We start from the raw sequence: 48,444 nt of genomic DNA on the forward strand, positions 1-48,444 counted from the left end.
GGGGCACCGGTGGCGGCGGGGTCAGCACGGTCGTCACGTCGGATGCGCTCCTCGTCGGGGCGGGATGGGGTGCGGGGCGGGTGCTGGCACGGGTGCCGGTACGGGTGCCGGTACGGGTGCCGGTACGGGTGCCGGTACGGGTGCCGGTACGGGTGCCGGTACGGGTGCCGGTACGGGCAGGCGGGGGCCGGGGCCCCCGCCCCCGTACGTCAGAACCGGAGCAGGCCCTTGCGGCGGGTGTGCATCACGAACGCGGTGCCGAGGCCGCAGAGCGCGAGCGCCGTCGCGCCGAGCGCGAGCGCGCTGGTGCCGGTCGCGGCGAGCGGGCCGGTGGCGGTGTCCCCGCCGCCCGAACCGCCGGTGGTGGTACCGCCGTTCCCGCCGTTCCCGCCGTCCGCACCGTCCGTCGTACCGCCGTCGTCGGTGTCCGCGGAGTCGCTCGGGCCCGGGTCGGGGCCCGGTGCGTCACCGATCGCGAAGAGGAACTCGACGCTGTGGCCGCCGGTGCCGGGCTCGGCGAGGGTGAGGGTGTACGAGCCGTCCTCGATCTTCGCCGGGACGGTGAACGCGTAGGCGGAGACGGTCCCTTCGGCGTTCGCGGTGGCGTCGGGCAGGACGGCCTCGCTGTCGGCGAGGGTGACCTTCACCTTGGCGCTCCTGGTGTAGCCGCGGGCGGTGATGAGGACCTGCTGCCCCGCGGTGAGCGTCGGGTTGACCTCCAGGGCCTTGCCGTCGGCGTCGGTGACGTCGAGATCGGCGGGCGTGCCCGGGGTGGGGCTGCCGGTGTCGCTGGGGTCCGGGGAGGGCGAGGAGCCGGCCTCGGTGACGGTGTACGGCACGGCGGCGGAGACGGATTCGGCGTACGCGGCGGAGTCCGCCGGGAGGAACTTCGCGGTGAACGTGTGCGCGCCCGGGGCCGGCGCCTTCGTGCTCAACCCGGCGGCGCCGGAGGCGGCATCGGCCCGGCCCAGCTCGGTGGTGCCGTCCAGGAAGACCACCTTCCCCGCGGCGGCCGGGGGTGTGACGGCGGCCTTCAGGGTGATCGCGGCTCCGGCGGGGGCGGTGGCCGCGGGGGTGGCGGTGAGCGCGGTCGTGGTGGCCGCGGCCTCCTGGACGGCCCAGGAGTCACCCGTCACCTGGATCTTCGCGGGGAAGTACTTGCCGCCCACGTTGCCGGCGTCGCGGCACATCAGCCGGATGTCGTACGTACCGTCCAGCGATCCGGTCGGGATCCAGCTCCGCAGCAGGGATTCGAGCGACTTCCCGGCGGGGATGTCGGCGCTGAACGGCCCCTGGTCGAACGGGGCGCCGACGGCCGTCTTGCCCAGCGTGCCCGTGCCGCCGGCCGGTTTGGCCAGGACCAGTGAGACCTGCTGCGCGTTCTCGGCGGGGCAGGCGCCGTCGGTGCTCACCTTGGGGAAGGCCGGGTTGTCGGTGGTCTTCCCCGACGTGACCGGAAGCGTCAGCCGGCCCAGCGCGTCCGCGGCGCGGGCCGTCGGCGCGAGGGCGAGGACCGCGGCCGCCGCGGCGAGCAGGAGCGAGCAGCACAGCTGCAGCGCGGCGGGTGTTCTCGGTGGTGCGAGGTGTCTCATGGTGGTCGGTCCCCCAGTGGGATGCGTGGTGGTGGCGGGTACGCCGGGGGGCCGGACACCCTGGGGGTGCCCGGCCGTGGCGCGGTCAGGGAGTGGTGGTCAGCTCTCGCCCCGGAGGGCGGTGCTGCCGCAGCCGGCGATGGTGCCGAAGCCGTACGTGGCGATCACGCCGCTCTGCGCGCAGACCTTGGAGGAGGAGCCGACGAAGGTGGCGGCGATCGTCGGGTCGGTGAGCTTGGCGGTCGGAACGACGTTGTAGACGTCACGGTTGAAGGGGAAGGCGGTGTTGAGGGTGCCGTCCGCGTTGCGCGGGGCGACACCGTTCACCGAGCCGAGCACGGAGGCGCCGCGCCGGTCGACGACGTCGCCCGGCTCGTTGCTCTGCGCGATGTACTGGGCGACGGAGTAAGGGGCGATGTCGCCCGCGCTGTCCAGCGCCTCGCCGTTGTGCTCCTGGACGGTGTCGTCGACGCAGGAGCCGAAGGTGGACTCGGTGAGGCCCAGCTGGCCCAGGAAGAAGGACCGGGTGCCGGAGCCGGACTGGGGCAGCAGCGGGGTGAGCGCCACACCGTTGAGGGACGTGGTCTGGCAGGTGTAGACCGAGACGAGCTGCGCCTTGGTGAGCGCCTTGGGCAGGGCGCTGTCGGAGCGGACCGCGAAGGTGACCGCGTCCTTGCCGAACGGGATCCAGGTCAGGTCGGTGGACGAGGTGTCCGCGACGCCGCGCGAGGAGCGCGCGAAGTCCAGACAGCCGGTGTTGTTGTCGACGGCGTTGCGCAGCGCGTTGATGCCGGCCGAGGAGCCGTTGGGCCGGGCGATCTGGCAGCCGGTGGCGCGGGTCTTGACCGTCGCCGTGCCGAGGGCGTTGTACGAGGCGATCAGCGCGCCGCTGTCGACGGCGGTGCCGAGGCCGTTCACGACGTCCTGGGTGGTGTCCGAGCCGACACCGGCGAGGACCCGGTAGTTGCCGGGGGCCGGGTCCGCCGAGGCGGGGGCCGCCATGGCGCCGAGGGCGAGGGCGGCGGTACCGACAACGGCACCGATGCGTGCGCGGGACTTGACGTTCACTTCTGTTCTCCTCCGTGCATACGGAAACGAGGAATGGAAGGAATGGACGCTCAAGCAGAATTCTGAATTCTTTTTCCACCGGCCCGTCGACCGGCCACCGATGACTTTTCCGTATCCGGTCTCCGGCGGCCACCAACGGCGACGGTTGTTCAGGTTACGAAATGCTTTACGAGGTGACACCTGGAGAACTCAGCCGGCCCGGACGGATTTCCGTACGGAAAGGCGGAGCGCAATGGGCCCGGAAAGGCCCGCGACGCCGCCCGCGAGCAGCACTCCGATCAGCACCCAGCGGACGACTCCGAGGACCGTGTCGGGGGTCAGGCCGCCGGAGTGGGCGGTGTTCTGCCGGTCGGAACCGTCGAGGTCCGCCCGGTTCGCCGCCCTGTCCCCCGTGCCGGGGTTCGCGCCGTCCCCGCCGAAGCCGCCGGCACCGCCGCCCGGACCGCCCGCGCCGCCGTCCGCTCCCGCGGCCTGGCCGCCGGCGGAACCGGCGTTGCCGGAGCCTTCCGGTCCGCCGTCGCCGGAGTCCCCGGCCGTGCTCTTCGCGTGCTCCAGCCGGTCCGCCGCGGTGAGTGCCCGGGCGCGCAGGGCGGCGGGCAGCGGCGCGTATCCGGGCGGCAGCTGCCCGGCCGCGGCGCCCGGGGTCTGGCCGGCCCGCGCCGCGTAACGGATCAGTCCGGCGAAGTCCTTGCGCTCGGCCGCCGGGGTGCCGGTGTAGGCGCCCGCGTAGACGACGGAGGCCAGGGGATAGGCCCCGCCCCGGGCGCGGGCCGGGTCGGGTGCGAGCACGCCCGGCCGGGACGAGTCCTTCATCGCGGCGACACCGGCGAGCAGCGAGGCGGGGGTCGGGGCGACGAAGGCGCCGTCGGCGTTGCGCAGGGAGGCGGTCTGGAGTCCGTAGCGGGCGGCGGAGGCGGCGTCGACGATCGCGAGCACCATGCGCTGCCCGGCCAGCGGGGGCGTGTTGACCAGCTTGGCCGGGGAGCCGTTGCCCCCGGCGGCCGCGGTGGTGGTGGATCCGTTGTTGCCCCGGCGGGTGCGCAGCGCGCCCTCGTGCATGTCCTGGACGTACGGGGCGATCTCGGTGGTCCCGTACTCCAGGGACTCCTCGCCGACGGTCACGGTCGTACGGGTCGGGTCGGCCTTCGGGAAGTCGTCGACACCGGTGTCGGTGTCCAGGTGCAGCTCCTTGAAGTACGGGTTGACCTTCGCGCCCCAGGGGTCGGGGGTACCGGCCAGGAATTGCCGTGCCTCGGTGTCGGACCGCAGCCACTTCCACAGCATTGCGGTGGTGTCGGAGCTTTCCAGCTGCACCATGATGCTGGACGGAGCCAGATAGGGAACCCAGTCCTTGAAAGCCGGATTGAGCTGTTTGAATTCCTCGTCGTGGAAGAGGCTGAGCGGATTGTCCTTGATGTGTTCGGGGGCGGTCCTGCTCCGGCTCACCACGTCCTTCTGGTAGGACGAGGTGAGCATTTTCGCGAGCAGTCTCGGGGTGAGTTTCATCGAGGCGAGCCGGCCGGAGTCCGGCATTTCGACGAAGAAGCCGACCACCAGTCCGCTCACCGCCACCGGCGCGTGCACCGCGCTCCCGGCGGTGCCCTCCTGCGGCGGGAGCAGCGGATCGACGGTGAAGGCGAGGTGCGGGGAGCCCGGGGTGGGCCGGGCGAGGGTGTCCCGTGCGCTCGCCTCACCGCTCTGGCTGAACGCGAACTTCGCGCTGCCGGCGCCCGCGCAGAGGGTCGACTGCCAGGAGCTGATCGCCTCGGTGACCAGCTCGGACCCGGTCACCCGGCGCTCGGCGCGGTCGGCCGGGCAGGTGTTGCCGACCGGCTGGAAGTGCAGCGGCACCACGAGGCGCTGGGCCCAGTTGGAGGTGGTCAGCGGTGAGGTCTCCAGCCGGTGGTTGGAGCCGGTGCCGCCGTCCACGTCGTGTCCGCCGCGCGGTACGACGACGAGCCAGCAGGGGCGAGGCCCTGTCCGGCCGGAGCGCTTCACCCGCTCGCCGCAGCCGAGCTGGGAGGCCTCCTGCCCGGACTGCATCTGGAAGGTGAACTCGCCGGTGCCGTCCGCGTGCGTGACGGCGTAGGGCTCCTCGTTGGAGTCGATCGAACTGAAGTAGGTCCAGTCGCGCGACCCGGTGGTCCGCGGTCCACCGTCGGCGGGGCGGAACGGTACGTACGACTCGCCGGATCCGTTGCCCACGTACTCCTTCTCGGCCGGGTCGGCCGCGCCCGCCCCGATCTGGCGCAGCGCGGTCCAGTTGCCGCCCTGCCCGCCGTTGCCCTGGGCGCCGAACTGGCACTGCTCGCGCGTGGGCCCGCCGGGGTCGTCGCCCCAGCACTGCATGATCTGGAGGTAGTCGTAGGTGAAGCCGTCCTGTGTCGGCCTGCCGCCGGTCCAGGTGATCTGTACTCCCTGGCCGCGCAGCTGTTCGGTCTGGTGGACGGTGACCTTGAGCTTCGAGAAGTCGTCGTACGGGCCCTTGCGGCCGGTCACCGTCACCGCCGAGCCCGCCGCCGCCTCGGCGGGGGACGTGGTGGCGGGCAGCGGCAGCAGGGCGGCCAGCAGCGCGGCGAGCAGCGCCGCGGTGCCGGTGACGGTGCGCCGACGGGTGTGTCGTACGTGGGTCATCGCGGCCCTTCCTTGCGACGGTTGCGTGCGGCGAGGGCACGCGCGGTGAGCGGGGGCCCGACGACCACGCCGAGGAGCAGTACGGCGGAGAGCGCCATCAGTACGCCGCGCAGCCCGGGTGAGCCGCCGGCGGCGAGGGTGACCGGGTTGCCGACGACGGAGGCGTCCCCGCCCCCGGCCGACCCCTCGATCGGCTCGCCGGTGTCGGGGTCGACGGCGCCCGAGGCCGCGCCGCCGCCGCCCGTCGCGGCGCCGGACGCCCCGTCCGTACCGGTGGAGCCGCCCGAGGCCCCCGCGGTCCCGGCGCCGCCCTTGCCACCCGCGGCACCCGTGCCGCCGGCGCCCCCGGTGCCGCCACCGGAACCGCCGCCGTCGGCACCGGAGTTCACCCGGGTCTGCTGCTTGGCGCCTGCCGTGCCGTCCGCGCACTGCGTGGTGCCGCGCTTGTCGCAGGCCTTGGGGTACGGGGCGTTCCTGGCAAGGGTGTTGGAGCCGTCGGAGGAGAACGTGGGGTTGCGGCAGCTCTTGATGTCGATGTCCGCGGACGGGGCGCCCGGGATCCTGCGGACCTGGGTGAATCCGGCCTCGACGAGGTTCTTGGGCAGCGGCGAGTAGCCGAGCTCCTCGGCCTGCTGCTGGCCCTCGCAGAGGAAGTAGTTGGCGAAGGAGCCCAGCGTCTTCCCCTTGGCGGTGGTGAACGGCGACTCGGCCTTGGTGGGCACGATCATGTAGCTGTAGGAGGAGAGCGGGTAGGTGCGGCGGTCGGCCGAGCGGTAGACCCCGTCGAGGATCTGGGTGAGGTAGTTCTCGGAGTTCTTGTCCTCGTTGATCCGGGCCTTCATCAGCGCCACGGCGACGCTGGACGCGGTCGGTTCGACGTAGTAGCCGGAGGCGTTGAGCACCTTCGCCACCGGGAAGCCGGTCTTGATGGCGTACGAGTACTCGACGTAGGTGATCGCTCCCTCGGCGTGCCCCTGCTTGGTGTAGCCGGAGACGCCGAGCGAACCGGACTTGGCGATCGTCGAGGAGCCGGGCACCACGGGGAAGTACGAGGTCATCCCGCACGGCGTGGAGCGCCCGGCGCGCCTGCAGTACGCGTCCCAGAGCCCGCTGTGCTCCTTGGCGAGCCAGGTGGTGAGCTGGGCGGTCGTGCCGGAGCCGTCGGAGCGCACGACGGGGATGATGCGGCGGGCCGGGAGCACCAGACCGGGGTTGTCGGCCCGGATCTCGGGGGCGTTCCACATCGTGAGCGTGCCGGTGAAGATCTTGGTGACGACCTCGCCGGAGAGCCGCAGGTTGGTGACCTTCCGGCCGCCGATCCGCAGGTTGTACATGAAGGCCGTGCCGCCGGCCACGATCGGCATGTACGCGTATCCGCGCTTCGGCGGCGCGTCCCGCATCCCGGACTCGGTCAGTCCGTACGGGATCTCGGAGACGGCGAAGTCGGCGGTGCCGTTCTTGAACTGCTCACGGCCCACCGAGGAGCCGACCGGTGAGTAGTTGACGGTCATGCCGCTGTTGGCGGCGACGTTGCGGCGCCACTGGTCGAGCGCGTTGGAGCTCCAGGTGGAGCCGCCGCCGCTGATCTTCGTGTACGAGGCGGCGCGGGCGGTCGCCGGTTGGAGGGCGAGCAGCGCGCACACCAGTGCCGCCACCGCCATGGTCAGTCGGGAGACGGTTGCCGGTCTCACTGGTCACTCACTCCTCGTATCCATGGGTGTGTCCCGGGGCGCGGCCCGCCCGGACCGGGCGGCGAAGCGTTCGGCGTCACGTCTCGACGCCTGGACCCGGCGGTGCTCCTGGCGCCTGGTCAGCCGGCCCGGTCCGCGGCCGCCGATGACGCGGGCGACGACGAACAGCACGAGGACCAGCGCCATCAGGACGGCGGCCGTGCCGAAGCCGCGGGCGATCATCGTGGGTTCGGGCGACTTGACGAACTCGAAGGTGGCGAGCGGCAGCGAGACCTGCGGCCCCGACAGCGGATCGCCGTTGATCTCGGCGGTGAATCCGGCGGTCAGCAGCACCGGCGAGGTCTCGCCGATGCCGCGCGCGGTGCCGAGGATGACGGAGGTGGTCAGCCCGGACCGCGCGGTCGGCAGCACCACGTGCCAGACGGTGCGCCAGCGCGAGGTGCCGAGCGCGTACGAGGCCTCCCGCAGCGTCCCCGGCACCAGCCGGATCACCACGTCCGCCGCCCGGATGATGATCGGCAGCATCATCACGGCGAGCGCGAGCGAGGCGGCCAGCCCGGACCGGTCGAAGCCGAGGGCGAGGATCACCGTCGCGTAGACGAACAGCCCCGCGACGATCGACGGCAGCGCGGTCATCGCCTCGACGACGGTCCGTACGAACCGGGCGAAGCGGCCCGGCACCTCGTTGAGGAAGACCGCGCAGACCATGCCGGTGGGCACGGTCAGGGCCAGCGCGACGGTGATCTGCTCCAGCGTGCCGAGGATCGCGTGCAGGATCCCGCCGGCCGAGAGCGGGTCCAGCGGGCCGGCCTCGGCCATGTCCTGGGTGAAGAAGTTCAGGTGCGGCAGCGCCTTGCGGCCCTCCCACAGGGTGAACACGACGACGAAGCCGAGCGCGACGACCATGACCAGGCCGAGGCTCTGCACCACGACGGCGGCCAGCCGGTCCCGTACCGCGGGACCGCTCTCGTCGAACGAGACCAGCAGGGCGTACAGGGCGAGGAACAGCCCGTACGCCACGGCCAGGAAGCCGATGGTGCCGCTGAACGGCAGCAGCCGGGCGAACAGCAGCCAGGTGATCGACAGGGCGGCGGCCGCGGCACCGAGCAGCGCGTACACGTCGGTGGCCCGCAGCAGGGTCGGGGAGCGCTGCCGCTCCCCCACCGGCACGGCCCGTTCCGCGGTGGCGGCGGGCCTCTCGGGTGCGATGGTCATCTGCTGGATCCCCTCACTCGCTCGCCGCGCCGGACCGGCTGCGGGCGACGATCGACGACGCCGCGAAGTTGACGACGAGCGTCATCAGGAAGAGCGCGAGGCCCGCGGCCATCAGGGCCGACATGCCGAATTCGCTGGCCTCGCCGTAGCGCAGGGCGATCAGCGCGGCGACCGAACTCGCCCCGCTCTGCACCACGTGCCACTGGATCTCGAAGACCGGCGAGATGATCAGGTAGACCCCGATGGTCTCGCCCAGGGCCCGGCCCAGGCCCAGCATGGTGCCGCCGATCATGCCGCCCTTGCCGAACGGCAGGACGACACTGCGGATCATGCCCCAGCGGGTGGCGCCCAGCGCGTACGCGCCCTCGCGCTCACCGGCCGGCGCCTGCGAGAACACCTCGCGCATCACCGAGCAGGCGATCGGCGCGACCATCAGCGCCACGACGACCCCCGCGACCAGCGTGGAGGAGGTGTACACGCTCTCCGGTGCCAGCGGGTCGGACGGGTCGGCGCCGTCCACCCGGAAGAGCGGGATCCAGCCCAGGTAGGTCGCGATCCACCGGGCAGTGGGGAGGATCTGCCCCTCGAAGAAGAACAGCCCCCACAGCCCGTAGACGACCGACGGCACGGCCGCCATCAGGTCGACGACGCTGATCAGCGTGCGGCGCAGCCGGGGCGGCGCGTACTCGGAGATGTACAGCGCCCCGCCGACCGCCAGCGGTACGGCGACGGCGACGGCCACCAGCGCGATGAGCACCGTCCCGACCAGCACGGCGGCGATCCCGAAGCGGCCGGCGTCCGGCTCCCACGCCTCGGTCGTCAGGAACGACCAGCCCGCCCGGGACAGCGCCTGCCAGGCCCGGTAGAGCAGGAATCCGCCGACCAGCAGCATGACCGCGAGCACCAGCCCGCCGCCGCCGCGGGCGACGCCCCTGAACACGCGGTCGGGCAGCCCCGGATCCGCGTACAGCCGCCGCGGCGCGTCCCGCACCGCGGTCCCACTCGTATCTCTCGTCACGCGGTCGACGCTGCTGCCGCGTCATGGACACGCCCGCACCGAGATGTGAATGAGGTGTGCCCTAAAGGCAACTTCCGGTGACGCCTCCCATCTCGGTGAGCAGCGCGCGGAACCGTTCGTACGCGGCCCGGCAGGTCGAATGGCGCTCGTAGGCCCGTGCCGAGACGACGGTGGCCCGTCCGTCCCGGTCCCGCAATAACCACATCCAGCCGTTGCCGCCGGGCGTGTGCTGCACCCCGCCCGTCAGCCCGTGCTGCCCTGCGCACAATTCCTCGAAGGCGGCCCGGCATTCGCCGTGCCCGCCGTACGAGAGCGCGGAGACCGCGACCACCCGTCCGTTCTGCGCGATCATCCGCCAGCCGTAGCCGCCGTCCGTGTCGATGTCTATGCGGCAGCGCGCGCCAGTGGCGTCCGCTCTGCCGGAACCGCCTTCGTCCGTCATCTCGTCCCACCCCCCGCCGCCCGCTTCGGAAGTCGGGCGGCACGCGCAATGTATGGAGAGGGGCCTGGCCGCCGGGACCGGAAACCGCCGCAGCGGTCGGCTTTCACGCGGAAGTTGCCCCTAGTGCGCCCGGCATACACGGGGCCGTTCCGCCCGGTGCCGGGGCGGTAGTCTGCGGCGACTCGCATACCTACCAGTGAGAGGCCGTGCATGCGCACAGGCAGAACCGGCACCGTGGCCGTCCTCGCGGGAGCGCTCGCCCTTGCGGCGTTCACCGCACCGGCCGCGGAAGCCGCCGACACCGGGATCACGGTGTCGAAGATGGTCGTCAACTCGGGCAGGCCCGTCGTCGTGGGCACCACCGCGGAGAAGCTTCCGAGTGTCAGCTTCCACGTCACGTGGTCCGCGGGCCACTCGCTCTCCGACGTGGAGGCGAGTCCGTACCTGTACCACGACACCACGGCGAGCAAGGGTGCCGACCACGGCGGCATCTACTTGAGCAGCATGACCTGTTACGAGGACGGCTCGCGCGCCGCCGACTGCAAGGGCGAGCTGTACATCGAGCCGCGCTACACCCTGGACTCGAACAACGACGCCACGACCTGGAAGGTCGGCGCGGCCGCCCGCATCTGGGGCTCCAACGGGCAGCCGAAGAGCCAGGAGTACCTGCCCGCCCTCGGCACCGCGCAGGTGAAGCGCGCGGCGCGGGCGAGCGTCAACGCCTCGCCCGAGCCGGTGGCGAAGGGGAAGACGCTCACCGTGACGGGACGGCTCACGCGCGCCGACTGGGTGAAGCACTCCTACACCGGTTACGGCGGCAAGGCAGCGAAGCTGCAGTTCCGCAAGGCGGGCACCAGCACCTACTCCACGGTGAAGATCGTCAGGGCGAGCTCCACGGGCAGCCTGAAGACCACGGTCAAGGCGTCCGCGGACGGCTACTGGCGCTGGACCTTCGGCGAGACGTCGACGACGGGCGGCGCGACCGCCGCCGGGGACTACGTCGACGTCAAGTAGGTCCCGAACACGGGTGAAGCCCGCACCGGCGGACCGGTGCGGGCTTCGTCGGATCCGGTCTCAGCCGGTCGCGAGCAGCACCACCAGCAGCAGCGCGCCCACCACCGTCGGCGCGATCACCTCGAACGCCCAGCGCACCGACACCGACGACTCGGCGGACTCCCCGGCGGCCGCGCCGCCCGTCTTCGCCCGCTCCGCCAGTTCGCGCAGGTCCGCCATGGTCTGGTCGGCCGTCGCCATCCGGGCCTTGGTGTCGCGGACGTCGGCGTGCACGGACGTGCGGTCGTACGGGTCGTCCAGCGACCGCCGGGACTGCTGCCGGGCCGCCTTCTTCCGCTGCCGCAGCGACACCGGCACCGCCCAGAGCTGGTACTTGGCACCGCCCTCGGTGAACAGCTCGCACGAATAACCGGCCCGCAGGTCCGATACCTCGGTCCACGGCAGGCTGATCGTCCGGAACGGGTTGCGGATCCGGATGCGGTGCTCGTTGGCGAGCACCACCGGCCGCAGTGTGAACGCGACGACCATCGGCACCGCGGTGAGCAGTCCGGCGAGCGCCAGCCACGGCACCCGGCCCTCGCCCCGCAACGCTGCGTCCCCGCCGATCCAGCAGATGAGCAGGAGCAGCAGGACGCCCCCGACCATCCCGGCGGGCGAGCGGAAGGTCCGGTCGGCGTAGACCGGCTCGGCGGGTGGTGTGGGGCTCGTCATGGGCCCGATTCTGCCTGACGGGCCGGCGGGGCGCCGGGGCGGCCGCCCCGGAACCGCGTCCCGCGCGGAGAGGTGGTCCCCCTGTACAGGTCGCTACGCGCGTAGATATGCTCCCCTGGTGACCATGCCCACCACTGCTCCCGCATTCTCCGACGCGACCGCGTCCGACAGTGCGCTGCGCCGCTTCCTGCACGGGCTGCCCGGCGTCGACGCCGTCGGCCTCGAAGCGCGCGCCGCGTCCCTCGGAACCCGTTCGATCAAGACGACGGCCAAGGCGTACGCCATCGACCTCGCCATCTCGATGATCGACCTGACGACGCTGGAAGGCGCGGACACCCCGGGCAAGGTCCGGGCCCTCGCCGCCAAGGCCGTCAACCCCGACCCGACCGACCGCACGACCCCGCGCACCGCGGCGGTCTGCGTCTACCCCGACATGGCGGCGACCGCCGTCGCCGCACTGGCCGGCTCCGGCGTGAAGGTGGCCTCCGTGGCCACGGCCTTCCCGGCCGGCCGCGCCGCGCTCGACGTGAAGCTCGCGGACGTCCGTGACGCCGTGGCCGCCGGGTCCGACGAGATCGACATGGTGATCGACCGGGGCGCCTTCCTCTCCGGCCGCTATCTGAAGGTGTACGAGGAGATCCTCGCCGTGAAGGCCGAGTGCGCGCGGGCCGACGGCCCCGACGCCCGCCTGAAGGTGATCTTCGAGACCGGCGAGCTGTCCACGTACGACAACATCCGCCGCGCCTCCTGGCTCGGCATGCTGGCGGGCGCCGACTTCATCAAGACCTCGACCGGCAAGGTCGGGACGAACGCCACGCCCGCCAACACCCTGCTGATGCTGGAGGCCGTGCGCGACTTCCGCGCGCAGACCGGCGTACAGATCGGCGTGAAGCCGGCCGGCGGCATCCGCACCTCCAAGGACGCGATCAAGTTCCTGGTGCTGGTGAACGAGACCGCGGGCGAGGACTGGCTGGACAACCACTGGTTCCGGTTCGGCGCCTCCAGCCTGCTGAACGACCTGCTGATGCAGCGCCAGAAGCTCAGCACCGGCCGTTACTCCGGCCCCGATTACGTGACGGTGGACTGATCCCCATGGCATCTGCATTCGAGTACGCCCCCGCCCCCGAGTCGCGCGCGGTCGTCGACATCGCGCCCTCGTACGGGCTGTTCATCGACGGCGAGTTCGCCGAGGCGGCCGACGGCAAGGTCTTCAAGACGGTGTCGCCGAGCACCGAGGAGGTGCTCTCCGAGGTCGCGCAGGCCGGTGCGGCCGACGTCGACCGGGCCGTGAAGGCGGCCCGCCGGGCGTTCGAGAAGTGGTCGGCGCTGCCCGGCTCCGAGCGCGCCAAGTACCTCTTCCGGATCGCCCGGATCATCCAGGAGCGCAGCCGCGAGCTCGCCGTCCTGGAGACCCTCGACAACGGCAAGCCGATCAGGGAGACGAGGGACGCCGATCTCCCCCTCGTCGCCGCGCACTTCTTCTACTACGCGGGCTGGGCCGACAAGCTGGACCACGCGGGCTACGGCCCGAACCCGGCCCCCCTCGGCGTCGCGGGCCAGGTCATCCCCTGGAACTTCCCCCTCCTGATGCTCGCCTGGAAGATCGCCCCGGCGCTCGCCACCGGCAACACGGTGGTCCTCAAGCCCGCCGAGACGACCCCGCTCTCCGCGCTGTTCTTCGCGGACATCTGCCGCCAGGCGGGCCTGCCCAAGGGTGTCGTGAACATCCTTCCCGGGTACGGGGACGCGGGCGCCGCCCTCGTCGAGCACGAGGACGTGAACAAGGTCGCGTTCACCGGCTCGACCGCGGTCGGCAAGGCCATCGCCCGCCAGGTCGCCGGCACCGACAAGAAGGTCACCCTCGAACTGGGCGGCAAGGGCGCCAACATCGTCTTCGACGACGCCCCGATCGACCAGGCCGTCGAGGGCATCGTCACCGGCATCTTCTTCAACCAGGGCCAGGTCTGCTGCGCGGGATCCCGGCTCCTGGTCCAGGAGTCCGTCCAGGACGAGCTGCTGGACGCGCTGAAGCGCCGGCTGACCACGCTCCGGCTGGGCGACCCGCTGGACAAGAACACCGACATCGGCGCGATCAACTCCGCGGAGCAGCTCGCCCGGATCACCGCGCTCACCGAGACGGGCGAGGCGGAGGGCGCCGAGCGCTGGAGTGCCCCCTGCGAACTCCCCTCCGCCGGGTACTGGTTCGCCCCGACGCTGTTCACCAACGTCACCCAGGCGCACACCATCGCGCGCGACGAGATCTTCGGCCCGGTGCTGTCGGTGCTGTCCTTCCGCACGCCCGACGAGGCGGTCGCCAAGGCCAACAACAGCCAGTACGGCCTCTCGGCCGGCATCTGGACGGAGAAGGGCTCCCGCATCCTCGCGGTGGCGAACAAGCTCCGGGCGGGCGTCGTCTGGGCCAACACGTTCAACAAGTTCGACCCGACCTCGCCCTTCGGCGGTTACAAGGAGTCGGGCTTCGGCCGCGAAGGCGGCCGTCACGGCCTGGAGGCGTACCTCGATGTCCGATAACCGTCTGAGCGTCTTCAAGACCTACAAGCTGTACGTCGGGGGCAAGTTCCCCCGCTCCGAGAGCGGCCGGGTGTACGAGGTGACGGACTCGAAGGGCAAGTGGCTGGCGAACGCCCCCCAGTCCTCCCGCAAGGACGCGCGCGACGCGGTCGTGGCCGCCCGCAAGGCGTTCGGCGGCTGGTCGGGCGCCACGGCGTACAACCGCGGCCAGGTCCTCTACCGCGTCGCGGAGATGCTGGAGGGCCGCAAGGACCAGTTCGTACGGGAAGTGGCGGACGCGGAGGGCCTGTCGAAGTCCAAGGCGGCGGCCGTCGTGGACGCGGCGATCGACCGCTGGGTCTGGTACGCGGGCTGGACCGACAAGATCGGCCAGGTCGTGGGCGGGGCGAACCCGGTCGCGGGTCCGTTCTTCAACCTGTCCACCCCCGAGCCGACCGGCGTGGTCGCGGTCCTGGCCCCGCAGGAGTCGTCGTTCCTGGGCCTGGTCTCGGTGATCGCCCCCGTGATCGCGACCGGCAACACCGCCGTCGTCATCGCCTCGGCGGACTCTCCGCTCCCGGCCCTGTCCCTGGGCGAGGTGCTGGCCACCTCCGACCTGCCGGGCGGCGTGGTGAACGTCCTGTCCGGCAGGACGGCGGAGATCGCGACACCGCTCGCCTCCCACCAGGACGTCAACGCCATCGACCTGACGGGCGCGGACACCGGGCTCGCGAAGGAGCTGGAGATCGCGGCGGCCGACAACCTGAAGCGCGTCCTGCGTCCACAGCCTGTGGACGGCGCCGCGGACTGGACGGCCGATCCGGGCACCCATCGCCTGACGGCCTTCCTGGAGACCAAGACGGTCTGGCACCCGACGGGCGCCCTCGGCGTCTCGGGCTCCTCGTACTGACGCCCCCCGCACGGCAACGGCCTGTTCCTCCGGCACCCGGAGGAACAGGCCGTTCCCGACTGCTCAGCCGCCGTGCAGCGCCTGCGCCGCCGGCCCGACCACCGGCAGGTCCTTCAGCGCGCCACCGCTGGTCACCGGGTCGGTGACGGCGGCCGTGGAGAGCGGCTTGAAGTCGGCGATCTGCGTCCCCACCGCGTTGTTCAGCGGGTCGGTGCCCGTGCCGGCCAGCGGGTCGAGCCGCAGATGCGTCACCGGGGCGATACCGCCCCTGAGCGAGTGGCCGAGCGCCCCGGTCACCGCACCACCGGCGGCGTCACCTGCCTCGCCGAGTGCGGTGTCGGCGCCCACGACCGGTACGTGGGGCAGCGGTGCCGCCTGGGCCGCCGCACCCCCCGCACCGAGCGCGGCACCCATCGCGGTGACGGTCAGACCTGCTCGCAGCAGTGCGCGGCGCCGGGACTTGGAAAGTGCATGACGTGCCATGGAATTCCCACCTGATCGAGACGATCGAGTAATCATCTGAGTGCGTAGAGTAGTTGAGGTGTGATGCTCGATACCAACAAGGGCACCGGGGGATCCCCTGTGCGGGTCAATGCCTCACACTCGTGTTCTGTGAATTCCCAACCGATCCCGACCCGCGTCGTACTGCTCGCGGGCCCTTCCGGCTCCGGCAAGTCCTCCCTGGCCGCCCGCACCGACCTGCCGGTGCTGCGCCTGGACGACTTCTACAAGGAGGGCGACGACCCCACGCTGCCGCTCGTTCCCGGCAGTACGGACATCGACTGGGACTCCGCACAGTCCTGGGACGCCGACGCCGCGGTCGCCGCGATCATGGAACTGTGCCGCACCGGGCGCACCGACGTCCCGGTCTACGACATCTCCACCAGTTCCCGGGTCGACCGGGAGGCCCTGCACATCGAGCGCACACCGCTGTTCGTGGCCGAGGGGATCTTCGCGGCGGACATAGTCGAGCGTTGCCAGGAACTCGGCGTCCTGGCCGACGCGCTCTGCCTGCGCGGACGCCCGACCACGACGTTCCGCCGCCGCCTGCTGCGGGACCTGCGCGAGGGCCGCAAGTCGGTGCCGTTCCTGCTGCGGCGCGGCTGGCGGCTGATGCGCGCGGAGCGCCGGATCGTGGCCCGCCAGACGGCCCTGGGCGCGCATCCCTGCGGCAAGGAGGAGGCCCTGGGCCGACTGGCCGCCGCGGCGGCGGGGCGGTGCCGGCGGGCGACCGCCGCACGCGGTTCGGCTTAGTGGTCCTCCCCGTACACACGCGAACGGGGCCGGACAGGACCCCCCGGCCCGTCCGACCCCGCAGCACTTCCCCCGTGCTCCGCCGCCTCCCCCGAAGCAGCGGCCCCGTTCTCCCCCGTGTTCCCCCTCGCCTCAGGCCACCAGCTCGCCGAAGGACTCCTCCTCGTCACGGCCGAAGCTGAGGACCTCGTCCTCGCGCAGCCGGCGGAGCGACCGCCAGATGCTGGACTTCACCGTGCCGACACTGATGTCGAGGATGGCCGCGATCTCCGGGTCGGTGCGGCCCTCGTAGTAACGCAGGACCAGCATCGTGCGCTGGAGTTCCGGCAGCCGCGCCAGCGCCTGCCAGAGCACGGCGCGCAGTTCCGTGCCGCGCATCGCGTCCGTGTCGCCCGCCGTCTCCGGCAGCTCCTCGGTCGGGTACTCGTTGAGCTTGCGCCTGCGCCAGGCGCTGATGTGCAGGTTGGTCATGGTGCGGCGCAGATAGCCGCCGACCGCCGCCTTGTCGCTGATCCGGTCCCATGCCCGGTACGTCGAGAAGAGGGCGCTCTGCAGCAGATCCTCGGCCTCGAACCGGTCGCCGGTCAGGTGGTAGGCGGTTGCGTACAGGGAGGCGCGGCGCTCCCGGACGTAGGCCGTGAACGCCGCTTCGGCGTCCTCGGCCTTCGCCGGGGTCTTCCGCTCCCCTGTGGCCTCCCCGTACGCGCTGCCCCCGTTGTTTCCCCCGTTGCCCCCCACAGGCACGTCAACGACCGTCATGTACGACAGGTGCTGACGCCCGGCGCCACGAACGCACCCCCGCCCGTTCGCGGCGCCGGACTTCTCGACACTCCGGCCGACGTCGTGGAGACGCGTGACAACTGCGCTTGCGGTGGTGCTGTGAGTTGCATTCATCTCGCGCCCCCCATCGGTGGAGTCCGTCCGTTCCTTGTGCCAATGAGCTTGCCGGGGCAGTTTCATGACGCTGTCCGCCGACTGTCACAGGCCTGTCACAGGGCCTGCCGAGCGTGCTCCTGGGGCGCGCGGGATGTATGAGTCGACCCCAACTGTCGAACTGGGACGCCACCATGGGTCAGAATGACCAGCGTGCCTTTCCTGTTGCTGATCGAGGACGACGACGCCATCCGCACGGCCCTCGAACTCTCGCTGTCACGCCAGGGCCACCGAGTGGCCACCGCGGCGACGGGAGAGGACGGCCTGAAACTGCTGCGTGAGCAGCGGCCGGACCTGATCGTGCTGGATGTGATGCTGCCCGGGATCGACGGCTTCGAGGTGTGCCGGCGTATCCGGCGCACCGACCAGCTGCCGATCATTCTGCTGACCGCGCGCAGCGACGACATCGACGTCGTGGTCGGGCTTGAGTCCGGCGCCGACGACTACGTGGTGAAACCCGTGCAGGGCCGGGTGCTCGACGCCCGTATCCGCGCGGTGCTGCGCCGGGGCGAGCGCGAGTCCACCGACTCCGCCTCGTTCGGGAGCGTGGTGATCGACCGTTCCGCGATGACCGTCACCAAGAACGGGGAGGATCTGCAGCTCACGCCGACCGAGCTGCGCCTCCTGCTGGAGCTGAGCCGCCGGCCGGGCCAGGCCCTGTCGCGGCAGCAGCTGCTCCGGCTGGTCTGGGAGCACGACTACCTCGGTGACTCCCGGCTGGTGGACGCGTGTGTGCAGCGGCTGCGGGCCAAGGTGGAGGACGTGCCGTCGTCGCCGACGCTGATCCGTACCGTCCGGGGTGTGGGCTACCGACTGGACTCGCCTCAGTGAGCGATGCAGTCAAACGGAGCCTGCTCGCCGGGCTCCGCTGGACCAGTCTGCGGCTGCGGCTCGTCGTGGTGTTCGCGCTGGTGGCGCTGACCGCCGCGGTGTCCGCGTCGGGGATCGCGTACTGGCTGAACCGCGAGGCCGTGCTGACCCGTACCCAGGACTCCGCGCTCGGGGACTTCCGCCAGGAGATGCAGGGCCGGGCGGCCTCGCTGCCGCTCCACCCCACCAGGGACGATCTGCAGAACGCCGCGGTGCAGATGGCGAGCAGTTCGCCGGGCTACAGCGTGCTGCTGGTCGACGAGCGCGACACCGGCAAGCCGATCGTCGGCAACTCGGACCTGGACACCTTCACCCTCGACAACGTACCGCTGTCGCTGCAGAAGGCGGTCAACAAGAGGCAGCCGGTGGAGGCGGGCAACAAGTACGAGTACCACCTGTTCTGGCAGCGGACCAGCATCCGCGGCACGCCGTACCTGGTGGGCGGTACGAAGATCATCGGCGGTGGCCCGACCGGCTACATGCTGAAGTCGCTCGACCAGGAACGGCAGGACCTCAACTCCCTGGCCTGGTCCCTGGGCATCGCCACCGGGCTCGCGCTGATCGGTTCGGCGCTGCTCGCGCAGGCCGCCGCGACGACCGTGCTGCGGCCCGTGCAGCGGCTCGGCGACGCCGCCCGCAAGCTCGGCGAGGGCAAGCTCGACACCCGGCTCGTGGTGTCCGGCACGGATGAACTGGCCGATCTCTCCCGTACGTTCAACCGGACCGCGAGTTCGCTGGAGAAGCGGGTCGCGGACATGAGCGCGCGGGACGAGGCGAGCCGGCGGTTCGTCGCCGACATGTCGCACGAGCTGCGCACCCCGCTCACCGCGCTGACCGCCGTCACCGAGGTGCTGGAGGACGAGGCGGACAGCCTCGACCCGATGATCGCGCCCGCGGTGCGTCTGGTGGTGAGCGAGACCCGGCGCCTCAACGACCTGGTGGAGAACCTGATGGAGGTCACCCGCTTCGACGCGGGTACGGCCCGGCTCGTCCTCGACACCGTGGACGTCGCCGACCAGGTCACCGCCTGCATCGACGTCCGTGCGTGGCTGGACGCGGTGGATCTGGGCGCCGAGCGCGGCATGATGGTCCGTCTGGACCCGCGCCGGCTCGATGTGATCCTGGCGAATCTGATCGGCAACGCGCTCAAGCACGGCGGTTCGCCGGTACGGGTCACGGTGCGGACCGAGGGCGACCAGCTCGTCATCGAGGTCCGGGACCACGGCCCCGGCATCCCCGGGGACGTGCTGCCCCATGTCTTCGACCGTTTCTACAAGGCCAGCGCCTCACGCCCGCGCTCCGAGGGCAGCGGGCTCGGTCTTTCGATCGCCATGGAGAACGCGCACATCCACGGCGGTGACATCACGGCCGCGAACTCACCGGACGGCGACGGCGCGGTGTTCGTGCTGCGGCTGCCGCGCGATGCCGAGCAGCTCACCCGGCCCGGCGGTGGGCACGATACCGGGGACCGGGACGAGGAGGGCGACGCGACGTGATGGGCAGCGAAAACCGCCGGGCGCGCCGTACGGCCGTGGCACTGGCCGGCGCCGTGGTCACAGCGGTGCTGGCCGCGGGCTGCGGGATCAGGTCCACCACCGTGCCGGTGGACGCCGGTGCCGCACCGTCCCAGGTGCCGTGCGCGATGTCCGCGGAGAACGTCACGACACAGGCCGCCCGGGGCATCCCCGTACAGATCTATCTGGTCTGCTCCTCGCAGCTGGTCACGGTGGACCGTACGGTGCAGATCGACGAGAACGGCACCGACCGGGTCCGGGTCGCGCAGGCGCTCCTGGGCGAGCTGCTGCAGAAGCCGCCCGCCGCGGAACGGCAGGCGGGGTACTCCACGACCGTGCCGAAGACCCTGCGGGTCGGCGGGGCCCGCGGCGGCGACCGGGCGGGCACGCTCCGGCTCAGCGAGCAGCCGGAGGACCTGCGGTCCGAGGCGCTGGCGCAGATCGTCTGCACGTACGCGGAGAGCGACTCGCTCGCCCCGGAGGGCACGGTGGTACTGGGCGGGCCGGGGAACTACCCGCCGCGCGGGTACCTGTGCACCTCGGAGATGAAGGCGCGGCCCAAGGCGGTACCGACGCCGATGGTCGGCGCGGGGAACTGAACGCCCCGGTGAGCGGCTCGCCGTCGCCGGGCGGGCCGGTTTCCGGGACGGCGGAACCGATCCTGCCGTTCGCCGCGTCTTGGGTGGCGTGCGTCAAGGTTCGGACGGTACAGCCGTCATCCGCTTCCGCGCGGCCGGGGTCTCTCTGCTCCTCGCGCATCTGCTGCTTGTCGGGTGGCTGACCCTGCGCCCGCTCGATGTGCCGTGGATGGGCGCCTCGAATCTCCGACCCTTCGCCGGTATCAGGGCGGATCTGTCCCTCGGCCCGGTCGAGGCGGCCCGCCGGATCGGCGAGGGGCTGCTGCTGCTCGCCCCGCTGGGCGTGCTGCTGCCGATGGCCGGGGGCCGGCTCTCCGTCTCCCCGTGGGCCTCGCTGGCCCGTACCGTCGCGGCGGGTGCGCTGATCTCGACGAGCATCGAGCTGGCCCAGACCGGCGTGCCCGGTCAGGTCGTCGATGTCGATTCGCTGCTGCTGAACACCACCGGTGTGGCCATCGCCCATCTGCTCGTGGTGCCCATGTGCCGGGCGCGGCTGCGCCGCCGGAAGCAGGATCGGGTCGGGGTGCTCCCCCACCCGAGGAACGACGCGGGCCAGGGTTCGACCCCGACGATTCCCAGGGTCGGGATCGCACCGTAGAGCGACGCTTTGCCCCCCTTCGCCGGGCCACCATGGAGACATCGGGAGCACGACGGAGCTGCTCCCTCAGCAACGGTTCGCGAAGGAGCCCACCATGGCCGCACTTGCCCGCCCCCGTGACGGACGCATGATCGGCGGAGTGTGCGCAGCGCTGGCACGGCGCTTCGGCACCTCCGCGGGGACCATGCGCGTCATCTTCCTGGTCTCCTGCCTGCTGCCGGGGCCGCAGTTCCTGCTCTACCTGGCGCTTTGGCTGCTGTTCCCGTCCGAGAAGACGTCGTCGGCCACCGCCTGGTGATCCGGTACGCATACGCCTGTGGGGCGGACACCCGGACCGGGTGTCCGCCCCACAGGCGTATGTACGGGGATCAGCCGCCGAGCGGGAGACCGTTGGTCGACAGGCCGCTGGTCTGCAGGCCGCCCGCGGGCATGCCGCCGAGCAGACCCTTGACCGGGGTGGTGGCCTGGCCGACGAGCTTCTGCTGGTCGGTGCCGAGCAGCTTGGTGGCCGTCTCCTGCACCGGCAGGCTCTGGGTCGCCGTTCCCAGCGCCGCGCTCGCGACCGGCAGAGCGGTGGTCGCGGCGTCGGTCGGCAGCACGGCGGCGGAGGCGGTGCCCGCGGCGGCGGCGGCGAAGGCGGCACCGAGAGCGGCGACGCCGAGAGTCCTGACAGCAGACTGCTTCATGTGAAATTCATCCTTGGGGAGAGGGATGTGGGGGCTCCGAAAAGTAGCCAGCCCGACGCCCTTCCCGCAAACACGCCGACACGCGGACAACGGCCGGGAATTCGGCGTCCCGGCCGTTGTCCGCGGAGCCGGGATCAGCCCACGGAAGAGGAAGAAACGCTGGTCGCAGCGGTCTGCTCGAAGAGCCACTCGGACTTCAGCTCGGCGTATCCGGGCTTGATCACATCGTTGATCATCGCCAGACGCTCATCAAAAGGAATGAATGCCGACTTCATCGCATTGACGGTGAACCACTGCATGTCGTCGAGCGTGTATCCGAAGGTCTCGGTCAGCTTCTCGAATTCGCGGCTCATGCTCGTACCGCTCATCAGCCGGTTGTCCGTGTTCACCGTGGCCCGGAAATGCAGCTTCCGCAGCAGCCCGATGGGGTGCTCGGCGTACGAGGCGGCGGCGCCGGTCTGGAGGTTGGAGGTCGGGCACAGCTCCAGCGGGATGCGCTTGTCCCGTACGTAGGAGGCGAGGCGGCCGAGCTTCACCCCGCCGTCGTCGGCGACCTCGATGTCATCGATGATGCGGACCCCGTGGCCGAGCCGGTCCGCACCGCACCACTGGAGCGCCTGCCAGATCGACGGCAGGCCGAAGGCCTCGCCCGCGTGGATGGTGAAGTGGTTGTTCTCGCGCTTGAGGTACTCGAAGGCGTCGAGGTGCCGGGTGGGCGGGAAGCCCGCCTCCGCGCCCGCGATGTCGAAGCCGGCCACGCCCTGGTCGCGGTAGCGGTTGGCGAGTTCGGCGATCTCCAGGGAGCGGGCGGCGTGCCGCATCGCGGTGAGGAGGGCGCCCACGCGGATGCGGTTCCCGTCCCGGCGGGCCCGCGACTCGCCCTCGCGGAAGCCCTCGTTGACCGCCTCGACGACCTCTTCGAGGGTCAGCCCGGCTTCCAGGTGCTGCTCGGGGGCGTACCGCACCTCGGCGTAGACGACACCGTCCGCGGCCAGGTCCTCGGCACATTCGGCGGCCACCCTGACCAGCGCCTCACGGGTCTGCATGACGGCGCAGGTGTGGGCGAACGTCTCCAGGTAGCGCTCCAGCGATCCGGAGTCGGCCGCCTCGCGGAACCAGATGCCGAGCTTGTCGGGCTCGGTCTCGGGAAGTCCCTCGTATCCGCTCTCGCGGGCGAGGTCGACGATCGTTCCCGGGCGCAGACCGCCGTCGAGATGGTCGTGGAGAAGCACCTTGGGGGCACGCCGGATCTGATCCTGGCCGGGCACATGAAGGGTCGGGCTCATCATTTGCGCACTCTAGCGCCTACGCGCGTAGATTGTCGCTCGCCGATGCGTAACAGTGACCGCGAATACGGGTGGAGTACACCCGTCCTTCTGACACTGTTCTGTCATGGCACAGCGCGCACTCCCTCTGCCCGCCGCAAGGCTGGGACGGGCCGTCAGGTCGGCCGGAGCTCCAACCGCGGTCAGCGGCGTCGTTCTGCTGCTCCCGGACGGAGAGCCCGACTCGCACCGTCGCCCGTCCCCCCTCTCGTACGCATTCCAGCTGCCACTGGCCCGCGCCCTGGCCCGCGCCGGTCAGGACGACGGGCTCGCCGCGCATGTGGTGCGCTATCGCTGCCGGGGCTGGAACGCCACCGACGCACAGCTCGCGGCGGACGCCGAATGGGCGGTGGAGGAGGTCGTCCGGCGTTACGGCGACGTCCCCGTCTGCCTGGCCGGACACGGCATGGGCGGCCGCGCCGCACTCCGGGCCGGCGGCCACGCCGCGGTCGACTCGGTACTGGCGATGGCCCCCTGGCTGCCCGAGGCCGACGCGGACGGATCGGACGCGGCGGACGGGGCGGAGCCGGTGAAGCACCTGCTCGGCCGTCAGGTGCTGCTCGTCCACGGCACCAACGACGCCCGCACCGACCCCGAGCTGTCCTTCCGGCTGGCCGAACGGGCCAAGAAGACCAACCGCGACACCTGCCGCTTCGAGGTCCACTCGGACGGCCACGCACTGCGCCAGCACCGGGCCGAAGTGACGGCCCTGGCCGCGGACTTCGTGTGCGGTTCACTGTTCGGCCGGGCGTACGCACGCCCGGTCGCCGACGCGCTGGCGGCGCCGCCGCCGCTGGGGCTGCGGATGCCGCTGGCGGCAGGGTTCGGGAAGTCGCTGCGGGGGTGACTGGGCGCTTGGGAGAACAGGGAGCGATGACGCTTATGCCGCGTATGCCGGATTCAATGAAAGTGAAGAAAAACAGCACCTTCTCTCGATAAAGTCGCAGGTCACGAACTGTGGTCCCCGCGCGTGCGGGGGTGGTCCCTTCCGGTCGCACGACGGCTGCCACTGCGGCGTGTGGTCCCCGCGCGTGCGGGGGTGGCCCCGAGGCGCGCGACGCCCTGGCCCAACAAGTGGAGTGGTCCCCGCGCGTGCGGGGGTGGCCCCGCGTCCGGGGTCCAGTTCTTGTAGCCGTGGCGGTGGTCCCCGCGCGTGCGGGGGTGGTCCTACCCAGCGGGGGGGGTGGTGCTCTGCGTGAGGCGGGCCCGGTCAGTCCGGCAGAAGATGCCCCCGTCGCGACAGCAGGAAGCGTTTGAAGGCGGCGACCGGCGGTGTGTCGGGGTGGCCGTCCAGCCAGGCGACGCCGATCTCGCGGGCCGCTCTCGGGGCCGTCACCGTCAGTTCCACGACACCGGGGCGGGCCACCGCGGGCGGTGGGAGCAGGGCCACGCCGAGGCCGGCCGCGACCAGGCCGCGCAGGGTCTCCGCCTCCTCGCCCTCGAAGGCGACCCGGGGTGTGAAGCCCGCCTCGGCGCACAGGTCGTCGGTGATCCGCCGCAGGCCGTAACCCGGTTCGAGGGTGACGAACTTTTCGTCGGCGGCCTCCGCGAGGCGGATACGGCGGCGGGTGGCGAGGCGGTGGTCCTCGGGGACGACGAGGCGCAGGCGCTGTTCGTCCAGGCGGCGGGCGACGAGGTCGGGGGCGTCGGGGACGGGTGAGGTGAGGCAGAGGTCGAGGCCGCCGGCCCGGAGGCGTTCGATCATCGCCTCGCCGTAGTTCTGCACGAGCTGGAAGCGGACCCGGGGGTGGTCGGCGCGGAAGGCGCGCAGCAGGGCGGGGACGGTCTCCGAGCCCATGGTGTGGAGAAAGCCGAAGGCGACCTTGCCGGTGGCCGGGTCGGCGTCGGCCCGTACCGAGTCGGCGGCCTTCTCGACCTCGGCGAGGGCCCGCTCGGCGGAGCCCAGGAAGGTGCGGCCCGCCGGGGTGAGCGAGACGGTACGTCCCTTGCGGGCGAACAGGGCGACGCCCAGGTCCTGTTCGAGCCTGACCATCGCCCGCGACAGCGTCGACTGCGGTACGCCGAGCTCCTGCGCGGCGCGTGTGACGTGCTCGTGGCGGGCCACCGCCTCGAAGTGGGCCAGTCGCGGCGCGAGCACTGCGCGAATGTCTTCTTCGTAACTACTGGGTGACAGCCGGGGCTGTGAGCTGCGTTCATGCGCCATGGGATTGATTATCGCCACTTCGCGCATTGGACGCATGAAACCGGAGAGCCTACTTTCGGAGCATGCCTCCTGCCAGTACCGGGGCGTCCACGCTCACCGTGGCCGCCTCGCCCCAGCCGTCCCCCGTCGCCGCCCCCGCCACCACCGCTCCGGAGCGGCTCGAACCGGGCCGCCCCGGCTACCGCCGGATGAGCTTCGCGCTCTTCGCCGCAGGTGTCGCGACGTTCGCGCTTCTCTACTCCACGCAGGCCCTGCTGCCCGCCGTCTCCGCCTCCTTCGGCGCCACGGCCGGGCAGGCCAGCTGGACGGTGTCCGCCGCGACGGGCGCACTGGCGCTGTGTGTGCTGCCGATGAGCGCGCTGTCGGAGCGGTTCGGGCGGCGGCAGATGATGACCGCCTCGCTGGCGGTCGCGGTGACGGTCGGGCTGTTCGTGCCGTTCGCACCCTCGCTCGGCTGGCTGATCGCGCTGCGCGCCGTCCAGGGCGCGGCGCTCGCCGGTCTGCCGGCCTCCGCGATGGCGTATCTGGCGGAGGAAGTGCGGCCGAAGGCGCTGGTCGCGGCGATCGGGCTCTTCGTGGCCGGCAACAGCATCGGCGGCATGAGCGGCCGCATCCTCACCGGCTGGATCGCCCAGCTCTGGGGCTGGCGCGCGGCGCTCGGCGCGGTCGGCCTGCTGGCCGTGGCCTGCGCGGTGGTCTTCCACTTCATGATCCCCCGGGCACGGAACTTCACCCCGGGGACGCTCAACCCGAAGGCGCTGGCGAAGACCGTCGGCGGGCACCTCGCCGATCCGCTGCTGCGCCGGCTGTACGCGATCGGCGCGCTGTTCATGACGGTGTTCGGCGCGGTCTACACGGTGATCGGCTACCGGCTCGTCGAGGCGCCGTTCAACCTCCCGCAGGGCGTCGTCGGTTCGATCTTCCTCGTCTATCTGGTCGGTACGGTCTCCTCCGCGGCGGCGGGGAAGCTCGTCGCCCGGCTGGGGCGCCCGGGCGCGCTGTACCTCGCCGTCTCCACCACGGCCGCCGGTCTGCTGCTCTCGCTGGCCGACCAGCTGGCCGCCGTGCTCCTCGGCCTGGTCCTGATCACGGCGGGCTTCTTCGCCGGGCACGCGGTCGCCTCCTCGTCCGTGAGCCGCACCGCGACGAAGGGCCGCGCCCAGGCGTCGGCGCTCTACCAGTCCGCGTACTACCTGGGCTCCAGCGCGGGCGGCACGCTGGGCGCGGTCGCCTTCCACGCCGGGGGCTGGGCCGGCACCGTCTCGCTGGGACTGCTCGCGGTCCTCGGCGTCGTCTCGATCACGCTGTACGGGACGCGGGCCGCCCGCGCCGAGCGGCGCCGGCAGGTTCCGGTGGTGTCCGTACAGCACCGGGGCATGGCCTCCGTACAGAACTGAGACATACGACGCACAACCATCCACTCCCCGACGCGCGTCTAGCAGGCGGAATCACCTCACGGCGCGCGAAGGGGAGTTGGCGTACATGAGAGTCGCGGGGAACATACGGGGAGCACGGCTGCGGCGCGGGCTCGCGATGTCGGTCGCGGGGCTGACCGCGGTGCCGGCGCTGGTGCTTGCCACCGGCGGGTCGGCGCAGGCGGCGTCCTGCACGACGTCCACCGGGCCGTACCAGAAGCAGGTCGAGAAGTATCTGAAACGGCCGGTGGACGGCAAGCAGTCGGCCGCCGACTGCAAGGCGATCAGGTCGTTCCAGAGCACCTACGGGGTCACCCCCACCATCGGGTACGCGGGTCCGGTCACCTGGCGCACGATGAAGACGCTCACCGCCCAGAAGGCGGCCGGCAAGAACCCGAACAAGGACAAGAAGTGCCCCACCAACAAGGGGCGCATCGCGTGCGTGGACCTGACCCGGCAGCTGAGCTGGATCCAGGACGGCAGCAAGCTGAAGTTCGGGCCCGTGCCGGTGCGGACCGGGCGCAACGGCTACGAGACCCGCACCGGGTCGAAGAAGATCTACTGGCGGCACATCGACCATGTCTCGTCGATCTACCACGTGTCGATGCCGTACTCCCAGTTCTTCGACGGGGGCCAGGCGTTCCACGCGGTGGGCGTGAAGATGTGGAACCCGCCGGGGTCGCACGGCTGCGTCAACATGCGTACCGCCGACGCCAAGTCGTACTGGAAACTGCTGAAGAACGGCGACGACGTGTACGTGTACGGGCGCAAGCCCGGAACGTGACCGGAATCCGGGCGGCTTGGACACTTCCCGCCCCCGTTGTCAGTGGCCTGCGGTAGCTTCCAGAGTGCCGAAGTGAGCGGTGTCACAGCGCAACAGGGGTGGAGCGATGAGTGATCTGACAGCGACGACGGACGTCGACAGCCGTCTGGAGGGACACCGGGTCGAGCTGACCGGTTACTGCTACCGGATGCTCGGCTCGGCCTTCGAGGCGGAGGACGCTGTGCAGGACACGCTGGTGCGTGCCTGGCGCAACTTCGACAAGTTCGAGGGCCGTTCCTCGCTGCGCTCCTGGCTGTACCGCATCGCCACCAACGTCTGCCTGGACATGCTGAACGCGGGCAACAAGCGGGCCCGCCCGGTCGATCTGACGGGCCCGACCCCGCTCGCCCAGGCGGCGCTCAACCCCCTGCCGGAGAACACCTGGCTGGAACCGATGCCGGACGGCCGCATCCTGCCGACGGTGGCCGACCCGGCGGAGGCCGCCGTGGCGCGGGAGTCGGTGCGCCTGGCGTTCGTCGCCGCGCTCCAGCATCTGCCGCCCAAGCAGCGCGCCGTGCTGATCCTGCGCGAGGTGCTGGCCTGGAAGGCGAGCGAGGTCGCCGAGCTGCTCGACACCTCGGTCGCCTCGGTCAACAGCGCCCTCCAGCGGGCCCGGGCCACCCTCACCGAACACGAGGGCAGGCCGGCCGACGCCGCGAATCCGCTCGACGAGGAGCAGCGCAAGCTCCTTGAGCGGTACGTGGCGGCCTTCGAGGGCTACGACATGGCGGCGCTGACCGCGCTGCTCCATGAGGACGCCGTGATGACCATGCCGCCGTTCGACCTCTGGCTCCAGGGGCACGACGACATCACCGGCTTCATGCTCTCCATCGGCGCGAGCTGCGCGGGCTCCCGCCTGGTGGCGACTTCGGCGAACGGCACCCCGGCGTTCGCGCACTACAAGCCGAATCCGGACGGGCCCGGGTTCGTGCCGTGGGCGGTGCAGGTCATCGACATCTCGGACGGGGCCATCACCGGGATGCACTGTTTCCTGGACACGCCGCGCTGGTTCCCGCTCTTCGGCCTGCCGGACCATCTCGACGACGACGCTGCGGTGGACGACGACGCGGCGGTGTGAGACCGGACGTGAAGCACGGCATACGGAACGGGCTGGTGGCCGGCTGGGTGGTGCTGGCGGCCGGTGGCTGGGGGCTCACTCAGTGGTTGGGCGAGCCCTCCGCCACCGACGGTCCGGTGCCCGAGGTGGCCCGGACCACCGGCCCCGGTGGTGAGCCGGGGCCGCAGCCCGAGTCCGTCTGCGACGACATCGTCAGCGCGGCGTCGCCGCGTCCCACCGCCACCCCGGTCCCGCTGCTCAAGGCATCGGCGGGCCCGGCCGACGGCGGGACGGCCCGCTTCAGCCAGACGGTCTGCGCCGTGGCCAGGCCTGCGGACCGAGAGGGGCGGGGCGAGGACTGAGGGGGCTGAGGGGACTGTGAGGGGAGAGCGAGGGGAGAGCGAGGGGACGCGGGCCGAGGGGACACGGGCCGAGGGGCTGCTTCCCTCAGTCTGCGTCTACGGTCACCCCGGGCCCGGCGCCCCGCTCCGGCATCGGCCCGGCACCGGTCCCGCTCCCTGCGTCCTCCCCCGTCCCGTATCCCAGGTCCACCACATCGGCCAGCCCCACCAGATCCAGCAGGCTCCGCAGCTCGGGGGACACATTGCGCAGCCGCAGTCTCCGGCCGCCCGCCCGGCGTGCGACGAGCCCCAGCCGCGCTATCGCCTCGACCAGGGCCAGATCCGCGCGTACGACCCCGCCCACGTCGCAGTCCACCCCGGCGCCCGGAGCACGGGCGGCGCCGTCGGGGCCGTACAGCAGCGCCTCCAGCTCGGCGCAGAGTCCCGGTACCGCGTCCCTGGTGACGCGGCCGGTGACGACGAGAACGATCGGGGTCATGGCTTCCACATCAGGGAGACCGGTCCGGCGGCCGAAACTCATCGCTGCCCGGTTCCGCACTTTCCCCCGGAGGCCGTGGGCCACCGGCACTCCACGCGGCCCCGGACCGCCCGGACCGATGAGCTTGCGTCAACTCCCGTTATTTGTGCGGTTCCTGTGAACCCGTCCATTCGATTCCCCCTCTAGTGCCGTATCAGGCAACGTTTGCCCTGTCGACGACGGCTTGTAGGCGCTGGTCGTCGGTATGGAGGTTTCGCCAGATGATGTAGCGGCGGATCATGCTGCCCTGTTCTTTGTGGGTGGCGTGATCGGTGCCGTCGAGGGTGAAGCAGCGCAGGGCGGTGAACTGGGACTCGATGCGGTTGAGCCAGGAAGAGTTCGTCGGGGTGTAGGCGATCTCGACGTTGTGCGCGGCCGCCCAGGTGCCGACCCGCTGGCATCTCTGCGTGGTCAGGTGCGGGGAGAAGTTGTCGCAGACGATCGCGATGCGGGTCTGGGGCGGGTAGAGGCTGCGCAGGTAGCGGAAGAACTCCAGGAACTGCGTCCGCTTCTTGACCGGTTTGATGTGACCGTAGAGCTTGTCCTTGGCCAGGTCCAGGGCTGCGGACAGGTGCCGTACTCCGCCGTAGCGGTTGTAGGTCGCCCGCCGTCGTCGGCGTGGCTCGCTGTCGGGGTCTTTGTGCTTGCCACCGCGCTCGGCCCATTGCCGGCCCGGGTGGGGCATCAGGTTCAGCGGGCCGAACTCATCCATGCAGAACACCACTTCGGGCTCGCCTTCTTCGGGTATGACCTCGCCGTCGGCGATCACCCTGCCCGCCGCCGGAACAACGCCCCTGCTGGCCACGACCGAGCTCCAGTACGCGTCCGAGGACAACGCCTACGGGTACGGCTGGCTCCTCGACTCGTACAAGAACTTCCGCACCGCGCACTTCGGCCCGAAGGTCACCGACGGCTCGCTCTCCCAGAACTGGGTCGGCAGCTGGATCAAGGGCACCTCGACCCGGTACGACATCGTGGCCGGCGGTCCGGTGACCGGGGCGGCCACCGGCTTCGAGCGGAAGTACACCACCGGCCAGCTGGCCAAGGTCGGTCTCTCCCTCGGCTCGCCCGCCAAGGGCAAGACCGGTGAGGTCGCCCCGTCGGGCATACTGCCCGGCGTGGACGGCGGCTGGTCGGCCTGGTCCCTGCACAAGATCCCCGGCGCTGTCACCGCCTATGTCTCCACCGCCGACAAGGTGCGGTGGGGCTTCGACTTCAGCCAGGACGGTCCGGCCGACGAGGACGGCATCCCGGCGACCGAGTCGCTGTACTCCATCGCCCCGCAGTCCCTGAAGGCCGGAAAGTCCTACACGAAGAAGGTCAACACCGCGGTGTTCGGCCCCGCGGTCACCTCCGGTCTCGGTGTCCTGCGCGACGGCGACAACATCGTCGGCAAGCTGCCGCTGGTGGCCGACGGACGCGGCAACGTCGGTGATTCGGCGTACAGTTCGGTCAACACCGTCCTGTACCGCAACGGCAAGAAGCTCGTACAGAACGAGGACCCGCTGTCGGGCGTGGTCCCGATGGCCGTGCCGTCCGGCGCCGCCGACTACCGGCTGACGACCTCGATGCGGCGCAGCGCCAAGCTCTCCGCGGTCTCCACCCGGATCGACGCGAGCTGGACCTTCCGCTCCAAGCACACCACCGCCCCGACCATGCTCCCGGTCTCCACGGTGCGGTTCACGCCCAACGTCACCCTCGACAGCAGGGTCACGGCCGGCCGGACCGCTTCCGTACCCGTGACGGTGCAGGGCGCCGCCGCCGGCAAGAACCTCAAGTCGCTGACGGTGTACGTCAGTTACGACGCCGGCAAGACCTGGAAGAAGTCCACGGTCAAGGCGGGCAAGCTCTCCGTGAAGAACCCGGCCAAGGGGAAGTCCATCTCCTACCGGGCGGACGTCACGGACAAGCAGGGCAACAAGTCGTCGGTGTCGATCTACAACGCGTACTTCGGCAAGTGAGCGGCACGTCGGTGAGCCGGTAGGCGCACCGACCGCACGAGAGCGGCCCGTCGGGGAGGTTCCTCCGCCCCGACGGGCCGTTCGCATGCCGAGGGACCGGTGCGCTTCGCCCCTCAGCTGACCGGAAAGACCCCGGTGTCCAGGACCAGCCCGAACGGCTCGGGCAGCGTCAGCTTCTCCCCGTACTCGACCGTGTCCAGTACGCGGTAGGTGCCGCCGTCGGGCTCCCCGTACAGGGTGGCGGTGGGGCGGCCCGAGTGCCACGGGTCGAGCAGCAGGAACAGCTCGACTCCGGCCTTCGCGTATCCGTGCACCTTGCCGATGCGGTCGTGGTTGGCGTTGGCCTGCGAGGTGATCTCGACGACGAGCCGGGCCTCTTCGGCCGGGACACGGTTGCCCGGCCCGGTCGCCACGGCATACGACATGACGACGAGATCGGGGAGGTAGATCCCGCCCCGTCCGGGCATGGCGACTCCGAGCCTCTGGTAGATCCCCCAGTCCTCCGGAATGACGCTGTAGAGCCTGCGCTGCACCAGCGCCGCGGTGGTGTTGTGGTCCTTGGACGGCGGTGGCGACACGGTGACGATCCCCTCGATGATCTCCACCTTGCAGCCCTCGGGCGCGTCCGTCTCCTCCCAGATCCGGACGAGGTCGTCCCAGTCCTGGCCGTGGCGGGAGATGGGCGCGGGGTCGACGCCGGGTGCGCTCATGACGGTCTCCTCTTATCGGTGCGTCACCGAGTCCAACATGCCGAACGGGACCGGTGGCAGTCCACCGGTCCCGTTCACCCGTACGGGGAAACCGCAGGTCAGGCGATACGTTCCCGCACCACGGGCGTGGCGGTGAACGACGTGCCCGTCGGGGCGATGTCGTAGGCGTCGGGCAGGGCCTTCAACGCGTAGTCGAACTTCTCGGGGGTGTCGGTGTGCAGCGTCAGCAGGGGCTGTCCGGCCGTGACCGTGTCGCCCGGCTTGGCGTGCAGTTCGACGCCCGCGCCGGCCTGGACCGGGTCCTCCTTGCGGGCCCGGCCCGCGCCGAGGCGCCAGGCGGCGACGCCGATGTCGTAGGCGTCCAGGCGGGTCAGCACGCCGGTGGACGGGGCGGTGACCACGTGCTGTTCGCGGGCGACCGGGAGCGGGGCGTCCACGTCGCCGCCCTGGGCGGAGATCATGCGGCGCCAGACGTCCATCGCGGAGCCGTCGGCGAGGGCCTTCTCGGGGTCGGCGTCCTTGAGGCCGGCCGCGTCGAGCATTTCGCGGGCCAGGGCGAGGGTGAGGTCGACGACGTCCTTCGGGCCGCCGCCGGCCAGCACCTCGACCGATTCGCGGACCTCCAGGGCGTTGCCCGCGGTGAGGCCGAGCGGGGTGGCCATGTCGGTGAGCAGGGCGACGGTGCGCACTCCGCTGTCGGTGCCCAGCGCGACCATGGTGGAGGCCAGTTCGCGGGCGTCCTCGATGGTCTTCATGAAGGCGCCGGAGCCGACCTTGACGTCCAGGACGAGCGCGCCGGTGCCCTCGGCGATCTTCTTGGACATGATGGAGCTGGCGATCAGCGGGATGGCCTCGACGGTGCCGGTGACGTCGCGGAGCGCGTACAGCTTCTTGTCGGCGGGGGCGAGCCCGTCGCCGGCGGCGCAGATCACGGCGCCGGTGGTGTCCAGGACGCTGAGCATCTCCTCGTTGGAGAGGTGGGCGCGCCAGCCGGGGATGGACTCCAGCTTGTCGAGGGTGCCGCCGGTGTGGCCGAGGCCCCGGCCGCTGAGCTGCGGCACGGCGGCGCCGCAGGCGGCGACCAGCGGGGCGAGCGGCAGGGTGATCTTGTCGCCGACGCCGCCGGTGGAGTGCTTGTCGGTGGTGGGGCGGGAGAGCGACGCGAAGTCCATCCGCTCGCCGGAGGCGATCATCGCGGCGGTCCAGCGGGCGATCTCCGTGCGGTTCATGCCGTTCAGCAGGATCGCCATGGCCAGCGCGGACATCTGCTCGTCGGCGACCTCACCGCGGGTGTACGCGTCGATGACCCAGTCGATCTGCTCGGGGGTCAGCTCGCCTCGGTCCCGCTTGGTGCGGATGACGGAGATGGCGTCCATGTCCTGGAATTCCTTCCGGCCGGTGCGTACGCAGGAGTCCCGAATGACTCTACGCGCATAGAGGGTGGAAACGGGGGTGGCCCTCCCGACCTGCGGGAGGGCCACCGGAGTTCTACTTCAGATGGTTCGGGCCGAACGCCTGCGGCAGCATCTCGTCGAGCGTGCGCAGCCCGTCCGGCGCCTCAAGGACCAGCTCGGGGCCGCCGAACTCGTACAGCAGCTGACGGCACCTGCCGCACGGCACCAGGATCTCGCCCGCCCCGTCCACACAGGTGAAGTGGGTCAGCCGGCCGCCGCCGGTGGCGTGGAGCTGGGAGACCAGGCCGCACTCGGCGCACAGCCCGATGCCGTACGAGGCGTTCTCGACGTTGCAGCCGGCGACCGTACGGCCGTCGTCCACGAGCGCCGCGGCACCGACCGGGTAGTGCGAGTACGGGACGTACGCGCGGGTCATCATGGACCGTGCGGCGCTCCGCAGCGCCGCCCAGTCGACCTCCGCGGCGGCCGTCACTTGCCCTGGCCCTTCCGGTAGCGCATGCCGTCCGCCTTGGGCATCCGCAGCCGCTGGGCGGAGAGCGAGAGGACGAGCAGCGTGACGATGTACGGGGTGGCGCTCACGAACTCGGTGGGCACGGTGTCCGTCGCGAGGTACCAGACCAGCACCGCGGCGGCGATGACCGCGCTGATCCCGCCCTGGACGAAGCTCTTGCGGTAGAGCTTCCAGGCCGCGAGCACGGCCAGCACGACCACGAGCAGCAGGAGCAGCGCGTGGACGGACTCGCCGCCGTTGCGCAGCTGGAGCGCGTCGGCGAAGCCGAACAGTCCGGCGCCCATGGCGAGCCCGCCGGGCCGCCAGTTGCCGAAGATCATCGCGGCGAGACCGATGTAGCCGCGGCCGCCGGTCTGGCCCTCGTTGTAGATGTGCGAGGTGACCAGCGAGAGGAAGGCACCGCCGAGGCCGGCCATGCCGCCGGAGACGATCACCGCGATGTACTTGTACGTGTAGACGTTCACGCCGAGCGACTCGGCGGCGACCGGGTTCTCGCCGCAGGAGCGCAGCCGCAGCCCGAACGAGGTCTTCCAGAGCACGAAGAACGTGAGGACGAACAGGACGATGGCCAGGATCGTCAGCAGCGACACGTTGGTGACCAGGCCACCGATGACTCCGGCCACGTCGGAGACGAAGAACCAGTGGTGCTTCTCGATGGAGTGCAGCCAGTCGGAGAGGCCCGGGATCGTCACCGAGGTGATGTCGTCGGCCGGTGGGGACTGCTTCGGGCTGCCGCCCTTGGCCGCCGCCTCGCCCGAGTTGAACCAGAGCTTGGCGAAGTAGGTGGTGAAGCCGAGCGCCAGGATGTTGATGGCGATGCCGGAGATGATGTGGTCGACGCCGAAGGTGACGGTCGCCACCGCGTGCAGCAGACCGCCGAGCATGCCGCCGACGACCCCGGCCAGTACGCCGAGCCACGGGTTGGTCTGCCAGCCGGCCCAGGCGCCGAAGAAGGTGCCGAGGATCATCATGCCTTCGAGGCCGATGTTGACCACACCGGCCCGCTCGGCCCAGAGGCCGCCGAGACCGGCGAGGCCGATCGGCACGGCCATCGCGAGGGCCGCGCTGATCTGGCCCGCCGAGGTGACGTCCTCCGCGCCGGTGATGGCGCGCACGGCGGACAGCGCGAGCAGCACGCCCGCGACGATCAGCAGGACGACGGGGAAGGAGAGGCGGGTGCGGCCGCCCTTGCCGCCGGAGACCTTGGGGGCCGCGGGGGGCGGGGTGGAAGTCGCCGTGGCGCTCACGCCGACACCTCCTGCTGGTCGTTGTTACGGGCGGCGGCCTGTGCGGCGAGTTCCGCGCCGACCTTGCTCTGCTGGCGCTTGAGTCCGTAGCGGCGGACGACTTCGTAGGCGATGACGACGCACAGGACGATGACGCCCTGGATCACGCCGACGATCTCCTTGTCGTAGCCCTCGAATTCGAGCTTGCCGGTGCCGCGCTCCAGGAAGCCCCAGAGCAGTGCGCCGAGCGCGATGCCGACGGGGTGGTTGCGGCCGAGGAGGGCGATGGCGATACCGGTGAAGCCGATGCCGACCGGGAAGTCGCCGCTGTACTCGTAGCTGTCGTTGAGGAGGGTCGGCATGCCGATCAGGCCTGCCACGGCGCCGGAGATGAGCATCGAGGTGATGACCATCTTCTTGACGTCGACGCCGCTGGCCTCGGCCGCGGAGCCGGACTGGCCGACGGTGCGCAGGTCGAAGCCGAAGCGGGTGCGCGAGAGCGTGAACCAGTAGGCGACGCCCGCGACGACCGCGACCACGATGAAACCCCAGACGGGCGACGGGGTGGTCGGGAACTCGAAGAAGTGCGAGGACTCCGGGATCGGCTTGGTGGAGATCTTCGTGCCGGCCTCGTCGAGGTGGCCGAGGCGGCCCTGCTGGAGGAGGTAGCCGATGATGGCGGTCGCGATGGCGTTCAGCATGATCGTCGAGACGACCTCGCTGACGCCGCGGGTGACCTTGAGGACACCCGCGATGCCGGCCCACATCGCGCCGACGATCATCGCGGTGAGGATGATCAGCGGGATCTGCAGGGCGCCGGGCAGCGTCAGCGCGCCGCCGACCGCGGCGGCGAAGAAGGCGGCGAGGCGGTACTGGCCGTCGACACCGATGTTGAAGAGGTTCATCCGGAAGCCGACGGCCACCGCGAGACCCGCGAGGTAGTACGTCGTCGCCTTGTTGAGGATGTAGACCTGGCTGTCCGACTTCATCCCGTAGTCGAACATGATGCCGAAGGCGCTGAACGGCTCCTTGCCGGTGGCGGCCAGCACGAGTGCGGTCACCAGGAAGGCGACCACGATCGCGAGTACGGGGGCCGCGATCCCCAGGAGCAGCCGCTCCTTGTCGATCTTCTTCATCGGTCCTCTCCCCCGTTCCGGGGGTCGGTGTCGGTGCTGTCGGCACTTCCGGTGCCTTCGGCACCCGAGTCGTCCGGGGCTTCCAGGTGGCCGGAGGCCGCGCCCGTCATCGCCGAGCCGAGCTCCTCCGGGGTGATGGTCGCAGGGTCGGCGTCCGCGACCAGCCGGCCGCGGTACATGACGCGCAGGGTGTCGGAGAGCCCGATCAGCTCGTCCAGGTCGGCGGAGATCAGCAGCACCGCGAGACCCTCGCGGCGCGCCTCGCGGATCTGGTCCCAGATCTGCGCCTGCGCGCCGACGTCCACGCCCCGGGTCGGGTGCGCGGCGATCAGCAGCTTCGGGTCGTGGCTCATCTCGCGGCCGACGATCAGCTTCTGCTGGTTGCCGCCGGAGAGCGAGGCGGCGGTGACGTCGATGCCGGGGGTGCGCACGTCGTACTCGCGCACGATCCGCTCGGTGTCGGTGCGGGCGCCCTTGAGGTCGAGGAACGCGCCCTTGCTGTTGGGGCGTTCGGTGACGTGGCCGAGGATGCGGTTCTCCCAGAGTGGGGCCTCCAGCAGCAGCCCGTGCCGGTGGCGGTCCTCGGGGATGACGCCCATGCCGTCCTCGCGGCGCTTGCGGGTCGGCGTGCGGGAGATGTCGGCGCCGTCCAGGGTGAGCACCCCGGCGTCGAGGTGGCGCATGCCCATGATGGCGTCGACCAGTTCGGACTGGCCGTTGCCCTCGACGCCCGCGATCCCGAGGACCTCGCCCTTGTGGATGGTGAAGCCGATGCCGTCGAGGACCGAACGCACCACGCCGTCCGGGTCGGTGGCGCTCAGCCGCAGCCCGTCGACGGTCAGCATCGGTACGTCGGTGACGGTCGACTCGCGGGTCTCCGGCGACGGGAGCTCGCTGCCGACCATCAGCTCGGCGAGCTGCTTGGTGGTGGTGTGCTTCGGGTCGGCGGTGCCCACCGTCGTACCGCGCCGGATGACGGTGATCTCGTCGGCGACCGACAGGACCTCGCCCAGCTTGTGCGAGATGAAGATGACGGTCAGGCCCTCGGCCTTGAGCTCGCGCAGGTTGTCGAAGAGCGCGTCGACCTCCTGCGGCACCAGGACGGCGGTCGGCTCGTCGAGAATCAGGGTGCGGGCGCCGCGGTAGAGGACCTTGAGGATCTCCACGCGCTGCCGGTCGGCGACCCCGAGGTCCTCGACCATGGCGTCCGGGCGGACCCCGAGACCGTACGAGTCGGAGATCTCCTTGATCTTCGCGCGGGCCCGGTCGCCGATGCCGTACAGCTTCTCGGAGCCGAGGACGACGTTCTCCAGGACGGTGAGGTAGTCGGCGAGCATGAAGTGCTGGTGCACCATGCCGATACCGCGCGCGATGGCGTCACCGGGGTTGTGGAACGAGACCTGCTCGCCGTCCACCGCGATGGTGCCCTCGTCCGGCTTCTGCATGCCGTAAAGGATCTTCATCAGAGTGGACTTGCCGGCGCCGTTCTCGCCGACGAGGGCGTGGACGGTGCCGCGGCGCACGGTGATGTCGATGTCGTGGTTGGCCACGACCCCGGGGAACCGCTTGGTGATGCCGCGGAGCTCCACGGCATGGGGACTGCTGGACGCGTTGATGGCGCACTCTCCTTGGCAGGAGCGGAGGGCGGAGGCGGTGGGAGCGTGAAAGGTATCGCGCCCGGCGGACGCTACGCGCGTAGCGCCACCGAATCGTTGGCCACCTGATGACAGGTGGCGGACAGTGTGCGCACGGCTACGGCAAGTCGGCCGGGCCGGTACGTGAAATCGGGGCCCGAGTGAAGCCGAAGCGGCTCACCCGGGCCCCGATCGACGGTGGATCAGGTCGTGGTCTTGACCTTGATGGTGCCGTCGGCGATCTTCTTCTTCGCCTCGTCGAGCTTGGCCTGGATGTCCTTGATGTGGTCACCCGTGGTGGTCAGGCTGACGCCGTCCTTGGCCAGGGTGTACGTCTGCGTACCGGTCAGCGGCTTGCCGTCCTTGACGGACTTGACCAGGTCGTAGACACCGCCGTCGACGTTCTTCACGACCGAGGTCATGATCGTGTCCTTGTACTTGGACAGCGACGGGTCGAGGGCCTGGTCGGAGTCGACGCCGATGGACCAGGCGCCCTTCTTGCCCGCGACGGCCTCGATCGAACCGGCACCCGAACCGCCCGCGGCGGCGAAGATGACGTCGGCACCCTTGTCGAGCATGCCCTTGGCGGCGGCCATGCCCTTGTCGGGGCTGCCGAAGCCGGACAGGTCCGAACCGGTGGACAGGTACTGGATCTGCACCTTGGCCTTCGGGTTCGTCTCCATGACGCCCTGCTGGAAGCCCGCGGCGAACTTCTTGATCAGCGGAAGGTCCACACCGCCGATGAAGCCGACCTGGCCGTCCTTCGACTTCAGCGCGGCGGCGACACCGGCGAGGTAGGAGCCCTGCTCCTCGGTGAAGACGATGCTGTCGACGTTCTTCGCGGTGGCGACCGAGTCGACGAGGCCGAAGTTCACCTTCGGGTACTTGGCGGCGATCTTGTCGACCGCGTCCTTGTACGCGAAGCCGACCGCGACGACCGGGTTGTAGCCGCCCTCGGCGAGCGACTCCAGGCGCTGCTCACGGTCGGCGGGGGTCTCACCGGTCTTGGCGGTGAGCTCCTTGGTCTCGGCACCGAACTCGGACTTGGCCTTGTCCAGACCACGCGCGGCGGAGTCGTTGAACGAGTTGTCGCCACGGCCGCCGACGTCGTAGGCCATGCCGATCTTCATCTTGCCCTTGTCGGAGCCGGAGCTCTCGGTGGACGACTCGCCGCACGCGGTGGCGGTGAACGCGAGGGCCGCGGTGACGGTACACGCAGCGGTGATCTTGGATACCCGGCGCAAGGGAAGGCTCCTTCAAACCTGACCGAAGCGCCTCTTCCGGCGCTGGTTTCGCGGCGATCGTAACGCGCGTAGATGTCAGATAAAGCCCTGTACGGAAGCCGTTATCGGATCGTCGCGAACCAGAGGTGACGAGTCCGGTCACGGATGGTTGCGGTCGAGCAACGCGGAGGCAGTGAACAGCTCCACGGCGACCGTGATCGCCTCCTCGTCGGCGTCGAAATCACCCCGATGCAGGTCGAGCCGGGCGGTGTCGCCCGGCGTACGGACCCCGAGCCGCGCCATGGCGCCGGGGACATGTTCCAGGTACCAGGAGAAGTCCTCGCCGCCCAGGCTCTGTTCGGTGTCCTCGATCGCATACGATCCGCGGCGCGCGGTCATCGCCGTGGCGAGCAGATCGATCACTGCGGCGTCGTTGACGACCGGCGGGACGCCCCGGACGTAGTCGATCACCGTCTTGGCGCCGTACATCCCGGCCACCTCGTCGATCGCGGCGTGCACCAGGTCGGGGGCCTCCCGCCAGGCGGCCAGATCCAGACAGCGGACGGTGCCCGACAGCTCGGCGTGCTGCGGGATCACGTTGCAGGCGTGCCCGGACTCCAGCCGCCCCCAGGTGACGGCGAGCCCCGACCGGGCGTCGATCCGGCGGGCCAGCAGCGCGGGCACCTCGGTGGCGACCTTGGCGGCGGCGGTGACCAGGTCGGTGGTCAGGTGCGGCCGGGCGGTGTGCCCGCCGGGGCCGTCCAGGCTGACCTCCAGCCGGTCGCAGGCCGAGGTGATCGCCCCGACCCGCAGCCCGATCCGCCCCACGTCCACCCTCGGGTCGCAGTGCACCCCGATGATCCGCCCGACGCCTTCCAGCGCCCCGGACAGGATCGTGTCGGGCGCCCCGCCGGGCAGCACCTCCTCGGCCGGCTGGAAGATCAGCCGAACGGGGTTGGGGAGCAGCCCCTGCCGGTCGAGCCCGGCGAGCACCAGCCCGGCGCCGAGCACCGAGGTGGTGTGGATGTCGTGCCCGCAGGCGTGCGCCCGGTCGGGGACGGTGGAGCGGTACGGGACGCCGGTCTTGGTGTCCGGGATGGGCAGTGCGTCGATGTCCGCGCGCAGGGCGAGCATGGGCCGGGTGGAGTCGTCGCGCGTGCCCACGTCGCAGATGAGCCCGGTTCCGGTGGCGAGTACCCGTGGTTCGAGACCGGCCTTCTCCAGCCGGGCCTTGATGGCCGCGGTGGTTCGGAACTCCTGGTTGCCCAGCTCGGGGTGCATGTGCAGGTCGCGCCGGAACGCGATCAGCTCGGCACGCAGGGCCTCGGGCAGGGTGCCGGGGAGCGGTTCGTCGTGGGGCGTCGGCTCGGCGTCGGACTCGCGGGACATCAACTCGTTCACCTGGTGAAGGGTAAGGCCCTTCCCCCTTCAACTGACCATGAAACAAGAAAAGTTCAGCCACATAGACGAATAAATGACTGCGCTGCGGCGTGTGAGGTGACGGTGGGGCGGGTAAACTCGCCCCCTTTTGCACCATGACCGACCACTCCGACCGCCCAGGCCGGCCATCGGGCTCCGTCAGGCGGAGAGCCCCCGGCGTACCGGCATCAGCGCCACCCCGAGGCACAGCGCTCCGACCGGCAGCAGATCCAGGTTCACGGCCATCAGCACCGTCCCCGCCAGCACCAGCACCGGGGTCCACCACCGGACCGCGTCACGGCGGAGGAACGCGAGCAGGATGACGAGGGCCAGCAGCCCGAGCCAGAACAGCATCGGCACCACGGTGTAGACCAGCGGCATCACCCCGGGCACGCCCTGCACCCGGTCGAACATCTCGCTCATGGCCTGCTTGTCCGCCGCGGCGAACCCGGCCGTCAGGTCGATCACCGCCTGCACCACCACCGCCGCCGCACCGAGCATCCCGGTCCAGGCGGCCACCTCGGCGGCGGCCCGTCCGCCCCCGCGCTCCCCGGCGAGCCCCCGCAACCCCAGGAACACCGGAACGAACGCGAGCACCCCGGCCAGGAACAGCAGATGCGCCGTCGTCCACCACACCCCGGGCCCGTAATCACTCACGGCCCGCCCGACCAGCCGTACCACTCCGTACCCGGCCATCAGGGCGGGCCCCACGAGGAGGGCCGTCGCGGCCGTCCCGTTCTGTCGTACCGTCAGCACCTGCGTCGTCGTCATGCACCGAATACTCGCGCCGGACCGGCCCTGCCCACCATCGGGGCGAGCCCCCAACAAACCCTGGTGACGGTCCACTTGAACGTCAGGGTCACCCCTGAGCCCCGGGCTACGCCTCCGTCACCGCCGTCGCCCGCCAGGGTGCCAGGCGCTGGACGTCGCGGGCGGTCTCCGTGACGCCGCTCAGAAAGCCCTGGGCGCGCGGGGAGGCCGTGTCGCGGAGCCATTCCGGGGCGATGTCGCAGACCGCGACCTTCACCTCGGTGCCGGCCAGGGCCAGGGGGAGGGTGTGGACGACCGTGGAGGGGAAGCTGAGGACCGTGCGGCCGATGGGGCCGCGGCGGGCGATGAGTTCCAGGGGGAGGTCGGGGCGGACGATCTCCAGGCCGGTGGCGGCCTCCAGGGCGTGGAGCTTCTCGGTGGACTCGCGGCGGTGGGCGAAGTAGCGGGTCGCGCCGTGGGTGCGGGACAGGGACGCCACGGCCTCCAGGTACTGCTCCCGGTCGACCACGCCCGTCTCGACCAGCGAGGTGCCGACCAGGTCGGCGCCCTTGGTGAGCAGCGGCGGGCCGAAGCGGGCGCGGGTCCAGGCGAAGGTGTTGGGGGTGACGGTCACACCGGGCGGAGCCTCGACCGGCATGGCCGTGAAGACCTCGACCGTACGGGTGGCGGACGGGGTGAAGCGGCTGCGGGCGCGGGCGGTGACCGGGGCCAGGACCAGTTCGCGCGGGCCCGAGCTGCCCTTGCGGTGCCAGCGCACCAGGCGTTCGCCGCGCGCGAGCTGGGCGACGAACTCCATGGTGGCCGTGCCGTCGTCGACCACGGTCAGGCGGCGGGCGCGGACCATGGTGAGCAGGAGTTGTACGTACCGGGAGAACGGGTCGCCGATGACGATGTGCTGCGCCCTGCGGACGAGTCCGGACAGGTCGCGCAGGCTCTTCAGGGGCGCGCCCGCGCCGCCGCGCGCCTCCTGCCAGCGGACGGTGATGCCCTCGTCGCGGGCCAGCTCCGCCATCCGGCGCAGCTGACCGCGCGACATCGGGTCGACCGGGGGGAGGACGACGACCGTGATGTCCGTGAGGACCCGGTCGTCGCCTCCCTCTGCGTAGGCCCACTCCAGGACGTTCAGGAGCTGGACCGGGCTCTCGACGAAGGCGAGGTTCACCGGTCGGCCCGTCAGACCGCGACCGGCTCGGCGGCCGGAGCCGCCTCGGTGCCCTCGGCGACGACGCCCGCGACCCGGCGGAGCTTCTTCATCGGGCCGAGCTCGGACTCGTACACCTTCTTGACGCCGTCGCCGAGCGAGGCCTCGATGATGCGGATGTCGCGGACCAGGCGGGTCAGGCCCTGCGGCTCGACGGAGGCGGCCTGGTCGGAGCCCCACATGGCGCGGTCCAGGGTGATGTGGCGCTCGACGAACGCGGCGCCGAGGGCGACGGCGGCCAGCGTGGTCTGGAGGCCGGTCTCGTGGCCGCTGTAGCCGATCGGGACGTTGGGGTACTCCTGCTGGAGGGTGTTGATGACCCGCAGGTTCAGCTCCTCGGCCTTGGCCGGGTAGGTCGAAGTGGCGTGGCAGAGCAGGATGTTGTCCGAGCCGAGGACCTCGACCGCGTGGCGGATCTGGCGCGGGGTCGACATGCCGGTGGAGAGGATGATCGTGCGGCCGGTGGCGCGCAGCGCGCGCAGCAGCTCGTCGTCGGTGAGCGAGGCGGAGGCGACCTTGTGGGCGGGGACGTCGAACTTCTCCAGGAAGGCGACGGCCTCGGTGTCCCACGGGGAGGCGAACCAGTCGATGCCGCGCTTGGCGCAGTGCTCGGAGATGGCCTGGTACTCGGCCTCGCCGAACTCGACGCGGTGGCGGTAGTCGATGTAGGTCATCCGGCCCCAGGGGGTGTCGCGCTCGATGTCCCACTGGTCGCGCGGGGTGCAGATCTCCGGGGTGCGCTTCTGGAACTTGACGGCGTCGCAGCCGGCTTCGGCGGCCACGTCGATCAGGGCGAGGGCGTTGTCGAGGTCGCCGTTGTGGTTGATGCCGATCTCGCCGGTGACGTAGACGGGGTTGCCGGGGCCGGCGGTGCGGGTGCCGAGGGTGCGCAGACGGGAGGCGTTCATGAGGTGTGTTTCCTTAGCTGGAGCGGGTTTGGGGGACCCGGGGATTACTTGGGGGACTGGGCAGTGGGAGTCGTGAGGGTGGGGCCGAGCAGCCAGGCCGCGATCTCGCGGATGGCGCCGAAGCCGCCGGGGGTGGTCGTGACGGCGCGTGCGGCCGCCCGTACCGAGTCGTGGGCACTGGCGACGGCGACGGGCCAGCCGGCGAGTGCGAAGCACGGCAGGTCGTTGACGTCGTTGCCGACGTAGAGGACACGTTCGGGAGCGATGGACTGTTCGTCGCACCACTGCTTGAGCGCCAGGTCCTTGCGGTCGATGCCGTGCAGGACCGGGATGCGGAGCTTGTGGGCGCGGGCGGCGACGACCGGGTTCTGCTCGCTGGAGAGGATCAGCAGCGGCAGTCCGGTCTTGCGCAGGGCGGCGATGCCGAGTCCGTCGCCGCGGTGGACGGCGACGATCTCGCGTCCGTCGGCGTCGATGAGGACCCGGTCGTCGGTCTGCGTGCCGTCGAAGTCGAGGACGACCGCGTCGATGTCGTCGAGGGTGGGCAGCGGCGAGGGGTCGAGCAGCGGTGCCAGGGCGCGGGCGCGGGCCAGGTCGTGCGGGTCGTCGACCTCCAGGACGCGTGCGGCGTCGGTGCGCACCAGGGCGGTGTGGCCGAAGAAGCGGTGGCGGTGGGTGCGGAAGCCCGCCACGTCCATGGCGTACGCGGTGCCGGTTTCGAGGAGGTCCTCGGGGCGGTCCTGGCGCATCTGCCGTACGGACTTGTCGTGGTTGACGCCGTAGTTGTCCTCCTCGATGGCGCTGCCGTCGCGCCAGAGGAAGCCGTGGAAGGGGGCGACGGTGACGGCCGTGTCGGCGCCGTCGCGGGCGACCGCGGCGGCGACGCCGTCGATGTCCTCCCGCAGCACGAAGGGGCTGGTGCACTGGACCAGCAGCACCACGTCGGCGGTCCGCTCGCGCATCGCCTCGTAGGCGTCCAGGGCGTGCAGCACCGCGTCCTCGCTGCTGGACCTGTCGCCGGCGATGGCCGCGGGGCGCTGGACGATGTGCAGCCGCTCGGAGGCGCCGAGGGTGTCGCCCGCGGCGCGGGCCGCCTCGGCGATGGCCGCGTCGTCGGTCGTCACGACGACGTCCGTGACCTCGCGGGACGCCAGGCAGGCGCGTACGGCGCGGGCGATCAGCGGTACGCCGCCGACCTGGGCGAGGTTCTTGGCCGGGACGCCCTTGGATCCGCCGCGGGCGGGGATCACGGCGAGCACGGTGGGGGTCGGGGTCATCTCTGCTCCTGAAGTGGTGTTCACAGCTCGCCCATCCGTCGGATCACCGGGGCGACCCGCTGGACGCCCTGCCGGTACGCGCCGCGCGCCGCTTCCCGGACCGCCTCGCGGACCGCGCCGCGCACTCCCCCGGTCTCGCGGGGCCGCTCGGCGCCCGGCAGCGGGTGGCCGTCGGGGGCGAGGTGGTGGCGGGCGAGGATGCCGGGGAGGTAGCCGGGGGCGGTGGCCGGTGTGTAGTACGGGGCGAGGTCGGGCAGCCGGGCCGCGGCGAGCAGCGCGTCGACGCGGGCCCGGGCGTGGTCGTAGGCGGTGGCGTACGTGCCGTCGGCGGCGACGCCCTGGCCGGCCAGCCACTGCGGGTCGGGCTCCGGGCGGAAGCCGCCGTCCAGGTGGTCCCAGGAGGTGAGCAGGCCGGAGCCGATGAAGTGGTGGTTGCCCAGTGCCTCGCGGACGCCGAGGTCGGTGAGGACCGCGGTCGGGATACGCCGGTGCAGGGATTCCAGGGCGGCGGTCGAGGAGACCGTGACCAGCAGGTCGGTGCGGTCCAGGACCTCGCCCATGTGCCCGTACACCAGGCGGAAGTTGGGCGGCAGCCCGCCGGGCAGCTTCTCGGCGAGCCGCTGGTACGGGAGTTCCTCGATGTGGGTGGTGTGCTCGCCGGGCTTGGAGCGCAGCTTCAGCAGCACCTCGCGGTCCGGGTGCAGCCGAGCGTGCTCGACGAGCCTGCGCAGCAGGTACATGCGGTCGTCGCGGGAGGCCGGTACGGAGGGCTGGGCGGCGAAGACGACGGTGTCGCGGCCCTCCTGCGGGCGGTGCGGCTCGCCGCCGAGGAAGGGCAGCGCGGCCTCGGTGACGGCCGAGGCGTCGGCGCCCACTCCCTCGTACACCGCGCGGAAACGCTCCGCGTCGTGGCGGGAGTTGGCGAGGACGATGTCCGCGCCGTGCCGCAGCAGCAGCCCGTCGGCGAGCTTCTCGTAGACGACGCCGACATAGCCGGTGACGACGACGGGCCTGGCGGGCAGCCGTAGTGCGGCCAGTCCGTGCAGCATCGCCTGGACGGCCCCGCCGACGAGCGCGAGGACGATCACGTCGTACCCCTCGTCCCGCACGGTGTGCAGGAATTCGACGGCCGTCACCTCGCGGACCCGGCCGGCCTCGATACCGACGTCGCCGACCTCGGCGAGCTGGCGCGGGGTCGGGGTGGCCCGGCCGCGCAGCAGCAGTCCGCTGATCTCGACGCGCTGCGCCGACGTTCCGGACGCACCGGCGGTGAGGCGGCGCGCGGTGAGCGCGCCCCATTTCCACCGGGTGTCGGAGTCGGCGAGTACGGCTACCCGGAGGGTGGTCGTCTTTTCGGTACGTGGGGGCACGTCCCAGAACTTAGGAAGGCATTCCGATTCGCGGCCCAACGTGACGGCAACAGCTGGTTAACAGCCCGCCGACGCTTGGCGAATCGCCTTCACAAAGGGGACGCAATCGCCCATGATTCGGCCCGGTTCATCATTCCGACATTCGCCGTTCACCCGCCGTCCCTCCCGGCGCCAAGGCAAATGACGGGCTCCCGCCTAGCGTGAGACGGGTGGTTAAGCTCTCGGTCATCGTGCCGTTCTACAACGTGCAGACATACGCCCCCGACACCTTGAGAAGCCTGCGGGCCAACGCCCGCGAGGACTTCGAATTCATCCTCGTCGACGACTGCTCGACCGACGGGACCGCGGACATACTGCGCCGCGCCGAGGACGAGATTGAGGGGGTGGTCGTACGCAGACACAAGCAGAACGGCGGACTGGCCACCGCCCGTAACACCGGCCTGGACGCCGCGCGCGGCGAGTACCTCGCCTTCCTGGACGGCGACGACTGGCTCGCTCCCGGGTACTTCGCCGAAGTCCTTTCCCGCACCGAGGCGTTGGGCTGCGACTTCGTCCGTACCGACCATGTCCAGGTCGAGGGCCGCAACCGCAGTGTGCACCGCGTCCCGCACGGCAGGCGCGGCGAGGTGATGGATCCGCGGGACGCGATCCTGCCTGCCGAGCGGTCCACCTCGGTGGACTATCCGTACGCCTGGGCGGGGCTGTACCACCGTCGGCTGCTGGACCGCGGACTGCTGCATTTCACGGACGGTCTGCGCACCGCGGAGGACCGCCCGTGGATCTGGCGACTGCACCGCGAGGCCGATTCCTTCGCGGTGCTGGGACTTCTCGGAATTTTCTACCGGCGCGGGGTCGCTTCTTCGCTGACGCAGATCGGTGACGTACGGCAGCTCGATTTCATTCGCTCGTTCGACCAGGTCATTCGGGAAACCTCGGAAGATCGCGACGCGCAGGTACTGCTGCCGAAAGCGGTCCGTACCTATTGCGCGATCATTTCTCATCACATGACCTCGATCGAAAGGTTCGAACCCGCCGTGGCCCGCACCCTGAAGTCCATGAGTGCCGCCGCACTCAGACGAATGCCGCAGCAGGTGCTCGACGAGGCCCTCGACTCGATGGACGTGCAGCGCGCCACCCTGCTGCGCAGGCTGCGCCGCCGCCCGGCCGCCGCCGGCACCAAGGAGGTGTCGGCAGCGTGAGCACCGCCCCGTCCCGCACCACGCAGATCTTCCTCGCCTCCACGCTCTACGGCACCGCCACGCTGGCCGCCGCGCTCGACGCGGGCTGCTTCGCGGACGCCGACCGCCGCATCCTGCTCGTCTCGAACAACGCGGCCGTGCCGGAGACGACGGCCGCCCTCGACGCGATGCCCGGCTTCGACGCGCTGCGCGCCCGTTTCGACGACGTGGTGTCGTGGAACACGACGATCGCCCCATTCCACCCGGGCGGCTGGGCGCCGCGCCCCGACGACGTGCCCCTGTGGGAGCGGCACCTGCGGCTGGCCTGGGGGCTCGGCGACGACGACATCGAGCTGGCCGTCGAGTCGATCCAGGTCAACCCCGCGCTGGCCGTCGCGCAGATCTTCACCGGGGCCCCGGTCGACGTGTACGCGGACGGGCTGATGAGCTACGGACCCACCCGCAACAAGATCGACCCGCTGGTCGGCACCCGGGTGCGCCGGCTGCTCCACCTCGACCTGGTGCCGGGGCTGAAGCCGCTGCTGCTCACGGAGTTCGGGGTGGCGCCGCAGATCGTGCCGGGCGAGGTGTTCCTCAAGGTGCTCGGTGAGCTGGCGGACGCACCGGGGGCACAGGACGGGATTCCGGCCGTGGAGGCGCCCGCGCTGCTGCTGGGCCAGTACCTCTCGGCGCTCGGGCTGATCAGCGCGGCCGAGGAGGAGGAGCTGCATCTGCGGATGATGCGGGGCGCGGTCGCGCTCGGCCACACCCGTCTCGTCTTCAAGCCGCATCCCACGGCCCCGGCGCAGTGGTCGAGGGCGATGGGCGAGGAGGCCGGGAGACTGGGCGCGGAGCTGACGGTGCTGGACGACGGGGTGCTCACGGCGCCGGTCCTGGCCGAGGTGCTCTACCAGCGGATGCGACCGGCGCTGGTGGTCGGCTGTTTCTCCACGGCGCTGTTCACCGCTTCGGCGTTCTACGGGCTGCCGGTGGCCCGGGTCGGCACCGAGATGCTGCTGGACCGGCTCGCCCCGTACGAGAACAGCAACCGCGTCCCGGTCACGCTGGTGGACGCGCTGCTGCCGGAGGTCACGGACCGGGCGGCCGTCGAGCGGGCGGGGACGGCCGAGGGCACGGCGGCGGTGGACGCGGCGGATCTGACCGGGCTGGTCACCGCGGTCGGCTTCGCGATGCAGCCGAGGATCTACCCGGGGCTGCGGCCGGCCGCCGAGCGGTATCTGGCCGCCCATCTGGACACCACGACCTGGCGGTACTTCAAGCGGAAGCGGCTGACCTCGCTGGCGCTGCCGGGCGCGGTGCCGGCCCAGCTGGCGTTCCTGCCGCGCAACGCGGTGGTGCGCCGGGTGGCGCGGTCGGTGCGGCGCCGGGTGGTGCGGCAGTAGGCGCCGGGAGCGGGGCGACGGAGTGGGGCGGGGTGCCGGGCCGGGCGCCCCGCCCCACTGTCGTGCGAACGGGGGCGGGGTGCCGGAACGGGCGCCCCGCCCCGCTGTCGTACAGGCGGGGGCGGGGCGCCGGACCCGG

General features: G+C 71.2%; 45 protein-coding genes, 1 pseudogene and 1 CRISPR repeat array. Of the genes and pseudogenes, 18 read left to right on the top strand and 28 right to left on the bottom strand.

Annotated elements, in window-relative coordinates; genetic code table 11:
- Positions 1-209: 209 nt before the first annotated feature.
- From EES42_RS04530 to EES42_RS04560, 7 genes are all read right to left on the bottom strand, one after another.
- On the bottom strand, positions 210-1,592 hold the full coding sequence (locus EES42_RS04530; RefSeq protein ID WP_124716770.1) for an Ig-like domain-containing protein: 1,383 nt from the start codon (positions 1,590-1,592) through the stop codon (positions 210-212).
- Between the two features lie 99 nt (positions 1,593-1,691).
- Positions 1,692-2,660, bottom strand: coding sequence for a type 2 periplasmic-binding domain-containing protein (locus EES42_RS04535; protein WP_206433366.1), 969 nt, complete (start codon positions 2,658-2,660; stop codon positions 1,692-1,694).
- 189 nt (positions 2,661-2,849) lie between these two features.
- Complete coding sequence (locus EES42_RS04540) at positions 2,850-5,294, bottom strand: hypothetical protein (protein ID WP_124716771.1); 2,445 nt, start codon at positions 5,292-5,294, stop codon at positions 2,850-2,852.
- Positions 5,291-6,985: a phosphate ABC transporter substrate-binding protein PstS gene (gene pstS, locus EES42_RS04545; protein WP_206433367.1), complete on the bottom strand. Its 1,695-nt coding sequence runs from the start codon at positions 6,983-6,985 to the stop codon at positions 5,291-5,293. Before pstS ends, EES42_RS04540 begins: the two co-directional genes overlap by 4 nt.
- A gap of 3 nt (positions 6,986-6,988) precedes the next feature.
- Positions 6,989-8,200, bottom strand: coding sequence for a phosphate ABC transporter permease PstA (gene pstA / locus EES42_RS04550; protein WP_124716772.1), 1,212 nt, complete (start codon positions 8,198-8,200; stop codon positions 6,989-6,991).
- A 13-nt stretch (positions 8,201-8,213) separates the two neighbouring features.
- Entirely contained in the window at positions 8,214-9,218 is a 1,005-nt protein-coding gene (gene pstC, locus EES42_RS04555; protein WP_206433368.1) for a phosphate ABC transporter permease subunit PstC, read from the bottom strand.
- A gap of 61 nt (positions 9,219-9,279) precedes the next feature.
- The gene (locus EES42_RS04560) at positions 9,280-9,660 is read right to left on the bottom strand and encodes a hypothetical protein (protein WP_124716773.1); all 381 of its coding nucleotides are present in this window, start codon (positions 9,658-9,660) and stop codon (positions 9,280-9,282) included.
- 210 nt (positions 9,661-9,870) lie between these two features.
- On the opposite strand from EES42_RS04560, the gene EES42_RS04565 reads away from it, so the two are divergent.
- Complete coding sequence (locus tag EES42_RS04565; protein WP_206433369.1) at positions 9,871-10,674, top strand: hypothetical protein; 804 nt, start codon at positions 9,871-9,873, stop codon at positions 10,672-10,674.
- Between the two features lie 60 nt (positions 10,675-10,734).
- Here the strand turns inward: EES42_RS04565 and EES42_RS04570 are convergent, their stop codons facing one another.
- Positions 10,735-11,385, bottom strand: a complete 651-nt coding sequence (locus EES42_RS04570) for a PH domain-containing protein (protein WP_124716774.1) — start codon at positions 11,383-11,385, stop codon at positions 10,735-10,737.
- A gap of 124 nt (positions 11,386-11,509) precedes the next feature.
- Between EES42_RS04570 and deoC the strand changes: the two genes are divergently transcribed.
- The 3 genes from deoC to EES42_RS04585 are packed head-to-tail and all read left to right on the top strand — an operon-like array spanning position 11,510 to position 14,806.
- A complete protein-coding gene (gene deoC / locus EES42_RS04575; RefSeq protein ID WP_124717414.1) occupies positions 11,510-12,472 on the top strand; it encodes a deoxyribose-phosphate aldolase in 963 nt (320 codons plus the stop codon).
- Between the two features lie 5 nt (positions 12,473-12,477).
- Positions 12,478-13,917, top strand: a complete 1,440-nt coding sequence (locus EES42_RS04580) for an aldehyde dehydrogenase family protein (RefSeq protein ID WP_124716775.1) — start codon at positions 12,478-12,480, stop codon at positions 13,915-13,917.
- The gene (locus tag EES42_RS04585; protein WP_124716776.1) at positions 13,907-14,806 is read left to right on the top strand and encodes an aldehyde dehydrogenase family protein; all 900 of its coding nucleotides are present in this window, start codon (positions 13,907-13,909) and stop codon (positions 14,804-14,806) included. Before EES42_RS04580 ends, EES42_RS04585 begins: the two co-directional genes overlap by 11 nt.
- A gap of 63 nt (positions 14,807-14,869) precedes the next feature.
- On the opposite strand, the gene EES42_RS04590 is transcribed toward EES42_RS04585, so the two are convergent.
- A complete protein-coding gene (locus tag EES42_RS04590) occupies positions 14,870-15,289 on the bottom strand; it encodes a hypothetical protein (protein ID WP_124716777.1) in 420 nt (139 codons plus the stop codon).
- Positions 15,290-15,352: 63 nt separating this feature from the next.
- On the opposite strand from EES42_RS04590, the gene EES42_RS04595 reads away from it, so the two are divergent.
- Positions 15,353-16,060 (top strand): uridine kinase family protein, encoded by a 708-nt coding sequence (locus EES42_RS04595; RefSeq protein ID WP_124716778.1) that lies wholly within the window; start codon positions 15,353-15,355, stop codon positions 16,058-16,060.
- A 132-nt stretch (positions 16,061-16,192) separates the two neighbouring features.
- On the opposite strand, the gene EES42_RS04600 is transcribed toward EES42_RS04595, so the two are convergent.
- Complete coding sequence (locus EES42_RS04600) at positions 16,193-16,954, bottom strand: SigE family RNA polymerase sigma factor (protein ID WP_124716779.1); 762 nt, start codon at positions 16,952-16,954, stop codon at positions 16,193-16,195.
- A gap of 192 nt (positions 16,955-17,146) precedes the next feature.
- On the opposite strand from EES42_RS04600, the gene afsQ1 reads away from it, so the two are divergent.
- The 5 genes from afsQ1 (at position 17,147) to EES42_RS04625 (ending at position 20,911) form a co-directional block, all read left to right on the top strand.
- Complete coding sequence (afsQ1, locus tag EES42_RS04605; RefSeq protein ID WP_206433404.1) at positions 17,147-17,824, top strand: two-component system response regulator AfsQ1; 678 nt, start codon at positions 17,147-17,149, stop codon at positions 17,822-17,824.
- Positions 17,821-19,359, top strand: a complete 1,539-nt coding sequence (locus EES42_RS04610) for a sensor histidine kinase (RefSeq protein ID WP_124716781.1) — start codon at positions 17,821-17,823, stop codon at positions 19,357-19,359. The genes afsQ1 and EES42_RS04610 overlap by 4 nt, the downstream gene beginning before the upstream one ends.
- On the top strand, positions 19,359-19,976 hold the full coding sequence (locus EES42_RS04615) for a GerMN domain-containing protein (protein WP_124717415.1): 618 nt from the start codon (positions 19,359-19,361) through the stop codon (positions 19,974-19,976). Before EES42_RS04610 ends, EES42_RS04615 begins: the two co-directional genes overlap by 1 nt.
- Positions 19,977-20,064: 88 nt before the next feature.
- Positions 20,065-20,613 carry a VanZ family protein gene (locus tag EES42_RS04620; protein WP_124716782.1) on the top strand — a complete coding sequence of 183 codons (549 nt, stop codon included), beginning with the start codon at positions 20,065-20,067 and terminating at the stop codon, positions 20,611-20,613.
- A 94-nt stretch (positions 20,614-20,707) separates the two neighbouring features.
- Positions 20,708-20,911 (top strand): PspC domain-containing protein, encoded by a 204-nt coding sequence (locus EES42_RS04625; protein WP_124716783.1) that lies wholly within the window; start codon positions 20,708-20,710, stop codon positions 20,909-20,911.
- Between the two features lie 70 nt (positions 20,912-20,981).
- Here EES42_RS04625 and EES42_RS04630 read toward each other — a convergent pair whose 3' ends face one another.
- Together EES42_RS04630 and EES42_RS04635 are read right to left on the bottom strand one after the other, a co-directional pair.
- Positions 20,982-21,299, bottom strand: a complete 318-nt coding sequence (locus EES42_RS04630) for a hypothetical protein (RefSeq protein WP_124716784.1) — start codon at positions 21,297-21,299, stop codon at positions 20,982-20,984.
- A 134-nt stretch (positions 21,300-21,433) separates the two neighbouring features.
- The gene (locus EES42_RS04635; RefSeq protein WP_124716785.1) at positions 21,434-22,588 is read right to left on the bottom strand and encodes an adenosine deaminase; all 1,155 of its coding nucleotides are present in this window, start codon (positions 22,586-22,588) and stop codon (positions 21,434-21,436) included.
- A gap of 103 nt (positions 22,589-22,691) precedes the next feature.
- On the opposite strand from EES42_RS04635, the gene EES42_RS04640 reads away from it, so the two are divergent.
- Complete coding sequence (locus EES42_RS04640; protein WP_124716786.1) at positions 22,692-23,471, top strand: alpha/beta hydrolase; 780 nt, start codon at positions 22,692-22,694, stop codon at positions 23,469-23,471.
- Between the two features lie 110 nt (positions 23,472-23,581).
- Positions 23,582-23,789: direct repeats of the CRISPR family, unit length 25 nt; unit sequence GTGGTCCCCGCGCGTGCGGGGGTGG.
- A gap of 45 nt (positions 23,790-23,834) precedes the next feature.
- Here the strand turns inward: EES42_RS04640 and EES42_RS04645 are convergent.
- Positions 23,835-24,788, bottom strand: a complete 954-nt coding sequence (locus EES42_RS04645) for a LysR family transcriptional regulator (RefSeq protein ID WP_124716787.1) — start codon at positions 24,786-24,788, stop codon at positions 23,835-23,837.
- Between the two features lie 62 nt (positions 24,789-24,850).
- On the opposite strand from EES42_RS04645, the gene EES42_RS04650 reads away from it, so the two are divergent.
- The 4 genes from EES42_RS04650 (at position 24,851) to EES42_RS04665 (ending at position 28,445) form a co-directional block, all read left to right on the top strand.
- Entirely contained in the window at positions 24,851-26,185 is a 1,335-nt protein-coding gene (locus EES42_RS04650) for an MFS transporter (RefSeq protein ID WP_124716788.1), read from the top strand.
- A gap of 85 nt (positions 26,186-26,270) precedes the next feature.
- Positions 26,271-26,987, top strand: a complete 717-nt coding sequence (locus tag EES42_RS04655; protein WP_124716789.1) for a L,D-transpeptidase family protein — start codon at positions 26,271-26,273, stop codon at positions 26,985-26,987.
- Positions 26,988-27,093: 106 nt separating this feature from the next.
- Positions 27,094-28,104: a sigma-70 family RNA polymerase sigma factor gene (locus EES42_RS04660; RefSeq protein ID WP_124716790.1), complete on the top strand. Its 1,011-nt coding sequence runs from the start codon at positions 27,094-27,096 to the stop codon at positions 28,102-28,104.
- 8 nt (positions 28,105-28,112) lie between these two features.
- Positions 28,113-28,445 carry a hypothetical protein gene (locus EES42_RS04665; protein WP_124716791.1) on the top strand — a complete coding sequence of 111 codons (333 nt, stop codon included), beginning with the start codon at positions 28,113-28,115 and terminating at the stop codon, positions 28,443-28,445.
- A gap of 85 nt (positions 28,446-28,530) precedes the next feature.
- Here EES42_RS04665 and EES42_RS04670 read toward each other — a convergent pair whose 3' ends face one another.
- Both EES42_RS04670 and EES42_RS04675 read right to left on the bottom strand, forming a co-directional pair.
- Positions 28,531-28,965 carry an STAS domain-containing protein gene (locus EES42_RS04670; RefSeq protein ID WP_124716792.1) on the bottom strand — a complete coding sequence of 145 codons (435 nt, stop codon included), beginning with the start codon at positions 28,963-28,965 and terminating at the stop codon, positions 28,531-28,533.
- Between the two features lie 151 nt (positions 28,966-29,116).
- Positions 29,117-29,728, bottom strand: a pseudogene (locus EES42_RS04675) (transposase); the annotation flags it as partial.
- Here EES42_RS04675 and EES42_RS04680 point away from each other — a divergent pair.
- A complete protein-coding gene (locus tag EES42_RS04680) occupies positions 29,709-30,923 on the top strand; it encodes a hypothetical protein (RefSeq protein ID WP_124716793.1) in 1,215 nt (404 codons plus the stop codon). The pseudogene EES42_RS04675 and the gene EES42_RS04680 overlap by 20 nt on opposite strands.
- 113 nt (positions 30,924-31,036) lie before the next feature.
- Here EES42_RS04680 and EES42_RS04685 read toward each other — a convergent pair whose 3' ends face one another.
- From EES42_RS04685 to EES42_RS04745, 13 genes are all read right to left on the bottom strand, one after another.
- Positions 31,037-31,633, bottom strand: a complete 597-nt coding sequence (locus EES42_RS04685) for a Uma2 family endonuclease (RefSeq protein WP_124716794.1) — start codon at positions 31,631-31,633, stop codon at positions 31,037-31,039.
- Between the two features lie 98 nt (positions 31,634-31,731).
- On the bottom strand, positions 31,732-33,009 hold the full coding sequence (locus EES42_RS04690; RefSeq protein ID WP_124716795.1) for a thymidine phosphorylase: 1,278 nt from the start codon (positions 33,007-33,009) through the stop codon (positions 31,732-31,734).
- A gap of 112 nt (positions 33,010-33,121) precedes the next feature.
- Positions 33,122-33,520, bottom strand: a complete 399-nt coding sequence (locus EES42_RS04695) for a cytidine deaminase (protein WP_124716796.1) — start codon at positions 33,518-33,520, stop codon at positions 33,122-33,124.
- Positions 33,517-34,806, bottom strand: a complete 1,290-nt coding sequence (locus tag EES42_RS04700) for an ABC transporter permease (RefSeq protein WP_124716797.1) — start codon at positions 34,804-34,806, stop codon at positions 33,517-33,519. The genes EES42_RS04695 and EES42_RS04700 overlap by 4 nt, the downstream gene beginning before the upstream one ends.
- A complete protein-coding gene (locus EES42_RS04705) occupies positions 34,803-35,921 on the bottom strand; it encodes an ABC transporter permease (protein ID WP_124716798.1) in 1,119 nt (372 codons plus the stop codon). Before EES42_RS04705 ends, EES42_RS04700 begins: the two co-directional genes overlap by 4 nt.
- On the bottom strand, positions 35,918-37,510 hold the full coding sequence (locus tag EES42_RS04710) for an ABC transporter ATP-binding protein (RefSeq protein WP_124716799.1): 1,593 nt from the start codon (positions 37,508-37,510) through the stop codon (positions 35,918-35,920). Before EES42_RS04710 ends, EES42_RS04705 begins: the two co-directional genes overlap by 4 nt.
- A gap of 248 nt (positions 37,511-37,758) precedes the next feature.
- Positions 37,759-38,799, bottom strand: coding sequence for a BMP family lipoprotein (locus EES42_RS04715; protein ID WP_124716800.1), 1,041 nt, complete (start codon positions 38,797-38,799; stop codon positions 37,759-37,761).
- Between the two features lie 138 nt (positions 38,800-38,937).
- A complete protein-coding gene (locus EES42_RS04720; protein WP_124717417.1) occupies positions 38,938-40,167 on the bottom strand; it encodes an amidohydrolase in 1,230 nt (409 codons plus the stop codon).
- A gap of 189 nt (positions 40,168-40,356) precedes the next feature.
- Positions 40,357-40,968 carry a hypothetical protein gene (locus EES42_RS04725; protein ID WP_124716801.1) on the bottom strand — a complete coding sequence of 204 codons (612 nt, stop codon included), beginning with the start codon at positions 40,966-40,968 and terminating at the stop codon, positions 40,357-40,359.
- 106 nt (positions 40,969-41,074) lie between these two features.
- Positions 41,075-42,130, bottom strand: a complete 1,056-nt coding sequence (locus tag EES42_RS04730; protein ID WP_124716802.1) for a hypothetical protein — start codon at positions 42,128-42,130, stop codon at positions 41,075-41,077.
- Between the two features lie 11 nt (positions 42,131-42,141).
- Positions 42,142-43,077, bottom strand: a complete 936-nt coding sequence (locus EES42_RS04735) for an N-acetylneuraminate synthase family protein (RefSeq protein ID WP_124716803.1) — start codon at positions 43,075-43,077, stop codon at positions 42,142-42,144.
- 44 nt (positions 43,078-43,121) lie between these two features.
- A complete protein-coding gene (locus EES42_RS04740) occupies positions 43,122-44,354 on the bottom strand; it encodes an acylneuraminate cytidylyltransferase (protein ID WP_124716804.1) in 1,233 nt (410 codons plus the stop codon).
- A 20-nt stretch (positions 44,355-44,374) separates the two neighbouring features.
- Entirely contained in the window at positions 44,375-45,724 is a 1,350-nt protein-coding gene (locus tag EES42_RS04745) for a DUF6716 putative glycosyltransferase (RefSeq protein ID WP_124716805.1), read from the bottom strand.
- Positions 45,725-45,933: 209 nt separating this feature from the next.
- Between EES42_RS04745 and EES42_RS04750 the strand changes: the two genes are divergently transcribed.
- Both EES42_RS04750 and EES42_RS04755 read left to right on the top strand, forming a co-directional pair.
- Positions 45,934-46,923 carry a glycosyltransferase family 2 protein gene (locus tag EES42_RS04750; RefSeq protein ID WP_124716806.1) on the top strand — a complete coding sequence of 330 codons (990 nt, stop codon included), beginning with the start codon at positions 45,934-45,936 and terminating at the stop codon, positions 46,921-46,923.
- Positions 46,920-48,305 carry a polysialyltransferase family glycosyltransferase gene (locus EES42_RS04755; RefSeq protein ID WP_124716807.1) on the top strand — a complete coding sequence of 462 codons (1,386 nt, stop codon included), beginning with the start codon at positions 46,920-46,922 and terminating at the stop codon, positions 48,303-48,305. The genes EES42_RS04750 and EES42_RS04755 overlap by 4 nt, the downstream gene beginning before the upstream one ends.
- Positions 48,306-48,444: the final 139 nt, after the last annotated feature.

The sequence above is a fragment of the Streptomyces sp. ADI95-17 genome (assembly GCF_003846175.1).
In the GTDB taxonomy this organism is placed as follows: Bacteria; Actinomycetota; Actinomycetes; order Streptomycetales; family Streptomycetaceae; genus Streptomyces; species Streptomyces sanglieri.

What these genes read in the sequence shown, in the direction of transcription:
- EES42_RS04530 (WP_124716770.1), bottom strand. Translation starts at nt 1,592, where the DNA reads ATGAGACACCTCGCACCACCGAGAACACCCGCCGCGCTGCAGCTGTGC.
- EES42_RS04540 (WP_124716771.1), bottom strand. Translation starts at nt 5,294, where the DNA reads ATGACCCACGTACGACACACCCGTCGGCGCACCGTCACCGGCACCGCG.
- pstA (WP_124716772.1), bottom strand. Translation starts at nt 8,200, where the DNA reads ATGACCATCGCACCCGAGAGGCCCGCCGCCACCGCGGAACGGGCCGTG.
- EES42_RS04560 (WP_124716773.1), bottom strand. Translation starts at nt 9,660, where the DNA reads ATGACGGACGAAGGCGGTTCCGGCAGAGCGGACGCCACTGGCGCGCGC.
- EES42_RS04565 (WP_206433369.1), top strand. Translation starts at nt 9,871, where the DNA reads ATGCGCACAGGCAGAACCGGCACCGTGGCCGTCCTCGCGGGAGCGCTC.
- EES42_RS04570 (WP_124716774.1), bottom strand. Translation starts at nt 11,385, where the DNA reads ATGACGAGCCCCACACCACCCGCCGAGCCGGTCTACGCCGACCGGACC.
- deoC (WP_124717414.1), top strand. Translation starts at nt 11,510, where the DNA reads ATGCCCACCACTGCTCCCGCATTCTCCGACGCGACCGCGTCCGACAGT.
- EES42_RS04580 (WP_124716775.1), top strand. Translation starts at nt 12,478, where the DNA reads ATGGCATCTGCATTCGAGTACGCCCCCGCCCCCGAGTCGCGCGCGGTC.
- EES42_RS04585 (WP_124716776.1), top strand. Translation starts at nt 13,907, where the DNA reads ATGTCCGATAACCGTCTGAGCGTCTTCAAGACCTACAAGCTGTACGTC.
- EES42_RS04590 (WP_124716777.1), bottom strand. Translation starts at nt 15,289, where the DNA reads ATGGCACGTCATGCACTTTCCAAGTCCCGGCGCCGCGCACTGCTGCGA.
- EES42_RS04595 (WP_124716778.1), top strand. Translation starts at nt 15,353, where the DNA reads ATGCTCGATACCAACAAGGGCACCGGGGGATCCCCTGTGCGGGTCAAT.
- EES42_RS04600 (WP_124716779.1), bottom strand. Translation starts at nt 16,954, where the DNA reads ATGAATGCAACTCACAGCACCACCGCAAGCGCAGTTGTCACGCGTCTC.
- EES42_RS04615 (WP_124717415.1), top strand. Translation starts at nt 19,359, where the DNA reads ATGGGCAGCGAAAACCGCCGGGCGCGCCGTACGGCCGTGGCACTGGCC.
- EES42_RS04625 (WP_124716783.1), top strand. Translation starts at nt 20,708, where the DNA reads ATGGCCGCACTTGCCCGCCCCCGTGACGGACGCATGATCGGCGGAGTG.
- EES42_RS04630 (WP_124716784.1), bottom strand. Translation starts at nt 21,299, where the DNA reads ATGAAGCAGTCTGCTGTCAGGACTCTCGGCGTCGCCGCTCTCGGTGCC.
- EES42_RS04635 (WP_124716785.1), bottom strand. Translation starts at nt 22,588, where the DNA reads ATGATGAGCCCGACCCTTCATGTGCCCGGCCAGGATCAGATCCGGCGT.
- EES42_RS04640 (WP_124716786.1), top strand. Translation starts at nt 22,692, where the DNA reads ATGGCACAGCGCGCACTCCCTCTGCCCGCCGCAAGGCTGGGACGGGCC.
- EES42_RS04645 (WP_124716787.1), bottom strand. Translation starts at nt 24,788, where the DNA reads ATGGCGCATGAACGCAGCTCACAGCCCCGGCTGTCACCCAGTAGTTAC.
- EES42_RS04650 (WP_124716788.1), top strand. Translation starts at nt 24,851, where the DNA reads ATGCCTCCTGCCAGTACCGGGGCGTCCACGCTCACCGTGGCCGCCTCG.
- EES42_RS04655 (WP_124716789.1), top strand. Translation starts at nt 26,271, where the DNA reads ATGAGAGTCGCGGGGAACATACGGGGAGCACGGCTGCGGCGCGGGCTC.
- EES42_RS04660 (WP_124716790.1), top strand. Translation starts at nt 27,094, where the DNA reads ATGAGTGATCTGACAGCGACGACGGACGTCGACAGCCGTCTGGAGGGA.
- EES42_RS04670 (WP_124716792.1), bottom strand. Translation starts at nt 28,965, where the DNA reads ATGAGTTTCGGCCGCCGGACCGGTCTCCCTGATGTGGAAGCCATGACC.
- EES42_RS04680 (WP_124716793.1), top strand. Translation starts at nt 29,709, where the DNA reads ATGACCTCGCCGTCGGCGATCACCCTGCCCGCCGCCGGAACAACGCCC.
- EES42_RS04685 (WP_124716794.1), bottom strand. Translation starts at nt 31,633, where the DNA reads ATGAGCGCACCCGGCGTCGACCCCGCGCCCATCTCCCGCCACGGCCAG.
- EES42_RS04690 (WP_124716795.1), bottom strand. Translation starts at nt 33,009, where the DNA reads ATGGACGCCATCTCCGTCATCCGCACCAAGCGGGACCGAGGCGAGCTG.
- EES42_RS04705 (WP_124716798.1), bottom strand. Translation starts at nt 35,921, where the DNA reads ATGAAGAAGATCGACAAGGAGCGGCTGCTCCTGGGGATCGCGGCCCCC.
- EES42_RS04720 (WP_124717417.1), bottom strand. Translation starts at nt 40,167, where the DNA reads ATGTCCCGCGAGTCCGACGCCGAGCCGACGCCCCACGACGAACCGCTC.
- EES42_RS04725 (WP_124716801.1), bottom strand. Translation starts at nt 40,968, where the DNA reads ATGACGACGACGCAGGTGCTGACGGTACGACAGAACGGGACGGCCGCG.
- EES42_RS04735 (WP_124716803.1), bottom strand. Translation starts at nt 43,077, where the DNA reads ATGAACGCCTCCCGTCTGCGCACCCTCGGCACCCGCACCGCCGGCCCC.
- EES42_RS04740 (WP_124716804.1), bottom strand. Translation starts at nt 44,354, where the DNA reads ATGACCCCGACCCCCACCGTGCTCGCCGTGATCCCCGCCCGCGGCGGA.